Here is a 57,671-nt window from a genome sequence, read left to right as displayed (position 1 = left end):
GCGCTCGAATACCTGACCGCTCTCCATGACGCCGGCGAACACGGGCAGGCGTGGGCATTCTACCTGGCTCTCCCCGCCGGACTACGGCAGGAGGGCACGGTGCGGCTGTTAGCCGCCAAGGTCGCCTTCGCTCTCGATAACCTGACTTTCGTCGAGGTTGCGCTCGATGAAGACTATGCTTCCATCCGCGAAGGTGCCCGCGACTTGACGGACTTGTGGTTCGGCTTGCAGGCGAAACGACTGGCCGCCAGCACCGGATGCCGCGTGGACGATGACTTGCTCCAGCAGGTGAAATCCACCTGCACGCCCCCTGCCCGGATCGACTTCCGCGGCGTCGAATAGCGGCACCGGATGATCTAACAGTTGCTCCGCGGCCGCGGGGCGGTGCCGCCAAATCCCGAATGACTCGGCAAAGGACCCGAGCCATCTCTGCATTCGAGGATCATCCATTCACACGGCTGCCTGTCGCCGAGAGAATTATTCTGAAAGGGTGCACGTATTCATCGCAATCACCCACCACCCCGCTGCGCGCCCACGACTTCCCCGCAGAATAGGTTACTCCCCCTCTAAATAGCCACGCGCCCATGAACTCCGCTCCTCAATTCGCCATCCTTTTGGCCGCCCTCGGCTTCGTGGTGCCCTGGGCGGCTCCGGCTGTATCCGCTGCGCCACTGCCACCAGTGCCAGTCCAGCAAGGTCAATGGAATGGCTACGCCCAACAAAACTTCCAGATTGGCGGACACGCGGCATACGTGGTGGAGCCCGCCGTGGCCGCGCCGGGCAAGCCGTGGCTCTGGCGAACCTCATGGCCCGGCTATCACTTTGAGGTGGACCTGGAATTGGTCCGCTGTGGCTATCACTTGGGTTACATGGATGTGGTGGACCTGCTCGGCGCGGAACCCTCCCTCGACCTGATGGACAAGTTCTATGACCAGGTGCGTTCCCAATGGGGACTGGCGGCCAAGCCAGCCCTCGAGCCTAGCAGCCGTGGCGGCCTGCATGCCTATCGCTACGCGGTGCGCCACCCGGAACGCGTGGCCTGCATTCTGGGCGATGTGCCGGTGATGGATTTCAAAAGCTGGCCGCTCAAACATCCGGCGAGCAAGGTAACAGGTTGGCCGCAGGTGATGCAGGGATATGGATTCAAGAATGACGCGGCGGCCATGGCCTTCAGAGGCAACCCGATCGATCAACTGGCTGCTATCGCCCGGGCGAAGATCCCGCTGCGTCACACGATCTGCCTGACCGACCGTGTGGTGCCGCCCGAGCAAAACACCCTGGAGGCCAAGCGCCGCCTGCAAAAAATGGGCTGGGATCTGGAGGTCGTGGCGGTAAAGGAATCCAAAGATTGCGAAGGCCATCATTTCCCGTTTCCTGAGGCCTTCGCATCCGCCCGCTTCGTGATGACTCACGCCGACGTGCAACCGGCCCGCATCGGGTATTTCCAATTGCGTCACGGTCTGGCGAACAGCAAGGCCCAGTTTGACACCCGGAAAACGGGACGCGTGGCCTTCCTGGGTGGGTCAATCACCTTCAATCCCGGCTGGCGCGACGAACTGATGAACTATCTGCAAAGGAAGTTCACTGAAACCAAGTTCGAGTTCATCTCGGCGGGGATTCCGTCGGTGGGCTCCAATGGCCATGCCTTCCGCTTGGAAGCCGACGTTTTCAAAAACGGTCCCGTGGATCTGTTGTTCGTGGAGGCAGCGGTCAATGACGGAGGAAACATCAAGGGTAAGACTGAGTTGATGCTGCGCTCGATGGAGGGCGTCGTTCGCCATGCGCGCTCCGCCAATCCACAGACTGACATCGTGCAAATGCATTTCGCCTCGGCTGAAGCGCTCAGCGACTATTCGGCGGGCAAGGTGCCGGAAGCCATCCGACAGCATGAAAAAGTGGCGGCGTATTACGGCTGTCCGTCGTTGGATCTGGCCAAGGAATGCGCCGCCCGGATCAAGGTCGGCGAGTTGACGTGGGCCCGTGATTTCAAAGGTGAGGTACATCCACCACCCTTCGGACAGCGACTGTACTCCAACAGCATGATGCGCATGCTGGACGCGGGCTATGCTACCACTGGCGTGCCCAAGCCACACACCACGCCCGGGAAACCGCTGGATAGCGCCAGCTACGCCAAGGGTCGCTACGCCAAACTGGAGGACGCCAAACTCGGCAAAGGATTCACCCTCGACCCCAAGTGGCGGCCGGCCAAAGGCAATACCCGTGACGGCTTTGTGGACGTGCCCGCGTTGGTGGCCTCCGAACCCGGTTCCGAGTTCACTTGTGATTTTGATGGGTCGGCATTCGGCCTGTTCTTGGCGGCGGGATATGACACCTGCGTTTTGGAATTCAGCGTGGACGGTGGGGCGTTCCGGAAATTTGAAACTTGGTCGGCTTGGAGCGCGGGACTTCATCTGCCGTGGCCGGTCATGTTGGTGGACGGCTTGATACCCGCCAAACATCGCATCGTGGTGCGCACCACCGCCGACGCGAAAGATCGCACCGCATTGCATGTCATTCATCTGCTGGTGAATTGAGCGGCACTCCTTGATGCCCATCCCGGCGACTCTCAATCAACGATCGATGAATCCATCCGCCCGCCCCACACTGTTCCTGATCATTCCCCTGCTGGGTGCCATGGTCTGCCAAGCGGCGTTCTCGGCTGCTCCTGACAGTCCGCCGCCGCATGCTTCGGAGAACCTGCGGCTAAACGCCCCGATCAAATCCTGGGACGAGGCGATCCCACTGGGGAACGGGATGATGGGCGGGCTGCTATGGGGGGAAGGCAGCACGCTGCGTCTCTCACTTGACCGCGGTGACTTGTGGGACGAGCGCACCACGGGCGAAAAGGAGTGGTGGAAGAAGCACCCTTGGAACAGCCTCAAGGATGGAGGGGATCCTTGGAACGCCTACTACAATGGCATCACCCCCACCAAGTTGCCGGCCGGGCGGTTGGAGCTCACGCTTGATCCGTCGCAAACCATCAAATCCTTCGAACTCAATCTGGCATCCGCCGAAGGTCTCGCACATTTCAAGGATGGCCCGGAAGCCCGGGCATTCTTCAGCGCGGCACAGTCGGTGGCCATGATGCGGATTCCCGGGAAGCCGATTCAGGCAGTGGACCTGATTCCAGCGGGAGCCGGCAAGGAACGCGGCAATGCGGGGCCCAGCAGTGGCGGCGCAGTCGCGGCACTCGGGTATCCACCGGCCGCGCGCGGACAGTCGAATGGAATGCAATGGTACGTGCAGGAGGCCGATGCCGGCTTCAAGTATTGCGCCTGCGTGGCCACCCAACGCGTTAACGACGAGACGTTGCTGGCGATCGCGGTGACGTCCACCAATGACACTCCCTCCGGAGGTGATCTGTTGGCCCTGGCCAAGGCCCGCTGCACCAAGGCACTTGCACAGGGCTATGCGGACACGCTGGCTCCGCATGCCGCTTGGTGGCAGGACTTTTGGGGCCAATCTTCCATTCAAGTTCCGGAGGCCCACATCCAGCGCTACTACCGGTTCGCTCGCTACCTCTATGGAGCGGGCTCGCGGAAGGCGGCTCCGCCCATCCCCCTGCAGGGCGTGTGGACCGCGGACAACGGCGGGCTGCCACCGTGGAAGGGCGACTACCACAACGACCTCAATACCCAGATGACTTACATCGCGTATCAGGAGGCTGGCAACTTCGAGGCGGGCGAGTCCTACCTGGACTTCCTGTGGAAATTGACGCCGACGTTCCGGCAGTTCGCCCGCGATTTCTACGGCACCGGCGGGCTGTCCTCACCCGGCGTGATGTCGCTGGCCGGCCAGCCGCTCGGCGGCTGGGGACAGTATGCCATGTCCCCGACCATGAGCGCATGGAACGCTCATCTTTTCTACCTCCACTGGCGCTACACCGCCGATGCCACGTTCTTGAAGAACCGTGCCTATCCGTGGTGCAGCGAAGTCGGCCAGTGTCTCGCGGAATTGCTCAAGCCCGATGAAAAGGGCATGCTCGTTCTGGCTCGTTCGTCGTCCCCCGAGATCTTCAACAACAGTCCCCGCTCCTGGCTGAAGCCCAATAGCAACTATGACCTGATGTGCATGAAGATGCTGTTCCTCTCGCTACAGGAAATGGCCGATGCGCAGAACAAGACCGGCGATGCCCAAAAATGGGCGCAACTGGCCGCAAAGCTCGGCGATTTTCACGCCGCACCGGATGGTGAACTGCTGCTCGATGCGGTCACGCCGCTACGCGAAAGCCATCGTCATTTGTCCAATCTCATCGGCATCTATCCTTTCAACCTGATCTCGCCCGAGGGAGGCACCACGGACGAGACACGCATCAAGACGACCCTCGCGTCGTGGGATAAACTCGGCACCAGCGAATGGTGCGGCTACTCGTGGGCATGGATGAGCTGCCTGCGCGCGCGCATCGGCGACGGAGAAGAGGCGGTCCGTCATCTCGACGTATTCACGCAGGCATTCGTTTCGCGCAATGGTTTCCACGTCAATGGCGACCAATCCGGCCGGGGTTACTCTGGCATGACCTATCGACCCTTCACGCTGGAGGGAAATTTCGCCGCCCTCCAAGCCGCGCAGGAAATGCTTCTGCAAAGCTGGAGCCCGACGCCGGGCAAACGCGACAGCGAGGTCATCCGGCTTTTTCCCGCAGTGCCGTGGCGCTGGCATGATGTCACCTTCGATGACCTGAGAGCCGAGGGCGGACATCGGATTTCGGCAAGACGCGAGAACAACGCCACCGTCTGGTTCAAGATCGTGGCGGGCAGCAGCGGCATCGTTCGCATTCGCGACAGCTTCGACGGCCGCACTCCCAAGTGGACGGTCAAGGGCGTCCAAAAGATCGGCCCTAATTTCGAGGTGTTGCTGAAAAAAGGAGAGACGCTGGAAGCCACTCTCGAGAAGCCGGATCAGCTCCCGGCCGAACCTGCCAACTCCGCCCGACCGCTGGTGATGGATAGTTCCACCATCGTTCCCAATACCCTGCCTCTTCGAATCGGATCCGACCTCGACGGCCAAAGCAATTTCCAGGGGGACATGGCAAGAATCCTCATGATCGACCATGCCTTGACAGACAAGGAAGTCGCCGCCCTCGCCGACAAGACCAGTGAAACGTGGACCCAAATCCCCGGAACACTGCTGGCTCTGGATGGGACACCCGCCGGCATTAACGCCACTCAAGCGAAACTGACCGGCGATGCCAAGGTCGCCACGGCTGTGGACATGCCGGGGCAGTCGTTCAGTCTAACAGGCAAATCCTGGGTCGAGATCCCCCACGCGGATGCCCAGCTCGGCAAGACTGGACTCACTCTCACCGCTTGGGTCCGGCCGACCGCCTTCCCGGGGGCCAGCATGCGGCTGATCGACAAGTCCCCGGTCGGCATCGCCACGGGCTACCTGTTCGACACCTACCCCGGCAACTCACTGAGGTGGTCGGTCAATGGCAATGCGCTCAGCTTTGCTGCCAACCTACAGCCCAACCAGTGGTATTTCGTGGCGGCCACCATCGATTTCAAAACGCAGAGCCGGGTCCTCTATCTCAACGGAGAGGTGGTCGCGAAATCCAACTGATCACCACCATCATACTTCCGAAGACTCGTAAGAGACCCCCGGACTTGAAACTCCCTCCCCATATTCCCATGAGCTTTGCTTCCCTACCATCGCCGGCCATTCTGATCGTGGTCGTGGCTATCGCCCGGTCCCATGCTGCCATTCCTCCGAAGGATCCCGTCCGCTTGGAAAGCGAGACCTTGTCGGTGCTTGTGGATCCGGAGTTTCCGCGGACCGTCAAGTATCTCCACAAGCCAAGCGGTGAGACCGTCGACGGGCAGGCCACGCCGGTGTCAGCGATCGAACTCAATGGCAAGCCCGCCGACTGCAAGGTCTCCTTCAGGAAGCAGGCGGCGGGTTCGGCGGACTACCACCTGAATTTCACGGAGTCGCGCGTTTCGCTCATGCTGCATGTGGAAGTGGGCGCGAACACGGTCACATGGACGGTGTCGAACCCGAAGGAAACCGGAACGGTCAAAATCCACACCCTGGCGTTTCCCGGTAACGCGATGCTGACGGTGGACACCCGGCAGGCTGACGCCGCCCTCGCTTTCACCCACTGCACCAACACCCACGACAACTACAAAACCACCTTCCGCGAGTACGTCGGCCCGCTGAAGGATGCCGTGCCGGGTACCGATTCCGGCAACTACCTGTTCCTCTCCGGGGGGAAGCTGGCGAGCGCCATCACAAGCACCAATGACGAGGATGTCGCCCGCACGACGCGCCTCATCAGTGAAAAGGACGGGATCAAATCCTGTGCCGCCCGGACTCCGGTGTGGCAGCTTCGCAGCTTTGACGACGAGCCCCCTGCCCTGCCGGTGGTATCGGTGATCGTCACCTCTGACATCAACAGCGACGGGAAGGCCGACTGGCAGGACGCGGCCTTGGTATATCGCCGCACGATGCCGATGCCCTTCGGCCACGAACGGGTGAAATCCACAGTCGGCGAAAACATCGCGATGAACTTCGCCAGCGGTGCCCAGCAGCCGTTCCTGAAGATCCTCGATGAGATCAAGAAGTGCTCGCTCGCCACCGACAACATCGGACAGCAGGTGACCATCAAGGGTTTCTCATCCGAAGGTCACGACAGCGCGAACACAGACTACAGCGGGCACTACAACGAACGTGCCGGCGGGCTGAAGGATTTCAACACGCTGCTGGACAATGCCGCCCATTACAACGCGCGCGTGGGCATTCACATCAATGCCAGCGAAGCTTATCCGGAAGCCCTGCGCTACCGACCGGAAATCCTGCAGCGGAATGAAAAGGGAGAACTCAAGGAAGGGTGGGTCTGGCTGGATCACGGCCACATGATCGACAAGGTGAAGGACACACGCAGCGGCCAGTTGTTTGCCTCGCTGGAGCAGATGAAAAAGGATCTGCCCAACCTGGGTTACGTCTACCTCGACACCTATTGGGAGAATGGCTGGCCTGCTGCCCAGATCGCCAGGAAGTTCGCAGCACTGAAGCTCCCCTTCGCCACTGAAGGCGACAGCGCCCTCGACCCTTGGAGCATCTGGGCGCACTGGCGCGGGAACTTCGATAGCCAGGTCATGCGCTTCCTCTGGTTCTCGGACCGCGACATTTCCGCCAACGATCCGATCCTGCGCGGCGGTCGCGCCGACTCCGACACCTTCATGGGCTGGCAGGGGCAACACAGCTTCAATAATTTCATCACCGGAACCTTCTCCCGTCACCTGCCGGCGAAGTATCTCCAGCACTTCGAACTGCAAGCGTGGACTCCCGGCAAGGAAGCCCGCTTCAGCGACGGAGTGAAAGTGACAGCAGAGGGCGAAGCGATCACCGTCACCCGGAACAACCGCGTGGTGATGACGTGGACGGGAGCTGGAGCCAACAGCCGCTTGTTCGTTCCATGGGACCCGGAGGGCGAAGGGAAGATTTATGTCTGGGATGAAGTTGGCACCGCGCAAACTTGGGAGCTGCCACCTACATGGAAAGACCGCCAGGAGGTCTTTCTCTATCAACTGACGGATCTCGGCCGCACCGAGGAAACCCGGCTGCCTGTGACGGATGGTCGGGTGACGCTTACGGCCATCAAGAACACGCCCTACGTGATCTATCCGGCACAGGCTCCTGCGCAAGCACTGCCGGCATTCGGCGAAGGCTCGTTTGTCAGGAACCCTGGCTTCGACAGCGGTAAACTGGACGAATGGAATCCCTCGCCCACCGCCGCTGCCAATGTCGCGAAGGATGGCGTGGGCAACCGCTATCTCACCCTCACTGGCGAAGCTGCGTCTGAAGTTTCCCAAACCCTCATCGATCTCCAGCCCGGGAGATCTTACGCCGCCAGCGCCTGGGTCCAGGTGAAAGGCAAGCGGACCGCCTCGATCGAGGTCGAATGCGGCGGCAAGAAGGCAACCAACTTCGTGGACCGAACGAACGTGGTGCACTCCGCGCCGAATGACGCACGCAGCGGCACCTATTACCAGCGGGTGCAAGTGGTGTTCGATGTTCCAGCCGGTCACTCATCGGCGCGCTTGCAGTTGAAGGCGGCAATGGGGCAACCCGGAACCACGGTGGAATTCGACGATGTCCGGGTGGCTCTTTCCGCCCGTTCGCCCGAGGCGGCAAAACACTTTTTCTGGGAGGACTTCGAACAGGTGACTTTCGGTGGCTACGGCCCCTTCACCTGCTGCCCCGGCGAGCGCACGCACCTCTCCGAAACCAACAAGCCTCACACCTCGGACACCATCAGCGGGAAATTCTCTCTCAAGAGCCGGGACGGCGGTCGGGTCGGCCGCACGCTGCCCTCCACCATCCGCTTCAAGCCGAATACCCTCTATCGCCTGAAATGCCTGACGATGGGTGCGGGCCACTTGACCGCAGAAAGCAAGGGCAAGACCGTCTTGAATCTTCAGTTTCCCAACCTTCCTGCCAACGGTATCGGCAAGATCGAGGGAACGTTCCCCACCGGCAATGACCCCGGCAGCTTCCTTAGCCTGTTCCGCGATGGCGGCACCGACTTCATCGCCATCGATGACTTGGCCATCGATGAGATCGGCCCAGCCCCCGCAATCGCCAAAGCCGCGCCCATCCTTTACAATGACAAGCTTCCCGGCCGGAGGATCCTGATGGAAGAGGGCTTTTCCAAGCCGCTTTCCAAGGACTGGAACGTAATCACTTCAAAGCATCCGGGAACCTCCATTGTTTCAGCGGACGGAGCCTTGGTGATCTCAGCCGCAGACAATGTGTGCACCGTGGCCGAGCGTGTTCTGCCTGCGGGAACCACAGCGGTCGAATGTCGCCTGTCCATCGAGGGCGACCAAGGCCAGACCTGGGGCCCGGGGCTGTTCCTCGTCTGGCCCGGTGGCCAGCAACTCCGCATCAATGTCCGGATTCCTGATGCCCGTTTCAATGTCGAGTCCACCGTAGCGGGAGAAGTGAAAGGCCCGAAGTGGCAACCCGCGGATTCCGTCGCCTTGCGTCTCCGCATCGACCCCGGACAAGTGATTGCCGAAGCCCGCAACGACGCAGGCCCTTGGCAGACTGTTGCAACCTTCCCGCGCGACAAATTCCCAGGTGAACCGAACAAAGTCCGTCTCGGGAAGATGCATGTCTTCGAAGCCGACGACCACGGAGAACCCGGCAATGATGGCGGCTGCTCCTTCAGGAAATTCCGCATCTACGGGAAGTGAGCGCGACGAAGTTCCCTTGCACGGTCCTCCCGCAGATAATACCAAATCCCTCTAGGAATTAGACTTTATAGTGGAGCGCCAGCGTTTGTTTGTTCCCGCATCCAGCCGTGGATGAGTGAGCGGACCTGCCCGGGCTTGGTCCAGTATCGCGCCACGGCGATGAGATGGTCTTCCAGTTGCCTGAGGTTGGAGTAGAGCCGGTTGGCCGTGGGGGCTTTCAGCAACCGGCCGAAGCCTTCCACCGGATTGAGCTCGGGGCAGTAGGGCGGCAACGGCAGCAACCGGACATTGGCTGGCAACCGCGGATCCTCCGCGCGGAGATGAAAGCCGGCCTGGTCCTGGATGATGACGTGGAGCGAATCTGGGTCGCTGCATGCGATCTGCTTGAGAAACAGCGCATGGATGTCCTGGTTGATGGCCGGGGTGAAGAGCAGTTGCGCATCGTTGGCGCCGTCGATCTCCAGCGCCTCGTGCAGGTAGCCCCACTTGTAGGTCGTGGCATACGGCGCGTGCACCCGCACCCCGCGCCGCGACCACACGCGGCGAATCACCGGCAACAGGCCGTAGCGGTGCTCGTCGAGCACCCACAGCCGCACCGTCTTGTCCGGACGCTCCCCCACCACTGCCGCGAGCCTCCCGGGCAGCTCCGCCTTGAAGGCGTCCGAGGCGGCCTGGTCCTTCTTGCGATGGCTCTTGCGCGGGACCTTGAGCTTGCCTCCGAGACGGTGGATGAGCTTGCGCACGCCGCTTTCGGTGAGCTGCTTGCGGGTCCGTTTGGCGATCCACTTCTGGGCGTCGCGGGCCTGGCGGAAATCCCCGGCTTCAAGCTTGGCCTTGAACTCGTCTTCCACCGCGCCGTGGACGGCCGGCGTGCGGGCACCGGCCCAGTCGCGCTTGAGCAGGCCTTCGACGCCTTCGGCCACGACCTTGTCGCGGTAGGTGAAAACCGTCTGCCGGCACACACCGGCAATCGTCATGATCTCAGCGACGCTTGATTGGTGAAGCGCGATGAGGCGCACGACGAGCAGGCGCTTGCGCGCCCAGTCGGCCTGGGGCTGTTGCCAAGCCTCTTCAATCCGGTCGACGAGTTCCTTTCCAAGGGCAGGTAGCTTGCGGGCCATCCGGAAGACTTCACCAAATCAACCCTTCATGGAAGTCTAAAAGCTAGGGAACTTCGGTATGACCTACAATCCCTCATGCAACTACCTGAATCTTTCTGAAACGTCCTGAAACACTTCCTTGGACCTCCAATTCGCAAGACTGTAAATCTGCTAGCGTAAGCTTATGTTGGTTCGAATCCATCCCTACCCACCATCTTCTCCCTCCGGGAGTTCCGAAGAAAAAGAAGCACCCTCTCAAGGGGTGCTTTTTTCGTTTGTGCGGTCTTAATCTGGAAGCCGGATGGGCGGGACGAACGGCTCCAAGCTTCTCTGCTATTTGCCAAAATCGCGGAGGCGGGTAATCCGCCTCCGCGATCAAATGCGATAGGGCCAGTGACAGGCCCCAATGAGTCACCTGCTGGCTCGCAAGCGGAGGAACAGGTGGGGCTTTCCGGCTTCCGGCGTGAATCTCACGCGGATGGTGCGGATGCCCTCGACTTCAGACAGGATCTCTTCCTCGACCTCGGCGGCGATCCACGCGGCGGGATCCGCAAGGTCTTCGCTTTGCTCGATCACCAGATTGGCGGCGGTAGCATGGACATCGCGCTGGTAGTCGAAGTGGAAGGTCCCGTCTTCTTCCACCAGTTCAAGCCGGCCACGCTGGGCGGCCGTCGCACCGGCAGCAGGCTGCAAGAGCGGGTCGATGCCCATGGTGTAGGCCAGCAGGTTGGCCACCCCGTCGCCATTCGGATCGGCCTCATCGTCGGTGATCGCAGGATCGCCAGCCGAAGCCCCGAAGCGGATGCCCTGCCACTGTGCATAGCTGTCCTGCACGAGCGGGACCGGGCCGCCGACCGGAGTGATGATGAATCCCGCGACCGAGCCACGTGTGCTTCCGGACCTCACCGGCATTGCGATGGTGATGTTGTTCGCGGTGAGGCCGAGGAGCCTGCCCCAGCCCCGCTTGCCGCTGGTGACGGTATCCACGGCGGGCAGCGGTTGCTTGCCATCGCCCAGAAGCTGCGGACTGATGATGCCGAGGCTAGGCAAGCTGCTGATCGCCGTGGCGCTTGGTGCGGCGGGCACGCCGTTGCGGACGTTCGCTGTCAGGAACGGCGTGGCGCTAGTGCTGTCGGCATTGAACAACAAGGTCAGCGTGTAGTTCGTGGCGCGGCTGGCCGCGAGGAACTGCGTGAGCCCTGTTAGATGGATCGAGGCACCCACGCCGTCGCCATTGAAGTAGCCCGAGCCGGCATCGCCATCGTCCAGGTAGTAGCGGAAGACGCGCTGCGAGGCATCGCTTCCAGACAGCGAGGCGGAGCCCGCCTGATAGGGAACCGAGGAGAACGAACTCACTGCGACACCCGAGTAGGTGCCGGCACCGCGTCCATTCAGCAGACCTCCAGTGCCATTGATCTCCTGGTTGTTCCAGACGACGGGCCCGTTGAGGCTAACAGCCGTGTTGAGCGCGTTGGTATTCTCCGTGACGAGCACCGCGGTGTTGGCGGTGGTGGAGTGCCGGTAGTTCACCGCGAGGCTCCGGCGGACGAAGACCGTGAGGTCGAAGCTCGCCTGCGCCCACGCGTTGCTTGGGTCGGTCGCGCGGATCGTGACGGTGGTGGTGGCTTCATCGCCCACTGCCGGTGTGCCGGACAGGGTGCCATTCGTGCCGACCACCAGCCAGCCGGGACCCGACTGCTTGGTGAAGGTCACGCTGTCGCCATCGACATCCGACGCGGTGCCCGAGAAGGTCGCGCTGTAGGCGTCCCCGGCAATCGCCTCGCCGGAGGAAGCCTGTACGGCCGCGACCGCCACCGGATCGAAGACCGGTGCATCGTTGGTGTTGGTGACCGTGATGCTTACCGTGGCTTCGTCGTAATCGCCGGTGGCATCGGTGACCCGCACCGTAAAGCTGTTAGGCCCGACATCGCTGTTGGTTGGCGTTCCGCTGAGCGCGCCGTTGCTAGCCACATTCAGCCAGGCCGGGCCTCCCGGGAGCTTGGTGTAGGTCTTGGTGTCGCCCGCGTCCGGATCGCTCACATCTGCGGCGAGGCTACCGCTATACGCGGCATCTTCCGTAGCGGCCGATTTCACGATCGGATCCGTGGTGAAGGAAGGTGCTGTATTCGGCGCCATCGTCTGCGGCGCAGCACCGGCCACCAGATTCGCGATCTGGCCCGGGGTCAGTGCCGTCGTGAACACCGCGAAGTCATCCAGCTTGCCGCGCAGCGAGCTCGTCGCGCCGTTCGCCGATCCGATGAAGAGCTTGGTGAAGTCGGTCAACAGGGGCTGCTTGCCGCTTTCCGAGGTCACGAGGTTGCCATTCACCCAGATGCGCATCGTGACGCCATCCTTCACCAGCGCGATGTGGTTCCAGTTCGTCCACGTCACGCTCGCCGGTGTGCCGGAAGCACGATTGGCTGCGGACGAATTGCCACAGTCGAAGTAGACCACACCGGTTGACCACGGGGCATGCGCCTGGATGCCGCGCTGGTTGTCCCCCGCCGTCGGCGAGACTGCCCAGAAGGAACTCCGTTGCACTCCCGTGCTCGCGAGCTTCTGCCAGAAGCTGATCGTCAGCTTGTCGTCCTGTGCCGCCTGCTGCAGGAAGTTCATCGCGGTGACTTCCACGCGCTGTCCGGCGTCCGTCGTGCCGAGATCCAGCGAACGGTCGCCTGCGAGTCCGGTGCGGCCCTGGCCATCGGCGGAGAGAACCGCGCCGCCAAGCAAACTCCCCGGCACCACGCCCACTTCATCGCGCGTGACTCCGGGAGTGCCGGTGTTGTCGAACTTCCACAGCGCCGCAATCGCGACATTCGGCTTGCTCGAAGCGCTGGCAGGATTCGATCCCCGCGCCACCTCGAAGCCATCCCCAAAGCCATCTGCATCGCTGTCGGTCTGGTTCGGATTCGCACCCGCCGCCAGTTCGCCCGTGTTGTTCAAGCCATCGCCATCCGGATCACCGCTGCCACTCTGCGCGGCGAGAGTGCTGAAGTGCAGCACTTCCCAAGAGTCGGTGAGGCCATCACCATCCGAGTCGGCCACGGTGTCATTGAGCGTCACCGTGAAGCTGGTGGTCACCAGCGTGTTCGTCCGGTCGGTGGCACGCAGCGTGATCACCGCGCTGCCCGTTTCGAAGCCTGCCTGCGTGACCGTGAGCGTATTTCCCACGATGCTGGTGCTCATCAGATCCGGGCGGGTATTGCCGTGGACTTCGATCGTCAGCGGATCGCCCGCATCCGAGCTGGTGAAGACGCCGGCGAGACTCACCACCTTCGGCGTCCCTTCATTCATGCTCGTGTTCGCCGGTGCGGCGGCAAGCACCGGCACCGTATTGCCGGGGGTGAAGATGTCCGGATTCGCCAGCAGCTTGCGGGCAAAGCCCGGGCCTTCCCACGCGACGGACACGTGGTCGCCGCCGCCACCTTCCTTGTGGAGCACACGGAGGAAATAGGCGCGCCCGCCTTGCAGCGAAATCACGGCCGACTTCTGCGAGCCCTGCTGATCCCAGCCTTGATAGGCGGTATAGTTGCTCACGCTCGCGATCTTCGCCAGATTCAGCGAGGTCCCATCGGAGGAAAGATAGACCTCGCTGTTATCGTCACTCGCGATCCAGAACGTATAGTCGCCCGTAGTCGGCGGCACGACGTAGCCATGGACATGGTGGCCGATATTGTCGCCGACGTCCTGCCCCGAGTTCACCGTGGTCCAGGTCGTGCTGGTGCTCGGACTTGCGGGATAGTTCGCGTTGCCGGTGAGATCGGAGATCGATCCACCGGTGATCCCGTTGAAGCGATCCGCCTTGATCCCCGCCAGCGAGGTGCTCACCGCGCTCACCTGGAGATTCACCACTGAGGTGGAGCTGCCCTGCGCATTGGTCACCGAGTAAACGAAGGCATCGCTGCCGGTGAAGCCCGCGTTCGAGGTGTAGATAAGGTTGCCGTCCGTATGCACCGTCACCGCGCCATTGGCAGGCTGTTGGGTCACCGTGACGACCGGCGTGCCGGAGATATCGTCATTGCCTAGTGCTCTGATCAGCGTTGCCCTTGCGGTAAGCGCCGCCACTTGGTCGGCCTTCGCGATCGGGGCACCACCGCTGCGATGCGCCAGCAGATACGCGGCGCCCTTGCCACCGGTCGACGTCTCGGCATCGCCGATCGCGTCTTCCGCAAGGTAGGCTGACAAGGAGTTGCCACCGGCCAGCTTCTGCATGGTAACAAAGCCATCCAGACCCGGATCGGACGCACCCCATGGCACCTCGACACTGGCACTCACTTGTGCGGAGTGCACGCTCGGGAAGCGCACGAAATTATGCGAAGCTCCGCCTTCGGAAATGAGATCGAATCCCGCATAGGCATCGTAACTCGTCATCCCCACCTGGATCTGGTCGTTGCCGAATTGATAGCTGCCGGACTCCATCACGATGTAGCCGACCGTTTCGTTGGCGCGTGTGGTCACGGTGTCTTCCCCCACATGCTTGCCGACCTTCACGCTATTGGCGCTCACATCGTACCAGAAGGCGGACCAGCGGTTGTCATTGGCCGTCATCACCTGGCCGAAGACCGCGGGGATGTAGTAGTGATCGTAGCCGGTGTAGGCGAGACTCCGCGTCGTGCCCGTGAAGGCGCTCTTCCGGTCCGTGGTACTCGCGGTGAACTTCACCGCCTCCATCTTGATACCGTGCGTCGCCTGATTATAGACGCCCTCTTCCACCACCAGGTAGCGCACGCTCGCGACGCCGGCCGGTGTGGCCGAGCCATCGAGGCGGTCAAGCCGCACCTCGAAGGAAGAGCCCGAGGCATTGCGGATGCGGGTGGCGAGCGGCGGAGAACCCGCGCCCACCATCGGCTGCGCGATGACCACCATCGAGGTGTAGCTCTTGTCCAAGGTCACCGTGGTCCAGCCACTGCCATGGGCCACGCCGTCGAAGGCAACTAGCTTCGGATCGTTCGCCGCAGCGACCACCTTCACCGGCACCGTCGTGATGAAGGCATTGCCGGTAGCATTCGTCACCGTGTAGGTGAAGCTCGTGCTACCCGTGAAGCCGGCTGCGGGCGTGTAGGTGTAGGTGCCGTTCCCGTTGTTAACCACGGTCCCGCTTCCAGGCTGGGACACACCGGTGAGGGTCAGCCCACCATCGTAGCTGAAGTCATTCGTGCTGGGGTCGACGAAGACCACCGGCGAACCTTGCAGCACGGTCAGCGATTCCGGCGCACGCTCCACCGGCATCCATGCGGGCAGGCCGGAGAGCTCCGTCTTCACAGCGGCGGACGGGAGGATCTGCCAGCTCTCGAGGAATGCGCACACGTTGCGACCGCTGCGGTTGCTGAGCTGGCGAGCCCATTCATCGATCTTGCCCTGGCTGGTCGGGATCGAAGCCATCGCCGTCATCGCGGCGACGGATTGCTGGATCATCGCCGGACCGAATTCGGAGGACAGGATGTCGAACGGCGTGCCCTTCCAGTGCACCGCGTGGTGGCCATGATTGTGCCACAAGTCGTCGCTCTGGCTGCCCAGGTAGTTGTTCACGCGGCCCACCACGAGCCACTGCTTCCAGGAATACTTGCGCTCGGTTTCCTGAAGCCACTTGCCGCCCATGTTCGGGCTCGTCTCACCGAACTCATCGAACTGGATATTGCCGGAATCACAAATGTGGCCGTATTCGTGCAGGGTCAGCGCATAGGCGCTCGCCTTCAAGTTCAGCGAGTTCGTGATCTCATCCGTCAGGCCATACGATTGCGGATAGGTCGAGACGCCACCCGCCGGATAGTAGTCATGGTGCATCGGCAACTGGCGGCCCGCATTGTAGGCGTAGAACTCGCGCACCTTGCCGCAGAAGTAATTCCACTCCGTGATCACCGCTGCCGGATCGGGAAGGGTGCGCAGCCATTTGTCGGCATCGATCACCAGTGTGGCCTCCGCCGAATCCAGCACACCGAACGGCGTACCGCGGTCACGAATGCCCGCCACCCACTGCGCGTCGGTGGTTTCACCGAGCTTGAAATAGGGTGCCTGCACCGCGCCGGTCACGGTGATGTTCTGGGTGCCGGTCCAGGTCGTGTTGCTCGGCACGATGATCTGGATAAGACCACCGTGTGGGTTCGCCACCTGCACCGAAGTACTGGCGACATCGTAGTTGATCATCTGCACCGGCATCACCGGGTAGCTGCCCTCGCCAGCGCCGGACCGCAGGTGGCTCACCCGCACGTCCAGATTCTTCGCGGTCAAGGCCGCGGGGAACTGGATGGTCACCAGTTCGCCGGGCGCCGCGTAGAAGGGCGTGTAGATCGTCTTTGTATCATGCACGGCCGCCGGCGGCACCAGGCCGAAGGTCGCGTTGGTCACCCGTGGCGCGCCAGCACTCACCGGCAAGGCTGCGCGGTGGGCGGTCATCTGCGCGGGGGGCAGCACATTGATCATCGAGCCCTCGACCTCCAGGATCTTGCGCTGGAAGGCATCCGTGACCGGAGCCAGCGGGGTGGGCGTGATGGCCGCGAACTTGTCCTTGAACAACTGCAGCATGCGGGCCCGCTCGCTGTCATCCACGTGCAAGCTATCGATGACCTGTTGCGCCACCGAGGCGGCGCGCAGCTTCTGGGCATCCGTGTAGCTCGCGGGATTCTGGAAGATCGTGGTGATGGTGTCCCCAGTGACGACATTCGCCGCACGGTTGATCGTGAAGGGGCCATCGTTCCAGCCATCTCCGAAGAAGGAAATGCCCGCCTCGCGGAGGATCATTCCCAGTGGAATCTCCCACGGCTTCTTGTTCCACCACCACACGTATCCGGAGGCATAGTCGCAGCAGAGGTATCCGCCGCCGCCCTGGATGTAATCCTTCACCGTCGTCATGGTCGCGGCACTGGGCGCATTGCCCAGCCAACCGGGGATGAGGAGCGCCTTGCCCGGCAGCGCGGCGGCTAGCCCGGCGGTGGTCGTGGTGGTGACATTCGTGTATCCCTGCGCGGTGAGCCACGTGTTCACATTGGCGTCCAGCGTCACGATCGCGATCGACTTGCTCGTCGTGTTGGCGATCCAGGAAATGGAGTTCTGATAGAAGGCTCCGGTGGTGAACTGGCCACCGTAGGAATTCATGTTCAGCCACTGGTGGTCGGGCAGCACCACGACCCGGCCCGCGCCCATCGTGGCGGTCGCGATCATCGGGTTCGTTTCATCCGCTCCCGGATAATTCGAAATGCTCGCCGCGGTCGGTCCCCACACCGCCATGCGCGCCGGCTGGGTGGGATCCGCCAATTCGGTCACCCCCGCCAAAATCGTATCGCGCGCCGCCGTCACATCATACGCGGCATTCACCGAGATGGATACCAGCGCGGTGTCCGTGCTCGTTCCGTCGGAAACGGTATAGGTGAATGAATCCCTGCCCTTATAGCCCGCCGTCGGCGTATAGCGGTAACTATTGCCACCCAGCGAAGTCAGTGTGCCGTGCGCCGGGCTCGTGGTGGCGGTGATGCTCAGGGTATTGCCGTCGGCGTCCTTGTCGTTGAGGAGCAAGTAGTCGAGCGTGACCTGCGTGTCCGCCTTGGCGGCAATCAGATCATCGTAGCCGACCGGTGCGGCCGCCGTAGCGGTCACTAGGGTCAAGCCGGACACACAAAGCCCCGCGATAACGCAGCGGGAAAAGCATGAGACGGGGGATGTCGCGCCATTCCCGGGAAGGAATGGGCCGGATTCTGTCCTTGGTGAATTGGGTTTCATTTGGGAGCTAGGCTGAGTCCAAAGAGCAAGACGGGCTTCCCCGGCCTTGCCTCAATAGTCATATTTCTAGGATCAAAGTGATAAAAATGCCGGATCACTAAAACCGCAAGATCATAATTTCGCACTACTGGGGCAAAAAATGAATAGCCGCACCTCTTGACCCTCCCCTCCGCCCCCAACTGAGCAGACCGCAGCCCATTGGCGCGAGGAATTCCAAGGCGAACGCGGGAGCGGCTGCGAAGCGGAAAAGTGTACCGGTTTTCCGGATGGAGATCCCACCCTTCAACCACTTCCAGTTGCCGCTGAAGGAACGCATTGCCCCGGATTGCTCGCTGCGTCGGCGGCATCGCAAAAGGCCAGCACCGGTCCCGGCAGGGAACGACCTCGACGAAGCCCCTGACCGGAACCGGCTTCCCGGTAGTATTTCATCACATCACCGGCATCCAAGCGGACCCGGAGGCCCACGGTCCCAGCGAAGGAAAGATTGTGATCGCAGCCGATTGCCGGACTGCAAGGTAGGGCGGGAGGCAAAACCCAAAATGCCTCCCGCCACTTGCTAGACCTCGTGACAGGGGGCGAACCTCGATCGCTCCGAGGGCTGCCAGCCCGGATTCTTCAGTGCGTCGCCGACCGAAACGGAGTCCGGCACGGAGGCGTCAAAGGTGAAGAGCACCTCGGTGGTCGAGAGCTTGCGCATGGCCACGACGTTGCGCGTGTCGCCATCGGTGAGTGTCTTCGCGGTGATGAAGCGCAGCGATTCGCCGGGACTGGCGATCTCGAAGCCGATGGCCTGCTCGCGCACTCCAGGAATCGGCACGCCGGCGGTGGTCACCCACCCGGCCAGGTCTTCGGCGGGTGCGGCGAGGAGCGAGGAAACGGCGCAGAGAGGGACCGAGGCACAGATGGCTTTCATCAAGGGAAGCCAGAATGCAGAGGATGATTCGACCACGCCCGGGCAGCCGCTGCGGCTTTCATGGCTGGTCTTACTTCACTTCTACCAGCGGCTCCACTTCCAGGTTGCGGAATTCGATCGTCATTTCCACGCCGGGATGAACCTGCAATCCAATCGGACCTTTCTCCACTGCGGTTTCAGACGTGTAGTCCATCACCTGCTTGCCATTGAGACTGACGAGGTACTGGTTGCCCTTCGCCGTGATGGTGAAGGTATTCCATGCGCCCTCTTTCAAGAGGTCCTTCACGTCCGCCTCCTTGGGATACTTCCCGGTCTTCGCGATGTAGGGCGAGCAAGTCATGTCGCGCTTCAGCGAACCGGAGATCCCGATCTGGATCTGGTCGCCTTCAGCGCGGAGGAAGACTCCGGAGTCGATGCGCCCGGTGAACTTGAACTCACCCTTGAGCGTGAAATCCTTGAACTCGCGCTTCGTCCAGAGGTTCGACCCCTTCTTCTCCGGAATGCTCTTTCCGGTGAGAACGCCATCCGTGAAGGTCCAGCACTCCTTGGGTCCCTTGACCACGATGTCGCTCAGGTCCGGCTTGAGGAGCGGTTCGGCAGAGGCCAAGGACAGGCCGGTCAGTGCGATGGCTGCGGATAGGATGCGTTTCATGGATGAGGTCATTTGGGGTTGGAAATGGACGTATCGGCGAGGTTTGCGAGCCCGAGGTTACCACCATCATCCGGAATCCTTCGGTTCCAAATCCATCCCCGGGCTCCTGCCGTGCGCAAGGCCATTTGATTTTGCAACTGGACTAAAAACCAGTCCGGTTAGCTGGGATGCTTGCTCCGCCGAGGTCAAGGGGGCGGATTGGTTTAAAAAAACGGGGGCGGAGGCATTTTGGGTGCCTTCCGCCCCTCTTGCCGGGGAGCAGCGCTGCGTGTCGTTGCGTCACATCCCCATTACGATCTCGCATTCCGGCAGCTTCGCCTTGAGCGCCTGGATGCCGGCGGCATCGACCTTGGTCTGCCACAGATAGAGCCGCTTGAGATTGGCCCGTCCCGCGAGCTTGAGGATCCCGGCGTTGGTCACCTGGGTTCCGTAGAGGTTGAGCGACTCGAGCTTGGGCAAGGTGGCAATGACACCGACAGCGGCATCCGTGACGCCCGTCTCGGACAGGCGCAGGATCTTCAATTCCGCAGCATCCTTGAGCATCGCTGCGCCCTTGTCGGTCACCTTGCAGGCCGACAGGTCGAGCGAAACCATCCCCGGCATCACCGGAGCCAGCTTGGCGAGATCGTCGTCGCCGAATTCCTTGCGCAGGCTCGCGGCGGTAAAGACCACGCCGCCGGTCGATTGCGATTCGAAATTCAGCGCGGCCGGGAATTCCTTCCGCAGGCGTGCCATTTCGCCCTTCAAGGATTCACGCTTGGTGGCCGCCTCCTTGGCTTCGCCGGCGCTGGCCGCCTCTTGCTTCTTCCGCGCGTCCGCTGGCACGATCTTCGAAAGCGCAGCATTGATGTCGTCTCCGGGATTGAGCGACGCGAGCTTCGCATCCTTCGAGGCACCGCTGTCGATCCACCACTTGATGAGCCGCACCTCGTGCGGCTCCAGTTGCTTCTTGTCCTCCGGCGGCATGTGCTCGTCATCGTCCGCCGGTAGATCGATGCGGATGATGATGTTGCTCTCGGCGGACTTGCCGTGGACCAGGCCCTCGCCTTCCTTGCCGCCCTTCACGAGCAGCTCATAGTCATCCATCCGGAACTTGCCCTTCTGCTTCTCAGTGCCGTGGCACGCGGCGCACTTCTGCTCGAAGATCGGGGCGATGATCTCGCTGTAGACCACCGGGTCTGCGGCCATCGCCCCGGAAGTCCCGGCAGCAAGCACCAGGAGCACGGAGCGGGTCAGGCCGCGATGGGATGTGAGGAAGGCTTTCATGGTCGCGATCGATTGCAGTTCTCAGAGTTTCTTGAGCTTCGTCACCCGTCCGCTGGCGTTCCAGTCCTGGACGTAGAGGTTCCCCGCCTTGTCGAAGGACAGGCCGTGAGGTGCGGTGAAAATGCCGGTCTTCATTTGGTCAAGAGGGATGCCAAAGCCCGCCCATTGAGCCTTGTTCGGATTGTCCCCGAGAAAGGCGACCGGTGCGCCGTTCTTGTCGAGGATGGTCACGCGAGCCTCCAGCTCGGCCACCGCGCAAACATCGCCGAGGATGGAGAGCGTGCACGGGCGGCGCAGGTTCGTGGCGTGGACGCCGATCCATTTCCCTTCGAGGTCGAAATGGACGAGCCGGCGGCTTTCGCGGTCGCAGACCAGCAACCGCGGCGCGCCGTAGCGGGTGTCGATGGCCATGCCATGGCTGCACGTCGTCTTCCCATCGCCGGTGCCCTTGCCGCCGAACGATTTGAGGTGCTTTCCCTTCTCGTCGAACTTGTGGATGAATTGCGCACCATAGCCCATCGAGCAAAAGATGGAGCCATCCGGGGCGACGGCCACGGCAGTGAGACCGTTCCAGCCGCCCTCCACGTCACCCGCGGTGGCCTTGGAAATCTCCAGCAGCTCCTTGCCGTCGGTATCGAGCTTGCAGACGCGCAGCGCCTTCGGCCCGCCGAGCTGGGCTCCGTAGATCACCGTCGTGCCGCGCTCCTCGCGCACCGCCATGGCATGGAAGCCCTGGCACTCCGGCGCGATGCTTTTCACCAGCTTGCCGTCCGGCTGATAGACCAGGATGCCATGCGCGGCTTCGGTGGAGACGTAGATGAAACCGCTCTTCTCATCGATGATCACGCCGCCGTGCGTCGGGCCGATCTTCTTGCCATCCGGCAGCTCGCCCCAATGGGGAATGGCCTCATACATGAAGGCTCCGTTGCCGGTGCGGACGGCTTCTTCGAGATCCTTGCCGGGTTCCTTTCCGTGGTCGGGATGGGCGAAGGCGAGCGCGGGGACGAGGAACAGCAGTGCGGTTGGTTTCATTCTATGGCAGTTGGAGAGGTGATCGGGAATTTGAAGCGGCGGCAATCTGGAACTTCAGGTCACGCCAGCACATCCTTCACGATGTGTCCGGCGACATCGGTCAGGCGGAAGTAGCGGCCTTGGAATTTGTAAACGAGCTTCTCATGCTCCACCCCCATCAGGTGGAGCATCGTCGCGTGGAGGTCGTGGACATGCACGCCGCCATCGACGATGTTGTAGCCGTAGTCGTCGGTGGTGCCGTGGGTGACGCCGGCCTTCACGCCCGCACCGGCGAGCCAGATGCTGAAGCAGCGCGGATGGTGGTCGCGACCGTAGTTGTTGCCGCTCATCTTGCCCTGGCAATACGCGGTGCGGCCGAATTCGCCGCCCCACACGACCAGCGTGTCTTCGAGCAAGCCACGGCGCTTGAGATCCATCACCAGTGCGGCGGAGGCCTGGTCGGTCTGCTTGCACTGGCGGGTAATGCCACCGACGACGTCGCCGTGCTGGTCCCACCCCTGGTGGAAGAGTTGCACAAAACGGACGTCGCGCTCGATCAGGCGGCGCGCGAGCAGGCAATTCGCGGCGTAGGTCCCCGGCGTCTTCGAATCCGGGCCATAGAGATTGAAGGTCTCCTCGGTTTCATCCGAGAGATCGGTGGCATCCGGCACACTGGTCTGCATCCGGAACGCCATTTCCGCCTGCGCGATGCGGGCATCGATCTCCGGGTCCAGTTCGTGCGCGGCCTGGTCGCGATTGAGTTTTCCCAGCGCGTCTAACATCCCGCGCCGGATGTGCGGCGAGACGCCTTCGGGATTCGTCAGATAGAGCACCGGTTCCTTGCCGGAGCGGAACTGCACGCCCTGGTGCTCGCTCGGCAGGAAGCCGGAACCCCACAGCCGGGTGTAGAGCGGCTGGTCGCGGCTGCCATTCTTCGAAACGAGGACAATGAAGGCGGGCAGGTTGGCGTTGAGGCTGCCCAGGCCATACGAGGCCCAGGAACCCATCGACGGTCGCCCGGGGATCTGGTTGCCGGAGCAGAAGAAGGTGATCGCCGGGTCGTGGTTGATCGCCTCGGTGTGCATCGTGCGGATCACGCAGATCTCGTCGGCGATTTTTTGCGTGAAGGGCAGCGTGTTGCAGATCTCCATGCCACTGCGGCCATGCTTCGAGAAGTCGGCGAAGGAGCCGGCCATCGGCAGCAGGCTCTGGTTGCCACTCATCGTCGAGAGCCGCTGGTTGCCGATGACTTCCTTGGGCAGCGCCTTGCCATGTCCCTGGCGCAGCAGCGGCTTGTAATCGAAGGTCTCCAGGTGCGACGGACCGCCGGCCTGGAACAGGTAGATCACCCGCTTCACCTTGGCAAAATGGTGGGGTGCCCCGAGGCTCCCGCCGGTGGAGGCCGCGGCTTTCCCGGAACCTAACAGGTTCGACAAGGCCATGGCACCGAGACCGAGTCCGGATTTGCCGAGGAAGTGGCGGCGGGTCAGCCCCATCAACTGGTCGTAGCTTGGACGAATCGGTTTCATGGGACTAGCGGTTGGTGATGACGGCGTCCGAGGTGAGCAGCGTGGAACAGACGACCACGAGTGCGGCGAGCGATGGATCGTCCTTGCCGGCCACGCTGAGGGCGGCGGCGCGGTCCTTTTCGTAGGTCGCTCTCTGGGCCGCGTGAAGTTCGGCGATCGCCGCCCGCTCGGCCGGCCGCGGTGCCCGGCAAGCCAGAATGGCAAAGGCACGGTCGCACTGGGCGGCGGCATCGCCCGGAGCTTGCGCCACGCAACGCTCCGCCAGCTTCCGCGCACATTCGAAGAAGCTCTGGTCGTTCAGGAAAATCAGCGGCTGAAGCGGCGTGTTCGTCGTCAATCGCCGTGCCTGGCAGATCTCGCGGCTTCCCGCATCGAGCGTGGTCAGCATCGGCGGTGGTGCAGTCCGTTTCCGGAAAGTATACAGGGTGCGGCGATAGAGCCCCTCCCCTTTGTCGGGCACATAGTCGCCACCCGAGGCCCCGGCTTCCGACCAGACGCCGGGCGGCTGCCATGGTTTCACACTGGGACCTCCCACTTTCTCAACGAGCAACCCCGCGGCGAAGAGCGCCTGATCGCGGATCGCCTCACCCGACAGGCGATAAGCCGGGCCGCGTGCCAGCAAGCGATTCGCCGGATCGCGCTCCAACTTCTCAGCGGTGTTGCTCGACGACTGGCGGAAGGTCGAGCTCATCACGATGCGCTTGAGCAGCTTCTTCACGTCCCAGCCCGAGGCCACGAAGTCGTGCGAGAGCGTATCGAGTAACGCGGCATGGCTTGGCGCGTCGCCTTGCAGGCCGAAGTTTTCCTGCGTCGGCACGATGCCATTGCCGAAGCACATCATCCAGAAGCGGTTCACCGCGACACGCGAGACCAGCGGATTGGCAGGGTCGGTCATCCAGTTCGCAAGGCCGAGGCGGTTCTTGGGGGCATCCGCCGGGAAAGGCATCACCGCGGACGGTGGCGATGGCTGCACCGGCTTGGTGAGATCGGGAGAAGCGTAGTCGCCGCGGGTGAGTATGTAGTGCTGCTTCGGCACCGGGCTTTCCTCCATCACCATGATCAGCGGGATGTGATCGAGGTAGTTGTCGTGGAGGTTCTTCCTCGCTGCGGTCACAGCCGTCCGCGCGGCGGCCATCTCGGGATCGACATGGCGGAGGTAGTAGTCGCGGAGGCCGTCCTTGGCCGCGGCATTGCCGGTCCTCGCCGCCTCGGCGATCTTGTCGGGAGAGCCACTTGCGAGCGCGTCGACTTCCATCGCCACCAGCTCGGCGCGGAAGACCGACAGCTCGTCGATTTGCCCTTGGGCGAACCCGCGGTCGTCGCGCGGCCGGGCCCCGAGGCGGAATTCACCCGCGGTGATGTTCTTGTCCAGCTGGTCGGTGACGACCGCAGTGGCGGCCGGCTTGCCGTCGAAGTACATCTTCAATCCGCCAGCCCGCGAAGTCCCATCGTAGGTCACCGTCACCTGCACCCACTTGCCGACGGGAAATGGCTCGCTCGTTTCGATCGACGCGGCACAGCCCGGCCACAGGTGGATGCAACTCCAGCGCAGCTTGCCTTTCTCTAACAGCAGCTCGAATCCCGACGCGTCCGCAACCTGGGAAAACATGGCCGGACCACTTTGCAGGATCACCGCCCGGTCCTTCGCATCCGGGCTGAAGATCTTCAGTGACACCGAAAGCGGATCGTGCCGGGTCACCCCGGCGAATCCCTGGAGATGCAATTCCGTGTCGCCATCGAACTCCACCGCATCGCCGGGCACATTCTTCAGTTGTCCGCCGGAAACCGTGGCGGGCTTGCGGTCTGGAACGAGGTTTGCGAGCGGCGCCGCCGCATCCAGCGGATAGTGGCCGGCGCGCGGCGTGAGCGAAATCGTGGGCTTCGCAGCGAACCACGCTTCAAAGGCAGCTTCCCGGCTGGCGGGCAGTTCACGGAGATGCTTCTCCGCCGCTTCCAGCGCAGTACGCCGCTTCGCGATCTCCGCCCCATGATGAGGCTTCTGCAGCCGCATCGATGGCTCGGGCGCGCTGGTGGAGAGAGAAAAAGGATAGAGCCCGTTCTCGTCGATCTGCCCGAACATCGACGCCATGCTATAGTAGTCGCTCTGCGGCAGCGGGTCGTACTTGTGGTCGTGGCACTTCGAGCACTCCATCGTCAGCCCGAGGAAGGCGGTGCCGAAGGTGTGCACACGGTCCGATATATTCTCCTGGCGGAACTCCGCCTCGATCGACCCGCCTTCCTGTGTCTGGCGATGCAGGCGGTTGAACATCGTGGCCAACTTCTGCTCCTGGGTCGCATCCGGCAGCAGGTCTCCGGCGACCTGCCAGCTCGCGAATTTGTCGTAGGAAAGGTTCGAGTTGAACGCGCCGATCACCCAATCCCGCCAAGGCCACACGAAGCAATTGGCATCCGACTGGTAGCCGTAGGTGTCCGCGAAGCGCGCCACATCCAGCCAGTCCTGCGCCATCCGCTCGCCATAGCGCGGCGACGCGAGCAATGCGTCCACCTGCTTTTCATACGCGTCCGGCGATGCGTCCGCGAGGTAGGCCTGCAGTTGCTCCGGCGACGGCGGCAGACCTGTTAGATTAAGCGACACGCGGCGTAGCAGCGTGGCGCGATCCGCTTCCGGATTCGGCGAAAGCTTCTCCTTCTCCAGCTTGCCGAGCACGAAGCGATCGATGTCGTCCTTGCTCCATCCCGCATCCTTCACCGCGGGTGGCTCATGCTTCTTCGGCGCGACGAAAGCCCAGTGCCGCTCATAGACCGCGCCTTGCTCGATCCAGCGGACCAGCACGTCCCGCTCCGCGTCGGTCAGCGGGCGGTTGAGCTTGGCCGGCGGCATGATCTCCTCCGGATCGTGCGAGCGGATGCGCGCAACCATCGCGCTGGCCTTGAGATCGCCGGGCACGATCGCCCGTTCACCGCTCTCCAGCTTGGCCGTCGCTCCTTCAAAGGTGTCGAGCCGCAGCCCGGCCTCGCGGCCCTTGTCCCCATCGGGTCCGTGACAGCCGAAGCAGCGGTCCGACAAGATCGGCCGCACGTCGAAGGCGTAGGACAGCGGGGCCTCGGAAGCAGAGGCCGCGGAAATCACAAGAAATGGCACAACTCGCTTCACGATTCAGTTCCATGTTTTCATGCCTCCCGCCAGCACGGGCTCCGCGCTGGCAACGAGGAAGGCAGACATCTTCTGAAACTAGCCTTTTCCCTCCGCATCAAAGGGTTCCTTTTTACCCTCAATCGCGCAGGAGTCTTTCTTCAAAAAATCGATGAAATCGCGAGTTCATGCCAACAGATGCGCAACCCAGGACCTGGGGATCCGGGATCATGCCAGGATACCCTTCACAACGACCGCCGGCTTCTCCACGCCGGTGAGCTTCTGGTCCAGCCCTTGGAACTTGTAGGTGAGCTTCTCATGGTTCAAGCCGAGCTGGTTCAGGACGGTCGCGTGCAGGTCGCGGATGTGGACCGGGTTCTGCACGATGTTGTAGCTCATCTCGTCGGTCTCGCCATAGACCTGCCCGCCCTTCACACCGCCGCCCGCCATCCACAGCGAGAAGCAGCGCGGGTGGTGGTCGCGGCCATAGTTCGTTTCGTTGAGCGTACCTTGCGAATAGACCGTCCGGCCGAACTCGCCGCCGAAGATGACCAGGGTGTCCTCCAGCATGCCGCGCTGTTTGAGATCCTGGATCAGGCCGTAGATGCCTTGATCGACATCCCCGCACTGCGAGCGCAGGTCACGCGGAAGATCGCCGTGCTGGTCCCAGCCGCGGTGGAAGATTTGCACGAAGCGGGTGCCGCGCTCTAACAGACGCCGCGCCATCAGCGCCGAGGCAGCGAAGGTGCCGCCGACCTTGCTGTCCTTGCCGTAGAGCTCATACACGTACTCCGGTTCGCCCGAGGTATCGGCCAGCTCCGGAACCGAAGCCTGCATGCGGAAGGCCATCTCGTACTGTTGGATGCGGGTCTGGATTTCCGGATCGCCCACCGCTTCGTACGAGCGCTGGTTCAGCGTGTTCAAGCCGTCCAGCATCTTGCGCCGCAAGTCGCGGGAGACGCCGGGCGAATCCTGCAGATAAAGCACCGGATCCCCCTTCGAGCGGAGGGCCACACCCGCGTATTTGCCGGGCAGGTAGCCGGATCCCCACAGGCGGGCGGAGATCGCCTGGACGTTCGAATACGGCGAGCTGTGGGTGGCGTGCAGCACCACGAAGGTCGGCAGATCCTCATTCATGCTGCCCAGGCCGTAGGACAACCATGAGCCGAGCGAGGCCTTCCCGGACTGCATCGAGCCGGTGTACACGAGCTGGTTGGCCGGCTCGTGGTTGATCGCCTCGGTGTGCATCGATTTGATGATGCAAATGTCGTCGGCCATCTTCGCGGTCCACGGCAGCAGTTCGCTGATCCACGCGCCGCCCTGGCCGTGCTGGGCAAACTTGAAGATCGTCGGCGCCAGCGGAAAGGAACCCTGCCCGGAGGTCATGCCCGTGAGGCGCTGGCCTTCCTTCTTCAGCCAATCCTTGAGGTCTTCCTTGAAGCGCTTCTTGAGGTCCGGCTTGTAGTCGAAGAGGTCGAGCTGCGACGGCGCGCCGATCAGCGAGATGTAGATCGCGCGCTTCGCCTTCGGTGCGATGTGCGGCAGCGCCTCCTCGATTGACGAGGAAAATGCCTGGCCGCTGCCGAGCAGCGAGGACAGGGCAGCCACACCGAGGCCGGTGCCGTTCTTGCGGAAGAATTGCCGGCGCGTGATGGCGGAGTTGTAATCGGAGATCGTGTTCATAGGTGCGGGCAACATCACTTGTTCAGGGTCTCATCGAGGTTGAGGAGTTGGCTTGCGACCAACGTCCACGCCGCGAGTTCAGGGACATCCAGCTTCGGATCGGCCTTGGATTCACCGTTGGAAATCATCGCCTGGGCCTGCTTCGCATCCGTCCGGTAGGCCGCAAGAGCCACCCCGAACGTATCCAGCACCACCTTCCGCTCCTCCGGCGGCAAGACGCGCGACAGCAGTCGTGCGGTCATGAAGTCGACGCGCTGCGAGGGATCGCTGGACGCCGCCATCGCGTGCTCCGCCAACCGCCGCGAGGCTTCGACGAACTGCGGGTCATTCAAGGTCACGAAGGCCTGGAGCGGCGTATTGGTCCGGTCGCGGCGCACGCAGAAGACCTCGCGCGTGGGTGCGTTCATGATCTCCATCGCGGGATGGGGCGCGGTGCGCTTCCACAGGGTGTAGAGGGAGCGCCGGTAGAGTGCCTCGCCGGTGTCCGCCTTGTAGTTCCTGGTGTTCGATTCCTTCATCGCCACCGCTTCCCACACGCCTTCCGGCTGATACGGCCTCACCGGTGCCCCGCCCACTTTCGGAGAAAGCAGGTCGGCCGCGGCGAGCGCCGTGTCGCGGATCACCTCCGCATCCATGCGGTAGCGAGGGCCACGGGAAACCAGACGGTTCGAGGGATCCTTCTCGAGCTTCTGACCCGAGACGGCGCCCGACTGCCGGTAAGCTGCCGAAGTCACGATGAGCTTCACCATGTGGCGGTAGTCCCACTTCGAATCGACGAACTCGGCCGCCAGCCAGTCGAGCAGCTTCGGATGGCTCGGACGCGCGCCCATGATGCCGAAGTCGTCATTCGTTTCGACGATGCCGGTGCCGAAGAAGTAGTACCACGTCCGGTTCATCGTCACCCGCGCTGGCAAGGGATTGGCCGGATCGGTCAGCCAGCGGGCGAGACCGAGCCGGTTCTTCGGCGCATCGGCCGCCATCGGTGGAAGTACGGCAGGCGTCGTAGGGGCGACCTTCTCGCCCTTGTCCGAATAGACACCGCGGGTCAGCACGTGAGCGAAGGGCTCGCCGGGCTTCTCTGCCATGACCAGCGACACGGTGCCGCGGCCGCCGAGGGTCGTCTGCTCGGCCTTGAGTGCGTCCAGCTTGGCCATCAGCTCCTGCGCCGGCTTGTCCATGGTCGTCAGGTAGTAGCGGAACAAGGTCTCCGTCTGCTCCTTCGTCCGTTGCTCCACCGGCTTCGTGAGGATGCCTTGGATGAGCCCGGTCTGGGCCAGCGTGCCGATCTCCTGCGGGGAGAGCAGGCGGCGGTAGAAGCGCAAGTCCTGCACCGCCACCTTGCCGTTGAGTTTTGAATCCCCACCTTCGCGCGAACCGAGCCGCAATGGCACCTTCGTTTCGATCTCCGTGCCCACGGTATTGGGCGTGGTCGTGGACTTCACCTTCCGGCCGTCCACATAAAGCTCCAGCGTGTCGGCAGCAGGCTTGGACCCGTCGAAGGTGACCATCACATGGTGCCACTCATTCGGCTTCAGGGGTTCGCTGCCATTGATCTTGTTCGCCTTGCCAGGCCAGCTATCGATCACGTGGGCGGCTGGCACGCCGCCTTGCAGGTAGAGGTCCCACCCCCGGTGCGCCTCGCCCGGATTCATCCTCGCCACCACCGCGCCCGTCGGCGCTCCCTCGACCCGGATCAGCGCACCATAGGTCACGCGGTCACCGCGCTTGAAGCTCCCGAGGTCGCCGAGATCCACGATCCCGTCGCTCACCTGCACCGCCTTGCCCGCCGGGGCATCCACTCGCGCAAGCTTCGCGTCCCATTGCTTAGCGGCTCCGTCCGCCTTGCCGCGGAGCGGACCGTCCTCCTCATCCAGCGGCAGGTGGAGTGCGAGCGTCGAGTCCGCCCTGGAAGTCCGGCTTGGCCGCGCGGTTTTCGTCCACTGCTCGAAGGCACTCCGGACCGCTTCCTTGCGAGCCGCGACCAGGCGCTCCTGCTCCGCGAGTTCCGCGGGAAGGGCGGCCAGGCGCTCCCGGTCCTCTGGCAGCGGTACCGTGACATTCGGCGGATGATTCGCGTTGTTGCCGTCCAGCGCCGACATCGGCGTGTTCCGGAAGAAAGAGGTCAACGAGTAGAACTCCTTGGTGGAAATCGGGTCGAACTTGTGGTCGTGACACGCCGCGCAGCCAGTGGTCAGGCCGAGCCAGACCGCCGAGACGGTTTCCACCCGGTCCTTCGCATAGATCGCGTCGTATTCCTCCGCAATCGCCCCCCCCTCCCCGGTGGTCGCCAGACAGCGCGAGAAGCCGGTCGCCACCTGCTGGTCGAGCGTCCGGTTCGGAAGCAGGTCGCCGGCAATCTGCTCGGTGGTGAACTGGTCCCAAGGCATGTTCGCTTGGAACGCCCTCACCACCCAATCGCGGTACGGCCAGATCGAGCGGAAGTTGTCGATGTGAATGCCGTGGGTGTCGGCATAGCGGGCCGCATCCAGCCACTGGCGGGCGAAGTGCTCGGCACTCGCGGTGGTGGCCAGCAACTTGTCGGTCGCCGCTTCAATCGCCGCCTGCGGGTTGCCCGTCGCAGCTTTCAGGAAGGCACCCACCTCTTCCGGTGCCGGCGGCAAGCCCGTGAGATCGAGATGCAAGCGTCGGTAGAAGCGCGCCAGGTCCTCCGGGGAATTCGGCTTGAGACCCTGCTCGTCGAGTTTCGCCGCGACGAACCGGTCGACCGGATTGGCGGCCCAGTCCTTGCCCGCTTCGGGCAAAGCGGGGCGCTTCACCGGAATGAACGACCAATGCGCTTCGTAGGGCGCGCCCTGCTCGATCCATTTCTCCAGTAGCGCGATCTGCGCCGGCGAGAGCGTCTTGTGGGACGCCGGTGGCGGCATGATCTTCTCCGGATCCTTTTCGTTGATCAGCTTGACCAGCAGCGATTCCGCCGGCTTGCCCTTCACGATCACCGGCTTGCCATCCTCACGCGGCAGGAAGGCATCCGCCTCGCGGTCCAGCCGCATCGGCGCTTTCTTCGGCTCGCGGGTCCCGCTGTCGGGTCCGTGGCAATGGTAGCAGTTTTCGGAGAGCAGCGGTTGGATGTGCTCGTTGAACGAGACCTTGTCCGGAAGCGACGCGGCCTCCGCCGCGACACCGCGGCCGGATGCGGCAAAACCCCAGAAGGCAGCGGTTGCTACCACGGCGGTCCATGGGGCAATCCTGCGGAAAGGTGAAAACTCAACGGTCATGGTAGGTGTATCGGGGAAGTAAGCGGAATCCTTCGGACGTTAGCTGCGATTTTACGCAGACCGACTGGCGAAACGCGCAACACTGCTCCGAAGTCGAGTGGGTTTCTCTTCTCAAAATTCATCGGGAGCCAACGGATCTCTTCATTCGGCCGTCGGGGATTCCGGTGAAAACCGCATCCTTCTTCCCGGCGAATTGCCCCCTATTCACGCATTTTAAGCGTCTTCGGGGCTCACACTTGGTTGAACAATTAACGATACTCATTTCACCGGTCATCGACCCGACTCGCCCTCTCGGCCGTGCCAACCCGCTCAAGGTGGAATGGATGGTGGAATTCATGGGCATCCCAGTGCTCATTTGAAAATGTCTCCGGCACCAAGCCGGGGTGTTTCGGCCACGAATAGCGACCGCGGAAAGCTCTCGGCCGAGAGGAACGGGTAGAGCGCCTTCTCCTTCTCTTCCAGGTCGGCAACGGTGAGCACGGGAAGAACCGGCACCCCCCCTGGCCCGCGGCCATAGGTCGAGTCCTTCTTCTCGATCATCACCCCGGCCGAGAAGATTCCGCCTTCATCGCCCATGATGATGTCCACTTTCAGCGAACTTCCTTGGCGGAGTTGGAACCATTTCCCACAGGCCAGCGCCGCGCCGGGCTTGCCGGGCAGATTGATGCTGCCCAGAGGCTCGTTGGCTTTTCCGGTGTAAACCACGTCCGACGCATCAAGCACCACCTTGCCGTCGATCCCCACCACCAGACAGTTGTCCCCCCATCCCACGAATCGATACGTTCCGGTCTCGGTCGCCTTCACCGTCCCGGAGTAGTGGGCGAGCCACATGCCCGCGCCGGTATCAGGACACTGGAACGCCTGGCCCGCCGAGGTGTCCGGGATCCCCTTGAAGGCGAAAACCTTGGCGGTCAGTTGGGTCGGGGAAGTGTAGTGCTTGAACTTGGAGGAGGGACCCCATCTGGAACTGTTGGTGAAGTCATTGACGATTTTCGTGTAGGTCGGCCGGTCCAAGGCTCTCACGCCGGTGCTATCCCCCTTCTTGTCCCGCTTGAAGTCATAGAACGTCCCCACCAGCCCCACTCCGCCCTTGCTGCCAAAGGGGTTTGTATCGATGAAGCCTTTGCCCACGCCGGGGCCGCTACCCGGTCCCACGCCGCTGCCCGTGCCGGTGCCAATCCCGGTCCCGCTTCCTCCACCCGCGCCGCCGCCCTTGCCCGCCGCACTGGCTCCCATCTCCATCGGCATGGTCGCGTCCGGCAGATCGCTGGAGGAATCCGGCAAGGTGAAGGCCGCCGTTAAACTGGTGGACGCAATCCGCTTCGACACCGCGCTCGGCATCTGTCGCGCCTTCTGCTGGATCTTGTGGGTCACTTCAGAACCGTTGTTGCCGCCACCACCGCCACCGGGAACGAAATCGACTCTCTCCTCCGGCGGCGGCTCGACCCAGCGGATGAAGAAGAAGATCGCCAGCAGGATGAAGACCGCGTGGACCAGCACGGAGATCGAGAACGCACTACCGCCCAGCCTCTGCCAAAGGCCTTTCTTCGTGCGGGATCCGGCGTTCCCGCCAGTCACCGGGTGCATGTCACCGGCCACGTTGGTCAAAGGAACTCTCGCGCCGGCGGGGCCGGTCGGGTTGTCGTGGGGTTTGATCATCGAATTCGGAGGATGAGCCCGAGGGCCCTGACCTGGGGACACGGTCATGGCGTCACGGAAAGTCGCACGAACCGCTTGCCGGTCAGGGGTGCAGGAAAGGTGTAGATGATCTTTGCGGGATCACTGAGATTCAGTTGGGCGCCCGGCACCGGCTGCCAGTCGCTGGTCAGCGAGGTCGAGAACTGAACTCCGAATGAAGTCACGCTGGCCGCCGGGTCGCGATCCCAGGTCACGGTCGTGGCTCCGCCTGCGGTGACCGGTCCAGGCAGCACCGTCATCCCGCTGCCGGTCTCACCCAAGAAGTACTCGATGCCGTTTTTCACGCCGTCGGCGTCGAAATCGAGTTCCGCGCCTTGGCCGTCGGCATTGGCAGTCGCCCATGTGGAATAGCCGCCTCCCACAGCCAGCGTCAGATTGCCGGTGGATTCGGTGAAGGTCCAGGTGTTCGCGCCTGCCACTAGGGTCCAGACGCCGGAGGCCCCGGTGAAGCCGGAGACGAGGAAGCTGTCGCCATAGGTCTCGGTCAGATTGGGGACGTCGACGAGGTTCCATGAGTTACCGTTGGCAAGGGTTGCCCCGCTGAGGTTGATCACGAAAACACCGTCCAAGGTGACCGCACCCGTGCCGGTGATACGGTTGCTCACGCCGTTGGCGCCGATCTTGAACGTCAGGCTTCCGTCCACATCCAGCACCAGCGCGCCAGCTTCCACGGTAGTGTTGCCGGTGTAAGTGTTGGGGCCCGCCAGGGTCTGGGTGCCGGTCCCGCGCTTGGTCAATCGTCCGATGGCATTGGCGATCGGATAGTCCACCATGGCTCCCCCGAAGCTCCCGCTGCCGTCGGCCACGCCGCAGACAATGCCGGCATTGGCAAAGCCGGGATAGCCGGCGCGAAGGGTGCCGGATCCGCTGAGCGCATCGACGAGCACGGTCGCCTCGACGCTCTCGAACGCCGCGCCCGCCTCCACATGAAGGTCGGCTTTGTTCTCGGTCCAGATTTCATTGTTGCTCGACCCGCCGATCAAGGTGCCGGCTTGCACATCGATGAGCGCGCCAGGGTCCAGCGCAAAGGTGGCCGTGGAAGCCCCCCACTGGGCCGTGTTGGCACCGGTCTTGCGCAAGGTCCCTGCCCCCGTGAAGTTCGACGTGGGATGAGACCGCAGGACCGCAGCATTGAGTTCCATGGTCGCTCCGGCGTCGATGCTGGCCGCGCCGCCCACGGTGTTGGAAAACACCGTCGTACCGCTCCCGGAGAGGGTCAGGGTGCCAGAGCTGCTGATGGGTGCCGCGATGTCGAGCACGGCGGAGGGATTGAAAACCATGGTTCCCGAATTGGCGACCGGCATGCTTCCAAGGCTGCCGCCGTTCTCGAGTTGCAGGGTCGCATCGGGCAGGATCGTCATCCCACCGGCCCCGGACAGATTGACCGCCGTCGAGAGCGTGACCTTGCCGCTGGTCATTTGCAGCGTGCCGGTGCCGCCGATGGTACCCGGGCCGGAAACCGCGTAGTCGCTTGAGGCGGCGAACTCCGTCAGCGTGGGCTGGACCTCTCCTGCCGCGATGGAGACGTTTTTCACCGCCGCGTTTTCATCGAACACCACCGAATCGCCGTTCGCGAAGGTCACCGAGGCCAGCGACACGTCCTTCCAGTTCGGGGTCGTCGTGTTCCAAGTCGAGCCGCCCACGGCGGCGGTGCCGTTCCAAGTGCGCACGCCGAGATCCTGGAAGGTCAGCGTGACGTAGTGATCGGGAGCCGCGGCGCTATCGATCGCCAGCGTGGCCTCCGCGCCGGGCGGCAGATCCAGATCGAAGGCTCCGAGATTCAGCGTGGGTGCCCCGGATGCCGTGAATCTGAAAATGTCATACGGGGTGTTCACTTGCAGCGAAGGCCCAGCCAGGACTTTCAAGGTGTGCGTGCCGCTGACCGTGAATCCGTCCGGATTGACGACGGTAGTGAAATCGCGGTCGAGCCCCGAGCCCGGGCGCACTTCCGAAGTCAGTCCCGCGGCCAGCGCGACCGCCGGGTAGCTGTTCTCGCCATCCTGAACGAGATAGCGGATCGGCAGCGGCGGTGTCCCCAGCGCGGCGAGGATGTCCTGCTCCGTGTCCGTCCCGGCGAAGGTCACCACGCGGGCCTCGTCGATGCGGCCGTTGAAGAAGATGGTGCCTCCCGGATTGACCGAAAGGTGGGGGCTATTGTGGGCCGGAGCCCCGTTGTAAGTGCCGGCCTTGGCGACGCCATCGATGTAAAAGGTCGTCACGCCATTCTTCCGGATCAAGGCGAGATGGACCCACTGGTTGGCAGTGAAGGTTCCAGCGTATCCGTTCGCCGGCCCGATCCAGCTCGCGTTGTGCGAGCTGGCGGCCCAGCCATTGGCAGCGAGGCTGATCTTGAAAGCGCTGGTCCCTCCCCCGAGGGCGATCACGTCGCGAGGGGTCGCGTCGAGCGAAGGTGCCGAGGCATACACGCCAACCGCGAAGTTGTCGGTCGCAAGACCTGAGAAGGTGTTGCTCGAGTACCATCCCTGATCGGGGCTGAGGGCACGGGTATCGATGTAGTGCGTCGAACCCGGTGCGGTGACGGGTGAGGGAGAGAGAGGGACGCTGCCACCCGAGATGTTCGAGGAAAAGTGACGGTTGTTCCCGGAGCTGTCCTGCGGGAGCTTGGTGGCGCCTGACATGCTGCCGGCCTCGCCGAGATGGTACTCGGCAAAGGGCGTGATGGCAGCCGGGGAGTGGCCGGGGAGGACGACCACAAGTGCAAGCAGCGCGGAGCTGCGGAGTGTTTGGCTGGATTTCATTCGGGTTTTTGTCGAGGTCGGGGAATCGAAAGCAGGAGCCGGATCATTCGAGCCGATAGAACCAGGAAGGGAGTTGCGCAGGATCAATCTGCCAGGCGCGCTGGCCCGGCGGGCCGCTCGCGACTTGGACTCCGGCGTGGGCCGGGCTCAGGGAGTCGAACCACTCGTGAAGGTCGAAGGAGTAACGGATCGAGCCGAAGTCACCGCCCGCTTCCAGATTCCACGGGAGCGCAAGCTTCATCATCGCGCCGTCCCGTGTCGGCACCGGCAAGGAGGTGGCAGCGTGAGGATCGCTGCCCAGCACGAACTCCAGCCGGTTGGGCAAGCGATCGCCGTCGGGATCGGCATCCCAATCGGCTTCCAGCAAGATCCCGGAACCAGGAAAGCGTTCGTCCCGCCACGAGGAGAAGGCGTGGCTGGCATCGTGGGCTTGGATTTCCCAGATCGACGGCGCATCGCTGGCCGAGGTGATGACCAGCCGGATCTTCGCACAGTGCTGGCGGGCGAAGTCATGCAGAGAGTGCCGGCGGCAGGTCGTGCCCGTGTGGAAGGTTTGCCAGGCCGCGCCGTCCCAAGCGTCGAGATGGAAGGCTTGGATCCGCCCGACTCCGGCGGCGACTTCAAATTCGTCGATTAGCAGGCGGTCAAAGGAACGCGGCGCGCCGAAGTCGATCTCCACGCTCGCACTGGTCAGGCCCACGGGGCCGCTGGCCCAGCGGGTGCCGGGATCTCCGTCGAGGGCCTTCTGCGGGCCGTGGTTGGCGACGTCATTGTTCCAAACCGCGCTGGCTGTGCCCGTGGCCGCTCCGGTGACATTCTCCGGCAAGGGCATACCGGGATTCAGGCCGAGCCGGTCGCGCAACTGGAAGAGTCCCTGGCGGTCCACCTCGCGAATCACCCCGCTGCGATCCGGCGGCGCATTCAGGATGAGGATATTGTTTTGGGCGGTCGCGGAGTAGTAGTAGTCGGCCAGCGTGGCGAGCGGCTTGGTGGTCGTGTCGCGCGTGTCGTAGAACCAGTAGTTGGCCGAGCTCAGCGTGATGGTGGCCTCGAAGGGCAGATAGTAGTCTTGGCCCTGATGCTTGAAGAGCTTGGGATCGGGAAACTTCGCCAGGTAGGGATCGGCGAGCCGGAAGTCATTGGGGAAATAGCGGATCAGAAACCCCTCCTGCTGGTTGGCCGGCACAATCCCATGCGAGTCCGCATCGGTCGCGGTGCCGACGGTCCAGTTGGTGCTGACCAGGCAACCCGGCTGCAAGCGCTTGGCCAAATCGTAGATCTCGGAGTTCGCCCAGCGGGTGTTTGCCTTGTCCCAGCCGCCATCCAGCCACAGCTCGCAGACCGGACCGTAGTTGCCCAGCAGCTCCGCGAGTTGCCGCAGCATGTACTGGTTGTAGGCAGCATCGTTGCCATAGGCGGGCTCGTGGCGGTCCCACAGCGAGTAGTAGATGCCCAGACCCACGCCATACTTCGCGCAGGCTGCAGCCGCCGCCGCCACCACGTCGGTTGGCACCGGGGACGACGCCACGTCGTAGGTGGTCCATGGCGAGTCCCACATGCAGAAGCCCTCGTGGTGTTTGGCCGTCAGGATGATGTGGCGCATCCCGGCGTCCCTCGCGGTTTTCACCCACTGGTCCACGTCGAGTCCTGTCGGCGCGTAGCTCGATGACGGCTTGGTGCCATCGGTCCACTGCTGGTTGTGGAAAGTATTGATGCCGAAATGGATGAACATCCCGTAGCGGCGATCGATCTGGGATTGCTGGGCAGCGCTCGGTTGGGCCGATGGTGCGGGCTCGACCGCCTCCACCACCTGCATGCCGGTGACCACGGGATCGGGCGTCGCGGCACCGGCCGGACGGGTGATGCGGACAACGGTCTGCGCGGCATCCGCGGTGAAGGCGATCCGGAACGGCGCACTCCCGCCGCCAGCGGGTAGTTCGAGCGGCAGCGCTTGCTCGATCAAAGTGGAAGCACCCGCAACGCCGAGGGTCATCCCAGGCAGCACCGCCTGGCCGGCCCCGGGACTGAGGGTGAAGGTCACCACATGGCGCTTGCCCGCCACGGTAGCGAAAGTCTGCTCCAACAACGTTTGTGCGGGAGGCGTCGGCGGCAGTTCGGCGGCTCCCCACAAAGCATGCAGAATGTCTGCATCGGCGTCGGAGGCCGCGAAGGTCACCACTCGCGCCTCGTCCATTTCACCGTGGAAATAGCCGCTCGAGCTTGGATTCACGGAGAGATGCGGGGAATTGTGAATCGGCGTTCCACTCCAGGTGCCCTTGGCGACGCCGTTGAGGTAGAAGGTGCTGACGCCGGCTTTGCGGACGACGGCGAGATGCACCCAGGTGTTCGGGGAAAAGGATCCTGCGACGCCGTAAGCCGGGCCGATCCAACTTACGTTGTGCGCGCTGGCAGCCCATCCGGAACTTCCGAGCGAAAGCTTCAGCGAAGCGTTGGACGATCCCAAAGTGAACACGTCGGTCGTCCCGGTGATCGATCCCGCCCTGGCGAAAACCCCGAAGCCGAAATTGTCCGCGGGCAAACCGCTGAACACATTGCTCCCGTACCACCCGTCCGCGGCGGTGCTGGCGGTGCTGAGCGCGGCGGTGGATCCGGCGGCCCACATGCCATCGGTCGTAACCTCAGCGGTATTGCCGGAAAGTGCGGTGGCGAAATGCCGGGCTCCTGCGCCGAGATCCAGGGGCAGCTTGTTCGTGCCCAGCGATCCGGCTTCGCCCAAGGGATAGTGCGCGAAGGTCCCAATCGCCCCTGCCGCTACCAACGGCAGCAGCGGAAATAGCAGGGCGATGGCGGCAGAGGATTTCATGAAGTTCTGGCGGATGGGCTCGCGATGGCCCTTAGCGGCGCCGGCGGAGCAGAGTCAAAAAGGCGAGCCCGCCGAGCAGCACACCCGAAGGTTCCGGAACGGCTTGCAGCGCGTTCAGGATGACCGTGGTGCTTTCACCACTGTCGAAGGTGACCACGCGGGCTTCGTCCAAATGGCCGTCGAAGAAGGTCAATCCGCCCGGGTTCACCGAGAGGTGAGCGGCCCCGTTCACAGGCGTCGCACTGGAGGTGCCGGTTTGGGCGACGCCATCGATGTAGAAGGTTGCTGTGCCGCCCGAGCGAACGACCGCCAGATGGACCCACTGATCTGCGGTGAAGGATCCGGCCACCCCGTTCGTGCCGCCGACCCACGCAACGCCGTTGACGCTCGCGGCCCATCCGTTCGAGGCGAGGCTGATTTTGAATGCCCCCGAGCCGGCTGGCGAATTGCTCGCGCTTCCCAAAGTGAACACGTCTCCCTGATTTGCCGCGGCCAGGGACGAGGCACGCGCGTAGACGCCAAAGGCAAAATCGTTCGTGGGGAGCGTGACAAAGTTGGCGCTGTGCCATCCTTCATTGGTGGCACCTGAAGTAATGAGATAGTGGGTCGAGTCGGGAGCAAACACACCCGTCGTCCCCACGGTGGTGGTGCCGCCGCTGATCTGCCCAGTGAAATCCTGCGGAGTGCCCGCGCTGTCCAAGGGCAGATTGTTCGCACCCAGACTTCCGTTCTCGCCCAGATGATACTCAGCGAAGAGCGTTACGGCTGCGGGTGCCGTGGCGGTGCCGACGGCAAGGCACAGGAGGGAGGGGAGGATTGTGGGCTTCATGGGATTTGAATCGACACATTGGCAAGCGCGAGTGGCCTCCCGGGTGCATGGGACAAGATAGCGATCCCCCTCTGCCGGAACAATGGATGCTTCGGCGAAATCTGTGGACTTTTCGGCAACCACCGCTTGAATTCCCGAGTTTCCCACATCCCCTGCCCGCTTGCTGCCCGCAAACCCAATGCAAACCGACGACGCGACCGCCCCGAGTGTCCGCGACCTCAATCGCGGCTGCTACGACAGCCCGCACTCCGGCGTGGGCATGGAATTCGATCCGCTTGAGCTGGCCAATCCCGGTCGCCGTGTCGTGCTCCACGAGTGTGGATTTCTCCGCAGCCTCGACTGGTGGATGTTTCCCAACACCGTCAGCCCGTTCTGGCGGCTCTACTACAATTCCGTCGCCGGCCACCAAGTGGTCTTCCCCGGCCATACGGTGGCGCTCGAGCCAGGCCACGTCGTTCTGATCCCCGAAGGCAACTCCTTCGACAGCCGCGGCGACACACCGGTGAATCACTTCTGGCTCACCTTCAGCTTGTGCTTCGCGGTCCGCCGGCCGGGGCCCATCGTGGTGCCGGCGGACCGTGAAGCGATTGCCGAGATCGGCCGCATCTCCGCGGCCTTTGACGGCATCGGCCGGGGCGATCGTCTGCTGGCCTACCACGGCTCCCAAGCGCTGCTCCATCGTCTCGTCGTGGAGATCCGGGAACACCTGTGGCCGGGCGAGCGCTCGATCGCGCTGGCTCGCGCGGTTCACGAAATGCGCCGCCGCTTCGCCGAGCCGATCCACATCCCCGACATCGCCGCCTACGCCGGCTTGAGCCAGCGGTCGCTGAGCGATCACTTCCAGAAGGAGTACCACTGCTCGCCGGGCCACTTCCTCAACAAGCTCCGCATCGGCGAGGCCGCCGGAATGTTGGTACGCACCAGTGCCAGCCTCGATACCATAGCGCAGGCGACCGGCTTCGCCGACCGCTTCTACCTGTCCCGGGTCTTCAAGCGCATGACGGGCAAGACACCTGCAAGCTACCGCAAGCAACACGCACGAACTCCGACGGAAGCGTGACCCGGCGCTTCAGCAACTCGTTCCTCCTTCCGTGAGCTACTTTGCCAGCAATTGAAACTCCTCGATGTTTGCATTGTCGGTGAGCTTTCGAAGATGAAGCCGGAAGACACGTGCCGTTGTAACGGGAAACGACAATTCCCTATGCCGTCCAATCGTGGTGCCGGTCGCCACGGCGAGCCACGAACCGTCCGCCTGTTGGGCCTCGATGGCGAACTCCGCGGTGGACGCGTAGGAGAGCTCTTTGACGATGGCGCGTGAGATGGCGGTGGGTGCTCCAAGGTCCACTTCGAGCCAAGCCTCGCGCGCGCCCTCTCCCCCTCCCCAGCGGGTCGCCTCGTCGCCGTCCACGGCCTTGGCAGCTTCGTAGCCAGCCCGATGGTAGGTCGCGGAGGCACGGACAGTCTTGCCTTGGGACACCGGAGGCTCCGGCAACTTCTTGAGCGGGAAGATCTCGATGTCACCGCGGCGGGACTTCGGAATGACCTCGTCGATGACGACCTTGCCGCCATCGACCCGGCCGCTGACCGTCGTCTGATACGGTGCGTGGAGCTTGAAGGAGCAGTTCCACTCGGCGGGCCATGCCGGTCCTAACAGGATGCGCTTGCCGTCGGTCTGCATCAGCATCTCCTGGAGCGCGATCATCGCGACACCGCCATGGTCCATGTCAGGAGTGTGGCAAAAGCCGTCGGTGCCGTTTCCGTAGTGGACATGATAGAAGGTGGGGAACCGATAGCCGGAGTGCCGGAATTTCCTCACGGTCGAAGACGCGGCCTGGGTGGTCAGCCCCATGCGGGCGAGGTTGATGGCAGTCTGATACCAGCATTGCTCCTGCTGCTGGACGGCGGCATTGATCGGACTGAGTTCCCAGGTGTTCAGGGCCAGGCTCATGTCGCTGCGACCGAGGGAAAGGATCGAGAACGGAAAGCAGACATCCATCTGGGGAAACTCCATGTTGCCGTTCTGGAACACCGACTCCCACGACCTGGCAGCGGCGAAGAATTTCCTGCCGTCCTTTTCCACCACTGCGAACTCGGGGATGCGCTTGCGGAAGCCTTCAACGAAGGAACGCTGGCTGGTGGACAAGCGTCCGTTAGGGAGCGCAAGCAGCTCGCGGGTGAGCGCGGTGAGTCCGGCGATGACGTCGGTGTTGTTGGTGCATCCGTGGTAGGTCTCGCGAGCGCTTGACGGGTAGATCACGAGGCGGCCGTTTTCATCGAGCGGCTTGCCCGTCCGCTCGCGGGTCGCTTTCTTATAGTAGTTGTCGAAGTAAGCAATGATGCCGAGCGCGGGCTCAATGTAGCCGGGGAACGCCTTGCCGGTGTAGCGCTCCATTTCCAGCGCCATGAGCGCGAAGTCCATGTTGGACGTGTAATCGTGGTGGAGGTGGCCAGGCGAGGAACGCCCTTGAGCCGTGGTGCCGATGGCATCGAGACCGAAGACGCTGAGCGGTTCCGGATAGGTGACGCCCTCGACGTCCCAGAATTTTGTCGCATGCCGGCGGCGCAGTTCGGTGCAGTCGCGGTAGAAATCGGTGCCTACCTTGAGCAGGTCGAAATCCCCTGCACGAAGCATCGGCCAATACACCAGCCGCTGGTTCTGTCCCATGAACTGGCAGCCGTCCCATGTGCGGCCGTCCGGATTGCCGGAGCAGGCAAAAACGCCGCCGTTGAAAAGGGTCATCGCACGCCCCGATGGATTGGCGGCCATCGTGTAGCGGACGAGCTGATAGTTCCGGCTTGCCTGCCACGGCAGATCCTTACTGCGGTCCTGGGAGGCATCCGCAGCGATCGAGATGTGGCTGCGGTCCCAGAAGCCTTTCCACCAGTCCAATGCAACCGCACGGGCCTTGACTCGTGACGCCGCCGCTTGTTGGCCGGACTTGGCGAGCGCCGACTTCCACGCGGCCAAGGAGGCATCCTGCTCCATCCGCAAGGTAAACGTGAGATCGAGCTTGGCCACGGGAGCCACGGTGGCCACGGCAGTGACCTGCGTGTCCAAGCCGTTGAACTTCCCCTGCGCGGGCGGCACCGCCACCATGCCGGGAGCATCGAGTCGTCCACCGAGCGTGAGCTTCGAAAGCGGATCCAGGACGTGTTTCGCAAAGTCCTCCACACCCTGCGCCTTCATGTCGCGTAGCCGGCGCGGATTCTCCTCTGGCAAACGCTTGACCCACTCGAAGCCGCCCTTGTGGTGAGCCGCCTGATAGCCGGACCACGTTTCATAGGAAGCCGTGAGCGTGCGCGGGACCTCGGACTGAATGCCCACGTGGATGACCGGTTGGTCCACCTCGCACCACAACGTGGCGGTCACCGCTTCACCGGATGGAGCACGACCGCTCACCACCACCTCGCTTTCACGAAGGCGGAGTTCCTGGCGGAAGTCTTTGGCAAAGACCTCGTGATCGAAGTGCACGCGGATAAGCCCGAGCTTCACCTGCATCCCATTTTCATTCATGCAGTTCGGACTGCCGATGAGGAACAGCAGATCGTTGCCCTCCACCCACACGTTGAGCCCGAGATTGCCGCCAGACAACGGCATCGAATCGGCGGAGCTCTTGCTCGGGCTATCCCATACGACGTTGTAGCCGGCCAAGGGATCATCCGCCGCGAAAAGGGCACCAGCGGCGACAAGGAAGACCGCGGTAAATCGCATCCTCATGAGTCTCGCCATAACGTGTCGAAAGCAAGGCACCTTTCCTCCTGACATGCTAAGGCTGGCTAAAGCGCAGGCGCATGAAGCGCCGGTTGCCGGCACTCGCGGGCACGCTATCGCGAACCCGGAATTCCGTGGGCGTATCGATCTCCACCACCAGCCCGCTTGAAGACCACGACCCTGCGTTCTCCAAAGTTGCGGTGGCCTCACCCTTGATCGAAACGCCGGAGGCAGTCGGGTCGCGATGGACTGTAAGCCGGAGGTAGGTTTCCTCACCCACGGTTGCCAAGTCGAACTCGACCGGACTCGGATTGCCAACGAGCGAGTCCAGTCCAAGCGCGTATTCGATCAGATTGACCAAGCCGTCGCCATCGGGGTCGGCATCGGCAGCCCAGGCCGCGGGGTCGGCGAGGTCCTCACCCGAGAACTCTTCCAAGCGCTGCGCGTCATAGGCAGACACCGTGGCGCTGCCGGAAAGATGGACTGGCACGTCGGACATCAGGACCAGGTCGTTGGCGCGGGAGGGGGGGGTGACCTCGAGTTGGTCGAGCGTGCCATTGCGGAAGCGACCGGAAACGACCGTGGCCCTCGGCGCGTGGAACTTGAAGGAGACATCCCAGTCCGTGGGCCACGCGGGCAGCAGGAAGATCTTTTCGCCCATCGTCTGGAAGGCCATGAACTGCGCGGTGTTCAGGACGTTGGCCCCGTGGTCGCCATCAGGCACCGAGTCGTAGATCTGGCCCCACATCGCGGGCAGGCGGTAGCCGCTGCTGAAAAGACGGGCGTTGCTGGTCAGCGCGTACTTGGCGTCGTCGGTCCGCCCCAACACGCTCGCGACCAGCGGCGTCGTCTGCCAGCCGGAGAAGCTGTGCGAATAGAGGGGGCCACCGATGACAAACGGCTTGTAGAGACCATAGCCGAGGCTGATCTGCTCGAAGGTGTCGTTGGCGATCAGCCGGTTGGTTGGCACACCGATTCCGGTGAGGCGGAACGGGTAGGTCGCATAGTGTTCGGGCTCCTCGACGTTCGTGCGGGAATTGCTGAAGGCTTGAGCCGGAGCGAAAATCGTTTTGTCATTGAAAGTCCGCAGCGGCAGCGGCGGAGTGATGGCCTTCGAAGCGGCGAAGGCAACGGCCTGCTGTGGGGTGAGAAGGCCTTCCGGCAGCGCCAGGATTCGATCCAGCACCGCCGTCATGCCGGCCACCACCGGCATCGAATTGGTGGTGTCCTGGAAGCTTTCCAGCGACTGGATCGGGTTCATGCTGACCTTGCCCGCGATCCGTGCGGGATAGCGGGTTTCGATGAAGCGGAAGAGGTCCGCGGCATACGGCAGGATCTTGGCTTGCAGGAAGGCGGTGTCACCCGAGTGGTCGTAGGCATCCAGCATCATCGCCAGCAGCTCCAGCCCGGGCGAAATGGTGAGTGCCCCACCGTAGCGGTTGGAGGTCCACCAATTGGGCACCCCGCTGCGGTTGTAGCCATAGATTCCGCCGGGAGTGAGACCGAAGGAGGTCGTCATCTCGTTGTTGAACTGCCCTTCCGTCGCCGCCCCGTGCCATGCCTGGGCACGACCGCGGTTGAGAGCTTGGAAGCGATCATAGTAGTCGAAGAAGGGCTGCATGAAATCCAGCTCGCCGCGGGCAGGCATGGACAGGTAGTTGAGCCGGGTGTTCTGATAGAAATACGTGTGGTCCCAGTTGCGGAAGTCGGGATTGTTGGAAATCGTGATCGGGCTGGTGTTGGGATTCACCGTCCACAGCGAGCCATTGAACATGATCGGAAAGTTACCGCGCGCACCGCAGGCGCTCATCCACTTGGTCAAGACGTAGCCGCGGGTGACGACCGACGGGGTCCCTTCACCGGAGCCCGGCGTCGAGCCGTCCACTTGCGCCACCAGGCTGCCGTTGACGTATTGCGCGCGCGCCTTGGTGACGTTGTCGTAGGTCGTGACCACATGGACCCAGGTGCCGGTCGCAATCGCGTTCCCCCCGGTGTTCACCAGATCGAATCCGTTGTAGAACCGCAGCGCCCGCCCTGGATACAGGTCGAGAAGGTAACCGTTCTGCGAGTTGGCGGTGACCTTGTCAAAGAGCCGGCCCGTGTTCGGCTCGCCTGCATCCAGATAGACCCACGCTTCCATGGTCGCACCGGCGGCGGGCTCGAATCGATCATCATCGGGGGCTTGAAAATGTCCGCCGTCAAAGCGGGCATGGCTGACCGCGCCACCCGGAACGGGATTGATGGTCCCGGTTGTCGTGAGGTCCAGCCCGGTGCCGAGTCTCCCTTGGCAAACGCCACCGCTGGTGGTGCCCAGCAACCAACTTGCCGACAGCCCGTTGATCACCGTGACATCGGAATCCGGGGCACCGGTGGCCAGCGCGGTGATCTCGGCGGGAGTCAACACGCGCTGATAGAAACTGGCGCGCGCCATCGCTCCGGAGAAAGGGCTGCCGCCATTGGAATCGGCACCGAGACGGAGGGGCAGGTTGTTCCATCCCATCGGCTGCGCATCCGGCGGACCGTCGCCGGTGGTGAAAAGCCAACTGCGGTTCCAGTAGTCGTGCCACCATTGCTCGGTGCGCTGCAGGGCCGCCGTCGCGCTTGGAGCTGCGTTCTTGATCGCTGCCACCTCGCCGAGCCATGCGGCCGCGCTGGCGGACTGTGCGGCGTGGGTGGTGATGGCAAGATCGAAGCTGCTTACCGGCGCAGTGGTGAGCAGGGAGCTGCCGCCATTCACCGTCGCCCCGGTGAGATCCATGCGCCCACCGAAGGTGAGGTTGGAAAGCGGATCGGGAATGTCCGCGAGGTAGGGAGTCATGAACTGGACTTGCGCGAGTTGCGCCACGCAGGACCAGGCATTGCGATGGTAGAAGGCGAGGTGGTTACTACCGCTGACATCCACCACGTCGGCGGACTCGTAGAGATTCGGGAAGCCGGATCCGGCAAGGGGCGAGGAGCCGGAATTGCCGGTGTAGTCCTGGGTACGCCACGTCTCGTAGCTGGCACGCACGGTGACCGGCGCGGCGGAGCTTCCCTTCACATGAACGGTATCGCTCCCGGAATCCACGAAGACCTGCAGCGTCACACGGCTCGCCTCCGGACCCGCGCTGATCTCGACGAGGCCATCGCGCAACCGGAGCTCCTGGCGGAATGGCTGGCCGGAGGCGAAGGGATTGGGCGAGAGATTGAGGCGGACTTTTCCAAGCTTCACCAGACGGTCCAATTCGGTGCGGCTGTCAGAGCGGGAAAGGTAGAACTGGAGGTCGCCATTAGCCTCCACCCACAGCATCAGGCCAACCTCGCCATTGCCGATCGGCATCGCCCCGCGGTCATTGCCGCTGGGCGTGTTCCAGATCGGATTGTAGAGGTCCAGCGCCACCGCGGGATCGATTGGATCGACGACCGTGATTCGCGCGGCCTCGCTGGTCACGCTGTCCAACGGGTTGGTCACCGTCACGGTGTAGTCGCCAGCATGGGTGGCGGTGACATTTGTTAGAACCAGCGTTGCCGCGGTCGCACCATCCACGGGCTCGTCATCGTGAAACCACTGGTAGCTCAGCAGCCCGCTTCCAGAGACACTCACCGCCAGGCTTACCGTGTCTCCCAACGCGATCGATTGGGACTGGGGTGCCGCCGTAATGGCCGGCGGCGACGGCGTCAGATCGCGGAGCTGGATGGCATTGATCTGGGTGGATGCATTGCCGGTGAGGGTGATCGTTTGCGTGGCAGCGTTCGCGGTGAAGGTGCCGATGGTGAACTGCCCCACGCCTCCCGCCACGTTGGCGGCGGCGTTGCTGTAGTTCAGCGTCACGGTGTTTCCCCCGCTGCTCACGGTTTCGCTGCGAGCCGGACCATAGGTTCTGGAGTCCACCACCCAGAGTTGGACCTCGTAGTTCCGGCCGCTCACCAGGTTGTTGAGCGTCACCGTGCAGGGCACCCCCGTGGCGGCGTAGCGTCCGCCATCCAGGATCGACTTGTAAGCGGTACTCAGTCCTCCGGCGGGCAAGGTGGCTCCCGCGCTCGAAACAAAGGTGCCGAAGGAAGCGCCGCTGCTCCAGACCGGCGTGACCCCGCTTCCCACGGCCGTGAAGGCAACCCCGTTCACGGTCTGGCTGCTGCCATTCCAACCGTAAGCGAAGACGGGGCTACCGTTCACCGAAACGTCCGCGTCGGACGCGATGGTGGCAGGCGCGTTCCAGTTGATCGATGCGCCGGGACAGAGGGCGCTCAGGAGCAGAAGACACGCAGATGGGATCAGGAGTCGCATGAAAAAAAGGTGGCGACGGGCACGGGCTTGCCGCGCCCGGATGGGTTATGGATACGAATCAAAGCCGGCTCAGATCCGGCGGCGGCGTAGCAAGGCGAGCACGCCGAACGCGCCAAGGACAGCAGCTCCGGCCTCGGGAATCGCCCGGACTTGCAGGGCGTTGTATTGGGACGTTTCGTTACCTTGCACGGAAAAGGTGAGGCTCGTCGTGTCGGCGGTCCAAACACCAATCACCCATTGCCCGTGAACTGGACCGTTGGAATCCAGGAAGGACAAGGTGGGAGTATTGACGTTGGTGTTCCCACCCCCGGTGGCGCTGATGGTTTCCGTACGGTCATTGGGAAAACCCCGGTAATCGTTCACCCAGAACTGGAGCTCATACTGCTGCCCCAATGTCAGGTTGCCCAAGGTGAACGTGATGGCTGCGGCACCGGAGCCGAAGCGGGAATTGTTGAGAATGGCCGCGTAGTTGGAGCCATCCGGCCCACCCACCGTGATCGGGGCGAAACCTGCGGCAGTACTGGTCGCAGTATCCGCAAACGTGATGGCCCAGTTGGAATTGTTATAGCCGAAGTTTGCCCCGTTGACCATGGCGGTGGCTCCCGGATAGGCCACGGCGATGTTCCGGCCAAAGACCTGGGTCCCATTCGTGCTGACGTCATCGCTCCCTGAAATGGTGACGGGTGTGTCCCACACGATGGCGGCGGCATGGAGAGGGCAGCCCATGGAAAGGGCCATCAGCGCGCCAAGCGTGAGCGAGTTTCGTTTCACGGTGTCGGCAAACGGACGAAGATTCATTTTCAATTTCAGTCTGCGTTGAGGAGGCAATGAGAAGTTACGTGGCATCAGGGGGCTTCGGCTTGGGCGCGCAGGAAGCCCTTGCCGACCAAGCCTTCGGAGCCGGTCAGCTTGAAGGTGCGGTACTCCCAGCCACCTTCCGTGATGTCAGGCAGGCCGGTCTGGGCCGGTGTGAGGGCCGGCACGACCTCATTCACCGCAGCGGTAAAAGCGGTCAGATTGGTGCTGCCCTGGATCGTGTAGGTCACGCCATCCACGGTCGCGGTAAGCGACGGGCTACCGGTGAACGCCGCGCCGGATCGCACCGCCACGGTGTAGTTGAGTTCCTTGCTGCCGTTGGAGTTGGTGTCGATTGCCAAGCCCTTGGCCGGACCACGATCACTGCCGCTGGTCGGATCTCCCATGAAGGCGAATTCGTCGAGATTGCTCATGCCATCGTCATCCGGATCGGCACCCGGCAAGGCATCGTCACCGCTGAGAGATGGGTAGCTGGTGGAAATCCAGGATTGGAAGGGACTCACGACCACCTGCTCCACGACCAAGGTCACCGTGGACGATTCCGCATCATGGGCCAGATGCCCGGTGACACCGCTGGGCAAGGGGGCAAGGGCGAAGGCCGCGTAGCCCGCTCCGCCAATCTCGGTCCCAGTCTGGTACCAAATCAGCGGGAAGGTCCCGACCGTGAAGTTGCCACTGACCTTGAGGGTCACTGTTCCCGCGGTGGTCAGGGTTTGGATGGCATCCACCGCCGCGTTGCCACTTTCGCTGTCGAAATTATCCAGCGAGAGCGTGGTTCCAGCGGCGAGGTCGAGGTGCTGGACGTCCCACTTGGTGCCGGGTGCGAGACCAATGGCGAGCTCGCCGCCGGTGACGGCGGTGGTGCCGGCATAGGAGTTGTTGGCGGTGAGCGTCAGCTTGCCGGGCCCCATCTGGGTGAGGCCCCCGGTACCGCCGATGTTCCCTCCGCTGAAATGCGTGCCCTGGCTGATGGCGTCGGAGCGGTTGAAAGCGAGCGTGCCATTGGTAACGATCCCGCTGCCAGTGGCAAGCGATCCGGTGGTGCCGCCGTTGCCAATCTGCAAGGTGCCGCCGTTGATCGTGGTGGTGCCGGTGTAGGTATGGGTCCCCGTGAAAATCTGCGTGCCGGTGCCAGCCTTGGTGAGCGCCAGCAGACCGCCTGAAGCAATGGTTCCACTGAAGGTGCCGGAGCCATCGGCCACGCCGACGTTGACGGTTCGTCCGCCGCTGGGCGCATAGCTGTTGATGATCGAACCGCTGCCGGTCAAGGCGTCCACCCAGATATTCTCGGCAGGCAGGTCGATGGTTGCCCCGCTGGCGAGATTCATGGATGCCAGGTTGCCCGTCCAACTGTTCTGGTGGCTGCCGGTGCTAACGACGCCTTCCTGGACATCGATCAAGCCGCCTGCGCCCATCGCGATTCCCACCCTGCCCGCATTGCCGAGCATCCAGGTGCCCGCACCGGTTTTGACCAAGGTGCCGGTGCCGGTGATGTTGAACGAGTTCGGGGCTAGCACCTCCGAGGCAACCTCGGCGACAAAGGCCGCGCCGCTGGCAATGTCCACCGAGCTCCGGTGGCTGGCCAGGTTGGTGACCGTCAGGGTGCCAGCCTCCACGCTGCTCGCGCCTGTGAAAGTGTTGGGTCCGGTGAGTTCCAAGTTGCCGTTGCCGGACTTGGCCAAGCCGTGCGTTCCCGCGACGACGGTATCGATGGTCGTGGTGCCGTTGTTGACGGCCACCGAAGAAGTGACGCTACCCGTGTCAAGCGTGAGCGCGCCACCCGAGCCGCTGGTCACTTGCCAGTCGTGGCTTGATCCCGTGTCGCCGAAGACCAGGTGACCGATGGTGCGGGCTCCGTCCAAAGTGACAGTCGCGTCGGCCGGGAGTGCCAGCGTGCTGAAATCGGCGGTGCCGCCGAAAGGAATCGTGCCGCCCTGCCAGTTGCCCGTGGCACCCCAGGAGCCGCCCGTCGCTTGCGTCCAGACTCCGGAAGAAGTCGCGAGCGTAGTATAGGAAGCGCTGCTCGCCGAGCTGTCGGCCCAACCGTCCACATGGCCGATCGCTTGGATCGTCATGGTCGTGCCGGCCGGGACGTTGACCGCCACGGGGCTGGTCCCGGAAGGCGAGGCAATCGTCGGAGCGCTGCCGTCGGTGGTGTAGTGAATCGTAGCCCCCTCGGAGGCGCAGCTGATCGTCACGGTCTGTGCCCCGACATAGGTTCCCGCGACGGGATTGAAGGTGGGCGGGAGCGCCACTTCGCCCACGCCCAGATCCCGGTACTGGAAGGCATTGAGCTGGGTGTTGAACGCGCCGCCGCTTGGATTCGTGTTGCGCATCGTGATCGCCTGGGTGGGGGCGTCCGCGATGAACGTGCCGGTTAGCATAAGGTAGCCCCAAGGCCCGCCGCCGGGGCTGAAGGCGAATTGGTTCGGGCTGCCCCCGTCCACGATGACCTTGAAGCCATCTTGGGCCGTGCGGAGATCCGCGAGGAAAAGCTGGACCGCGTAGCTATGACCCACCGTCAGATTGAACAGGTTGAGCGTCCCCACATTGCTGGTGCCGTTGCCATACTTGCCGGTGCTCAACCACGTGTTGTCACTGTGCACCGGCGCGGCTCCGCTGGTGCTGTAGTAGCCCCCGAAGTTATTTCCCCAGGTGACGCTGGGCACACTCCAATTGCAGGTACTCAGGCTGATGTTGCCGTTGCCGGCGGCAAACGGGACGCCGTTCACGGTGGCACCGGTGCCGCCCACATCGACCGCGGCGACCAAGGTACCGGCCGTGGAAACGCCGGTCACATCCGCGGGTTGGGCGAGATCGGCGTGGCCGACCGCTTGGGCCGACCAGTTGACAGGAGCCGCCGTAACGAAGGGCGATAGCGCCAACGGGGCGAACAGGGAGAGCAAGTGAAGACGGAGGTTTTTCATAAGCCGGGAAACGAGGTTTTCGGGGAAGCCCAAGCGATGGGAAGGGGCATGCGGTCATTCGCCGCAAAACGGCGATCTCATGGACTACAACTTCCTGAAGACTAGCTCTCGACAGCCTGATCCCATAGATGTTTTCAGCCTTCGAAAGCGCATGGTTTATCCTTGTGGAAGGACCGAACCCCGCAATAATGCCAACGAATGCGCAATCCCGAGAGCTTCTGCCATGTGCTTCCGGTGCCGCAGCGGGCCTTTCACGCGCCCTTGTACGTGACCAACGTCGGCATCGAGCACATTGGGCCAGGACAGGTTTACCCGGAGCTGAAACCCGCGGTGTATTTCTTCTCCTGGGAGGAGGGACGCACCCTTCCCGAGTTCTGTCTGGCCCTGTGCATGGAGGGCTCTGGAAATCTGGAGACGAAGAAAGGCCGCCAAACCCTCCACAGCGGCGAGGCCTTCCTATTCAGGCCGGGCGAGTGGCACCGCCACCGCCCCGCCAAGGCCGAGGGTTGGACCCTCTGCTGGCTTGGCTTCAACGGGGATCTTCCGCACCGGTGGATGAACGAGGACGCGTTCGCCATGAACGGCAACAAGCCCCTCATCGAGTTCCGGGAATTGTTCATCCAGCAGTTCGAGCGGATGCTCTTCACCACTCACCGGGCCCCCACCCGGAATTCCGAAGAACTGGCGTGGCAGGCGATTGGTCTGCTTTCCCACTTCATCATCGACCGTCATGCGGAATCGCCCATACCGGAGCATCGCTCGAAGGACGTCGTCAGCCGGGCCGTCGAGTTCATCTGGAATCACACCCACACCGGCCTGAGCGTGTCCGATGTGGTGCAGCACGTGGGCTGCAGCCGCCGGACCCTGGAAACCCGCTTCAAGCTTTCCATGGAGAAGACGGTGCTGGACGAGATCCTGACCTGTTGCACCGAACGGGCCCTGCATCTGCTGAAGTCCACCAATCTGCCGATCAAACAGATCGTCTTGCGCTCCGGCTTCCAAAGCCGCGAACAGATGCGCCTGGTTTTCCACAAGTTGTTAGGCAAAGCCCCCCGCGATTTCCGGCCCGCCTCCAAGAAGGCAAGTCCTTAGCCGTCCGGGCAACACTTCACGTTGCAGGGAAACCTGTTAGAAAAATTTCGGCAGGCGGGGTGCAAGCCGTTCTCTCGACGCCGCGTTCAACCTCACTGCCCGATTTGCCTTCTGCCCATGAAACACACGCTTCCGTTGCTCCTCGCGATTTCCAGCCTCGTCTCGCAGGCACAACAGCCGGGCGAAGGCACTGCCCCGCCAGCCGCTGTAAAGCACTGGCAGGATGACCGCTTTGGCATGTTCATCCACTGGGGGCCGGTCAGCCTCAAGGGCACCGAGATTGGCTGGTCCCGCGGCACGCAGGTCCCGGCCGAGGAATACGACAACCTCTACAAGCGCTTCGACCCCACGCTCTTCAACGCCGATGAGTGGGCCTCGGTCGCGAAGGCGGCGGGCATGAAGTACCTGGTGCTCACCACCAAGCATCACGACGGCTTTTGCCTGTGGGACACCAGGCAGACCGACTACAACATCATGAACACGCCGTTCAAGCGCGACGTGGTCAAGGAACTGGCCGAGGCGTGCCGGAAGCAGCAGATCGACTTCGGCGTCTATTACTCCACCTGCGACTGGTGGCATCCGCTGTTCCCCAATGCGTCCCCCGGCCAGACGAAGCCAAAGGCCGACCTCAAGGCCTACGATGCCTACCTGCGCGCCCAGACCGCCGAGCTCCTGACAAACTACGGGCCGATCTTCACGATGTGGTTCGACGTGCCCCAATCCTACAACTCCACCTTTGGCATCCCGATGGTGGCGGGGCTGCGCAAGCTGCAGCCGGACCTGATGGTCAATAGCCGGGCCTATTCACTCGCAGGCCATGACGATATCGCCCACGCGCCCGTGGGAGACTATTCGACCCCGGAGCAGAAGGTCGGGGCCTTCGACATGACGCGGCCGTGGGAGACTTGCATGACGCTTTGCAACCAGTGGGCGTGGCGGCCGAACGACCCCATGAAGTCGCTCCAGCAATGCCTCCACACGCTGATCCGGACGAACGGCGGCAATGGCAACCTGCTCTTCAACGTCGGCCCCATGCCTGACGGCCGCATCGAGCCGGGACAAGTGGATCGGCTCAGGGAGATGGGAAGCTGGCTGGCTAAAAATGGCGAAAGCCTCTACGGCACCCGCGGCGGCCCTTGGAAAGTCGGCAAGAAAACCGTGAGCACGCGCAAGGACCACAGGATCTTCATTCACGTGCTGGATCCCGCCGAAAGCACGCTCGAACTCAACGCTCTTCCCGTCGCCATCAAGTCGGCGCGTCTTCTCAATGGCCCCTCGATCCAACATGAAACATCGCAAGGCATCCTGAAGCTCGAGATCCCGAAGGACTCGATGGATCCGATCGATAGCATCGTCGAACTGACCATCGCGGGCAACGCGCTCGACCTGGATCCGATTCCTGCTCTGGATTCCAGCCTGATCGATCCCGCCATGAAGGCGACCGTCTCCGCGGTGTATCAGGACAATCCTCGCTACGCGGGCTCAATGGCCATCGATGGAAAAGAGGAGACCCGGTGGGCGACACCCGCCGGCACCGGTGAGTGCTCGCTGGTGATCGACTTGCTCAAGCCCTTGACCTTCGCTCGCATCGAGATCGATGAAGCCGAGGGCAAGCGGGTGAAGAAGTTCGAGTTTCAAGCCGAACAAAACGGCGTGTGGAAGACCCTGCATGCAGGCACGGAGTTGGGCGCGGCATTCGAAGCAGCCTTCCCTTCTGTCACAGCGCGCAAGGTGCGCCTGCAAATCCTCGAGGCCACCGAAGGCCCGACGATCCAGGAGATTCGCCTGTTCGCGCCGAAGCGGTAGCAGATGAAAACAGATCGCCTCGTCCACCGTAGCGGACGAGGCGACAAGAGTCGATGCGAGGAGACCAGGCTTGGCCTCGTCTCGTCGTGGATCAGAGCACCATGTCCTTGAGCGCCTTCAGCGGGCGGACCTTGACGGCGGTCGAGGCAGGCTTTGCCTTGAACATGACCTCTTCCTTGGTAAATGGATTGATGCCCTTCCGTGCCTTCACGGCCGGCTTCTTGACCGTGGAGATCTTCATGAGACCGGGGAGCACGAACTCACCCACGCCGCGCTTGTCCAAGTGACCGCCGATGATGGAACCGAGGCCATCCAGGACTGCCGCGACTTGCTTCCGGGCGAGGCCGGTTTCGGCGGCGATCTGGTCGAGGATCTGAGTCTTGGAATACCGTTCTTTGATAGCAGCTTGCTTCTTAGCCATGCGCCGGGAATTGCCCGGTTCAGGCCGGGAAGTCAAGAGGCTCTAACGATTGAGTGCCATTACGTTCGGTGAACGGGAGATCCAAAAGGCAGGCACCCCCTCCAATCCGGCTCCGACCTCCATCAAATCTCATGCCCATCCACCCCTAGATCGTCGATGCAGGAGCCGCCGCTTAACGATCACCGCCATCCTCGCCCTTGGCCGGAGTCTGGGAGCGGATCCACTCGGAAAGCACATCGAGCGCCGCGGCATCCACCACGTTGCGCGTCACGGGCGGCATCTGTTCTGCAAGGGACGTGGCACCCATCCGGCGGTGAAGGAGCGACTTGGCCGGGTCGCCGGGAACGACGACTTTCCCGCTCTCGATTCCGAAGGTGTTGCGCACCTCGCCGTTGAGGAGGCCTTGGCTGGCCATCGGCGTGTCGAAACGCGCATCCCAGAGCGCGCCGGTGCCGTTCGGGCGGTGGCAATTCGCGCAGTTGGCATCGAGATACGAACGCACCCGCTTCTCCAGCGACGCGGTGGGATCGTCGATTTTGCAAGTATGCGGGTAGCCAGCGATCGCGCTTTCGTCCAAGGCCGCGGAGAACATCTGCAGGTAATTCCAGGTGCGGAGCTGGTTGTCGGTGCGGCCGCCCGGATAGGCGTGATCGCCATTGAGCTGGCGGGTCTTGGGGCCAAGCACGAAACCGGCGTTGGGAGTGTGGCACATGAAACACAGTCCGCTGCCGGGATAGCTCCACGTCTGGTTGCGGGTGCTGCCTGAGGAATCGGTGATCTTCAGCACTTCCTCCTGACCGGCGGCGTCCACGAGATCCGCATCGCTGTGATCCGGCCGCCAGCGATAGGTCGCGCCGTAGCCGAAGCTACCGGCAGCGTCCAACACCAGCACGCGGGTCTCAAGCCGGCGGCGGGTGTTCGTCGCCTTGTTCGTGACGATCTCGAAGTGCTGGACGAAGATCGTCCCGCCCGGCCAAGAGTACTCGCCCGTGGGGGCGAAGCCGATCTGCGCCGACTCCGGCAGGATCACCCAGCGCTGCGTTTCAGCACCGTCTGCCCAGGCGGGACTGTTGAGGGTGTAGGGCACGAAACCGGCCTTGGGGGTGAGGTTCTTGTCGCTGAAAATCCCCGTGCCAGAAAGCGTGGGCGGAAGCCCCTCATCGGCGGTGGCGGGCAGCTTCACTCCACCGACGGGCGGCCGGAGATCGAGTCCATACGGTCTGTTCCCGGCGATCTTGATGCTCGCGCTGGTCACGGAGCTGTCGGTCAAACCGTTCCGCTGCACGATGGCCTTGATCGTCGTGCCAGCGGTGAGTTGGAAGGGCGCAGTGTAGGCCGGAGAGGTGGCGCCAGGGGCTTTCCCATCGGTGGTGAACCGGATCGTCGTCCCGGGAGTGGGATTGGAAATCCGCACCCACACCGGACCGGTGAAGCTGCCGGTGGCCGGCACGATGACCGGCGCGGCGAGTTGATTCTCGATATCGAAGGCGCTGCTGCTTGCGGCGGCCAGACTGCCACTGGTGGCGCGAAGCGTGTAGCCGCGGCCGGGCTTGCCGATCGCGAGCGCCGGGAAGGTGGCCACGCCTTTCACCGCTGCGATTTTGGTCGCGCCGGCGAGCACGCCCCCCGCGGGATTGCTGTCGAGCGTCAGGGTGATGGTGTCGTTGGCCGTATCGACCGTCTTCCCGGTGGAGTCCTGGAGCGCGACCTTCACCACGCCGATCGGAGCGCCGACATTGGCACTGGCCGGTTGCTGAATCATCGCGAGCTTCGCCGGTTGACCACCGCCCGTCCAGTACACGCGCCACAGCGAACCATCGGTGCTGGCGCTGTTGGCTTTGTCCGAACCGCCGGGAATTCCCGCGCGTTCGATGTACCAGAGCGCGCCATCCGGGGCAGTCTCGACATCGATCGGGCGGTTGATCCCGCTCGCGAAATCGTAGCGGGTCTCCGGCTTGGCGGGATCGATCGCCTTGATCCAGCCCTTGTAGTCGCTGAAGAAAAACCTCCCGGTATATTCCCGTGGAAATGCCGCGGAACCGGGTTTGGCAGGGTTGTAAAAATCTCCCGAGCACAAGGCAAGGCCCTCGCCGCGGCCATGGTCGTAAGAATAAGCCGGGGCGCGAAAAGCTGCCGACGGCGGCGGGTCGCGATGCGGGCCATCGATGCCCGGCCAGCCGTAATTGACAGCGGCTGGCCCGGCGCCGCTGTCGTAGGCCTCGAGCTGCTCGTAGTTGGCCCCGACCTCGCTCAGGTAGAGCAGTCCGGTCGTCCGCTGAACGGCGATGCTGAAGGGATTGCGCAAGCCGAGCGCGACGATCGCACGATTGTCGCCCTCGAATTTCTTGTAGTTGGGATTGTCGTTGGGGATGGAGCCGTCCTTGTTAATCCGCAGCAGTTTACCCAGCAGGTTGGTGCCGGTCTGCGCGTTCGAGTCGGTGGAGTTTTCACCGGTGCTGACGTAGAGCTTGCCGTCCTTGCCGAAGGCAAGACCGCCACCATTGTGCCAGCCGATCTTGGAAAGATTGGTGAGTTCCAGCAGCACCAGCTCGCTTTTCACGTCTGCCACATTGCCCTTGAGAGTGAAGCGGCTGACGCGGTTGTTGCTGGAGGTCCGGTCCTTTTTCTCCGGTTCGCGGTTCTGGGTGTAGTAAACGTAGATCCAGCCGTTGCGGGCGAATTCGGGATCGAAGCAAACGCTCAAGAGCCCTCGTTCGTTCCAAGCGTCCACATTCGAAGTGATGTCCAGGACCGGCTTCGGCAGCAGCTTGTTGCCATCGGTCACCCGCAGCAGCCCGTGCTTCTCACAGAGAAATAGCCGCCCGTCCGGAGCGAAGGACATCGTCGTGGGATTGAGTCCCTCCGCCACCTTGGTCTCCGCAAATCCCGGAGGAAGCGTGGCAGCGCCCGACGTGGCTGCCGCCAGCAGCAGCAGGGAGAATGCGGCAGACAACGATGTGGGCCAAAGTCTCTTGGGAAGGATCATGAAGAAGTGCGCTGCGTTTAACCCGGCTGAACACGGAACCGCGAGGAATTTGCACCCCGCCCATCGTGTCATGCACGTGACATGGGCCGGAACGTCCCTCACCTGGCAATCTTGCGGCACGACGTGAATATCGCGACTAC

General features: G+C 63.0%; 27 protein-coding genes (1 of these 27 only partly in view). 7 read left to right on the top strand and 20 right to left on the bottom strand.

The genetic code is table 11. The features are described 5' to 3' along the window. The 4 genes from OKA05_RS17950 to OKA05_RS17935 form a co-directional block, all read left to right on the top strand. Window positions 1–342, top strand: partial view of a DUF5107 domain-containing protein gene (locus tag OKA05_RS17950; protein WP_264488559.1) — the end only. The gene continues 1,824 nt to the left of window position 1, outside the view; only the last 342 of its 2,166 coding nucleotides appear in the window; its start codon lies off the left edge, out of view; its stop codon occupies window positions 340–342. A 242-nt stretch (window positions 343–584) separates the two neighbouring features. After that, window positions 585–2,534, top strand: coding sequence for an SGNH/GDSL hydrolase family protein (locus OKA05_RS17945; RefSeq protein ID WP_264488558.1), 1,950 nt, complete (start codon window positions 585–587; stop codon window positions 2,532–2,534). A gap of 46 nt (window positions 2,535–2,580) precedes the next feature. Further along, entirely contained in the window at window positions 2,581–5,559 is a 2,979-nt protein-coding gene (locus tag OKA05_RS17940) for a glycosyl hydrolase family 95 catalytic domain-containing protein (RefSeq protein ID WP_264488557.1), read from the top strand. A gap of 68 nt (window positions 5,560–5,627) precedes the next feature. Then, complete coding sequence (locus tag OKA05_RS17935) at window positions 5,628–9,197, top strand: endo-alpha-N-acetylgalactosaminidase family protein (RefSeq protein WP_264488556.1); 3,570 nt, start codon at window positions 5,628–5,630, stop codon at window positions 9,195–9,197. Window positions 9,198–9,262: 65 nt separating this feature from the next. Here the strand turns inward: OKA05_RS17935 and OKA05_RS17930 are convergent, their stop codons facing one another. From OKA05_RS17930 to OKA05_RS17865, 14 genes are all read right to left on the bottom strand, one after another. Further along, a complete protein-coding gene (locus OKA05_RS17930; protein ID WP_264488555.1) occupies window positions 9,263–10,318 on the bottom strand; it encodes an IS630 family transposase in 1,056 nt (351 codons plus the stop codon). A gap of 390 nt (window positions 10,319–10,708) precedes the next feature. Then, on the bottom strand, window positions 10,709–17,887 hold the full coding sequence (locus OKA05_RS17925) for an Ig-like domain-containing protein (RefSeq protein ID WP_264488694.1): 7,179 nt from the start codon (window positions 17,885–17,887) through the stop codon (window positions 10,709–10,711). A gap of 679 nt (window positions 17,888–18,566) precedes the next feature. Continuing rightward, complete coding sequence (locus OKA05_RS17920; protein WP_264488554.1) at window positions 18,567–18,923, bottom strand: alpha-1,3-galactosidase-related protein; 357 nt, start codon at window positions 18,921–18,923, stop codon at window positions 18,567–18,569. Window positions 18,924–18,993: 70 nt separating this feature from the next. Further along, window positions 18,994–19,575, bottom strand: a complete 582-nt coding sequence (locus OKA05_RS17915; RefSeq protein WP_264488553.1) for a 3-keto-disaccharide hydrolase — start codon at window positions 19,573–19,575, stop codon at window positions 18,994–18,996. Between the two features lie 279 nt (window positions 19,576–19,854). Next, window positions 19,855–20,841, bottom strand: coding sequence for a c-type cytochrome domain-containing protein (locus tag OKA05_RS17910; protein ID WP_264488552.1), 987 nt, complete (start codon window positions 20,839–20,841; stop codon window positions 19,855–19,857). 21 nt (window positions 20,842–20,862) lie between these two features. Beyond that, a complete protein-coding gene (locus OKA05_RS17905; RefSeq protein ID WP_264488551.1) occupies window positions 20,863–21,873 on the bottom strand; it encodes an NHL repeat-containing protein in 1,011 nt (336 codons plus the stop codon). Between the two features lie 59 nt (window positions 21,874–21,932). Next, complete coding sequence (locus tag OKA05_RS17900) at window positions 21,933–23,381, bottom strand: DUF1501 domain-containing protein (protein WP_264487266.1); 1,449 nt, start codon at window positions 23,379–23,381, stop codon at window positions 21,933–21,935. Between the two features lie 4 nt (window positions 23,382–23,385). Next, complete coding sequence (locus tag OKA05_RS17895; protein ID WP_264488550.1) at window positions 23,386–26,496, bottom strand: DUF1553 domain-containing protein; 3,111 nt, start codon at window positions 26,494–26,496, stop codon at window positions 23,386–23,388. Between the two features lie 207 nt (window positions 26,497–26,703). Further along, window positions 26,704–28,158, bottom strand: a complete 1,455-nt coding sequence (locus OKA05_RS17890; protein ID WP_439331381.1) for a DUF1501 domain-containing protein — start codon at window positions 28,156–28,158, stop codon at window positions 26,704–26,706. A 14-nt stretch (window positions 28,159–28,172) separates the two neighbouring features. Beyond that, a complete protein-coding gene (locus OKA05_RS17885; RefSeq protein ID WP_264488548.1) occupies window positions 28,173–31,394 on the bottom strand; it encodes a DUF1553 domain-containing protein in 3,222 nt (1,073 codons plus the stop codon). A 351-nt stretch (window positions 31,395–31,745) separates the two neighbouring features. Then, window positions 31,746–33,053, bottom strand: a complete 1,308-nt coding sequence (locus OKA05_RS17880; protein ID WP_264488547.1) for a PA14 domain-containing protein — start codon at window positions 33,051–33,053, stop codon at window positions 31,746–31,748. A gap of 44 nt (window positions 33,054–33,097) precedes the next feature. Continuing rightward, window positions 33,098–35,851, bottom strand: coding sequence for a LamG-like jellyroll fold domain-containing protein (locus OKA05_RS17875; RefSeq protein WP_264488546.1), 2,754 nt, complete (start codon window positions 35,849–35,851; stop codon window positions 33,098–33,100). Window positions 35,852–35,894: 43 nt separating this feature from the next. Then, window positions 35,895–38,675 carry an alpha-L-fucosidase gene (locus OKA05_RS17870; RefSeq protein WP_264488545.1) on the bottom strand — a complete coding sequence of 927 codons (2,781 nt, stop codon included), beginning with the start codon at window positions 38,673–38,675 and terminating at the stop codon, window positions 35,895–35,897. A gap of 31 nt (window positions 38,676–38,706) precedes the next feature. Beyond that, a complete protein-coding gene (locus OKA05_RS17865) occupies window positions 38,707–39,504 on the bottom strand; it encodes a LamG-like jellyroll fold domain-containing protein (protein WP_264488544.1) in 798 nt (265 codons plus the stop codon). Between the two features lie 178 nt (window positions 39,505–39,682). Between OKA05_RS17865 and OKA05_RS17860 the strand changes: the two genes are divergently transcribed. After that, window positions 39,683–40,564, top strand: a complete 882-nt coding sequence (locus OKA05_RS17860) for a helix-turn-helix domain-containing protein (protein WP_264488543.1) — start codon at window positions 39,683–39,685, stop codon at window positions 40,562–40,564. A gap of 36 nt (window positions 40,565–40,600) precedes the next feature. On the opposite strand, the gene OKA05_RS17855 is transcribed toward OKA05_RS17860, so the two are convergent. From OKA05_RS17855 to OKA05_RS17840, 4 genes are all read right to left on the bottom strand, one after another. Beyond that, a complete protein-coding gene (locus tag OKA05_RS17855) occupies window positions 40,601–43,222 on the bottom strand; it encodes a DUF5703 domain-containing protein (RefSeq protein WP_264488542.1) in 2,622 nt (873 codons plus the stop codon). A gap of 49 nt (window positions 43,223–43,271) precedes the next feature. Next, window positions 43,272–47,483: a DUF5703 domain-containing protein gene (locus OKA05_RS17850; RefSeq protein WP_264488541.1), complete on the bottom strand. Its 4,212-nt coding sequence runs from the start codon at window positions 47,481–47,483 to the stop codon at window positions 43,272–43,274. 69 nt (window positions 47,484–47,552) lie between these two features. Then, entirely contained in the window at window positions 47,553–48,254 is a 702-nt protein-coding gene (locus tag OKA05_RS17845) for a hypothetical protein (RefSeq protein ID WP_264488540.1), read from the bottom strand. Between the two features lie 74 nt (window positions 48,255–48,328). After that, window positions 48,329–51,226: an autotransporter-associated beta strand repeat-containing protein gene (locus OKA05_RS17840; protein ID WP_264488539.1), complete on the bottom strand. Its 2,898-nt coding sequence runs from the start codon at window positions 51,224–51,226 to the stop codon at window positions 48,329–48,331. Window positions 51,227–51,424: 198 nt separating this feature from the next. On the opposite strand from OKA05_RS17840, the gene OKA05_RS17835 reads away from it, so the two are divergent. Continuing rightward, the gene (locus tag OKA05_RS17835) at window positions 51,425–52,318 is read left to right on the top strand and encodes a helix-turn-helix domain-containing protein (RefSeq protein WP_264488538.1); all 894 of its coding nucleotides are present in this window, start codon (window positions 51,425–51,427) and stop codon (window positions 52,316–52,318) included. Window positions 52,319–52,435: 117 nt separating this feature from the next. Further along, window positions 52,436–54,124 (top strand): alpha-L-fucosidase, encoded by a 1,689-nt coding sequence (locus OKA05_RS17830; protein WP_264488537.1) that lies wholly within the window; start codon window positions 52,436–52,438, stop codon window positions 54,122–54,124. 91 nt (window positions 54,125–54,215) lie between these two features. On the opposite strand, the gene OKA05_RS17825 is transcribed toward OKA05_RS17830, so the two are convergent. Then, window positions 54,216–54,545, bottom strand: coding sequence for an HU family DNA-binding protein (locus OKA05_RS17825; RefSeq protein WP_264488536.1), 330 nt, complete (start codon window positions 54,543–54,545; stop codon window positions 54,216–54,218). A gap of 172 nt (window positions 54,546–54,717) precedes the next feature. Then, window positions 54,718–57,498, bottom strand: coding sequence for a PQQ-dependent sugar dehydrogenase (locus OKA05_RS17820; protein WP_264488535.1), 2,781 nt, complete (start codon window positions 57,496–57,498; stop codon window positions 54,718–54,720). Window positions 57,499–57,671 lie beyond the last annotated feature (173 nt).

Origin of the sequence: Luteolibacter arcticus (assembly GCF_025950235.1) — a bacterium.
GTDB lineage: Bacteria > Verrucomicrobiota > Verrucomicrobiia > Verrucomicrobiales > Akkermansiaceae > Haloferula > Haloferula arctica.
The sequence above is the reverse complement of the archived record's forward strand: the minus strand, read 5'-3'. Positions and strand labels throughout refer to the sequence as shown.

What these genes read in the sequence shown, in the direction of transcription:
- OKA05_RS17945 (WP_264488558.1), top strand. Translation starts at nt 585, where the DNA reads ATGAACTCCGCTCCTCAATTCGCCATCCTTTTGGCCGCCCTCGGCTTC.
- OKA05_RS17940 (WP_264488557.1), top strand. Translation starts at nt 2,581, where the DNA reads ATGAATCCATCCGCCCGCCCCACACTGTTCCTGATCATTCCCCTGCTG.
- OKA05_RS17935 (WP_264488556.1), top strand. Translation starts at nt 5,628, where the DNA reads ATGAGCTTTGCTTCCCTACCATCGCCGGCCATTCTGATCGTGGTCGTG.
- OKA05_RS17930 (WP_264488555.1), bottom strand. Translation starts at nt 10,318, where the DNA reads ATGGCCCGCAAGCTACCTGCCCTTGGAAAGGAACTCGTCGACCGGATT.
- OKA05_RS17920 (WP_264488554.1), bottom strand. Translation starts at nt 18,923, where the DNA reads ATGAAAGCCATCTGTGCCTCGGTCCCTCTCTGCGCCGTTTCCTCGCTC.
- OKA05_RS17915 (WP_264488553.1), bottom strand. Translation starts at nt 19,575, where the DNA reads ATGAAACGCATCCTATCCGCAGCCATCGCACTGACCGGCCTGTCCTTG.
- OKA05_RS17910 (WP_264488552.1), bottom strand. Translation starts at nt 20,841, where the DNA reads ATGAAAGCCTTCCTCACATCCCATCGCGGCCTGACCCGCTCCGTGCTC.
- OKA05_RS17905 (WP_264488551.1), bottom strand. Translation starts at nt 21,873, where the DNA reads ATGAAACCAACCGCACTGCTGTTCCTCGTCCCCGCGCTCGCCTTCGCC.
- OKA05_RS17900 (WP_264487266.1), bottom strand. Translation starts at nt 23,381, where the DNA reads ATGAAACCGATTCGTCCAAGCTACGACCAGTTGATGGGGCTGACCCGC.
- OKA05_RS17890 (WP_439331381.1), bottom strand. Translation starts at nt 28,158, where the DNA reads ATGAACACGATCTCCGATTACAACTCCGCCATCACGCGCCGGCAATTC.
- OKA05_RS17885 (WP_264488548.1), bottom strand. Translation starts at nt 31,394, where the DNA reads ATGACCGTTGAGTTTTCACCTTTCCGCAGGATTGCCCCATGGACCGCC.
- OKA05_RS17880 (WP_264488547.1), bottom strand. Translation starts at nt 33,053, where the DNA reads ATGATCAAACCCCACGACAACCCGACCGGCCCCGCCGGCGCGAGAGTT.
- OKA05_RS17875 (WP_264488546.1), bottom strand. Translation starts at nt 35,851, where the DNA reads ATGAAATCCAGCCAAACACTCCGCAGCTCCGCGCTGCTTGCACTTGTG.
- OKA05_RS17870 (WP_264488545.1), bottom strand. Translation starts at nt 38,675, where the DNA reads ATGAAATCCTCTGCCGCCATCGCCCTGCTATTTCCGCTGCTGCCGTTG.
- OKA05_RS17865 (WP_264488544.1), bottom strand. Translation starts at nt 39,504, where the DNA reads ATGAAGCCCACAATCCTCCCCTCCCTCCTGTGCCTTGCCGTCGGCACC.
- OKA05_RS17860 (WP_264488543.1), top strand. Translation starts at nt 39,683, where the DNA reads ATGCAAACCGACGACGCGACCGCCCCGAGTGTCCGCGACCTCAATCGC.
- OKA05_RS17855 (WP_264488542.1), bottom strand. Translation starts at nt 43,222, where the DNA reads ATGAGGATGCGATTTACCGCGGTCTTCCTTGTCGCCGCTGGTGCCCTT.
- OKA05_RS17850 (WP_264488541.1), bottom strand. Translation starts at nt 47,483, where the DNA reads ATGCGACTCCTGATCCCATCTGCGTGTCTTCTGCTCCTGAGCGCCCTC.
- OKA05_RS17840 (WP_264488539.1), bottom strand. Translation starts at nt 51,226, where the DNA reads ATGAAAAACCTCCGTCTTCACTTGCTCTCCCTGTTCGCCCCGTTGGCG.
- OKA05_RS17835 (WP_264488538.1), top strand. Translation starts at nt 51,425, where the DNA reads ATGCGCAATCCCGAGAGCTTCTGCCATGTGCTTCCGGTGCCGCAGCGG.
- OKA05_RS17830 (WP_264488537.1), top strand. Translation starts at nt 52,436, where the DNA reads ATGAAACACACGCTTCCGTTGCTCCTCGCGATTTCCAGCCTCGTCTCG.
- OKA05_RS17825 (WP_264488536.1), bottom strand. Translation starts at nt 54,545, where the DNA reads ATGGCTAAGAAGCAAGCTGCTATCAAAGAACGGTATTCCAAGACTCAG.